Here is a 56,941-nt window from a genome sequence, read left to right as displayed (position 1 = left end):
CGACTGCTCTCGGCCGGGGCCACGGTGGCCCTGGCGGCGGACTGCAACCCCGGGTCGAGCTACACGACGAGCCTGCCGTTCTGCATCGCGGTCGCCGTGCGCGACATGCGGATGACCCCGGCCGAGGCGCTCTGGTCGGCGACCGCCGGGGGAGCGGCCGCCCTGCGCCGCACCGACGTCGGACGCCTCGCGGTGGGTGCGGCGGCAGACCTGATCGTGCTCGACGCGCCGTCGTACGTGCACCTGGCGTACCGGCCGGGGGTGCCGCTGGTCGAGGCGGTCTGGCGCGGCGGGGAGCGCGTGTCGGGGCGGGCGTTCTGATGGGGAGCGAGGGGGCTGCCGGCGAGCCGTCTGTGCTGCGGGCGTCGGCCCGGGACGTCGTACCGTGGCGGAACGGGGCCGGGACGACGACCGTCGTAGCCGAGGGCCCGCCCGCAGAGGGCGGACCTGCGACCGAGCCGGCCTGGCGGATCAGCATCGCGACGATCGACCGTTCGGCCCCGTTCTCGGAGTTCGCCGGAGTCGATCGCCTGCTGATGCCCCTGTCACCCGCCGGTCTCGATCTCGTGATCGACGGGCGGCGGGTGCGCGGCGAGGCGTTCGACGTGCTCCCCTTCGCGGGCGAGTCGGCCGTCGAGGCCGTCGACGTGCGGGGGACGGGCCTCGACCTCAACCTGATGACGGGGCGAGGTTCGGCCGCCGGCACGCTCGTCGCGCGGCACCTCGACGGCGAGCTGACGCTCCGCTCGCCCGGCTCGCCCGGCTCGCCCGCCTCGCCTTCGTCCTGGACGGTGGCGGTGGTCGTCGAGGGAGACGTCTCGTCGCCGGCTCACGGCGCGCTGGCCTTGCACGACGCGGTCGTCATCCCCTCAGGAGGTGCGGTGCAGCTCACCGGCCGGGCCGCGGTGATCGCGCTGGCCGTGATCGAGCCGACCCGCGCCTCCTAGGTGGTGTGCGTGCTCTCGGGCTATTACGCGTGAGTGCGTAATAGCCGCGCGCGGATCTGCCTGCCCCTTCGAGCCCCGGGCCCCTAGCCCGAGGTCGAGTGGTCAGAAGATGTCGTTCGCCCTCGAACGAAGAGCGTCTTCTGACCACTCGGGGTTGTCGCCCGGGTCAGCTCCGACTGCTGAGGCGCTTCCAGACCGAGACGAGGTCGGGTCGGGCGCCCGGCGTCGCGCCGAGGCCGATCGACAGGTATCCGGTCCCGTCGGCGAGCACCACGATCGACTCGGCACCCCACTCCTCGAGCGACGATCCGACGACCGAATCGTCGGCGCTCGGAGACAGCGGCAGGTCGACGACCGCCTCGAGGGGCATCGAGCCGTCGGGCACCGAGACCACCGCCTGCAGGTAGTCGATCCCCTTGAACGAGCTCGGAACCGCACTCGACGACACGACCATCGAACCCGCCGGGAAGTCGACGCCGCTCGCGTCGGCGATGGTCTCGAGGGGCACGTCGTGGCACGTCGGGGCCAGGCCGTTGCAGATGCCGTATTCGCCGGGCTCGTCGATCTCCGCCTGCACGACCAAGATCGGGACGACGACGAACGCGGCGATGATCGAGGCGGAGACGAACACGAGCGCTCCGAACCGGAGGAGCTGACTGCGGAGGGTCGGATCGACGGTGCTCATCGATCAAGACTCGCTCCCGGCAGGCGGAGGCGGATCCCTCGCGAGTCGTCTCCGGCGCGACTGCAGAGTGACTCGGCAGCGGGGCTTGGCCGGGCCGGAGGCGCGAATCGCTTCGCGCGGACCGGCCCGGAGACCCCGCCGAACCCGAATCGACGTGGCGTGCCCGTTGCATTGCTTACCCGTCATGCATTCGCCACCGCCGGGGGTGCGGTTTGTGCCCACTTCGGGGCGGCCGCGCGCACCGCCCGCTCGACGCCAGGAGATGGACACGACGCCAGCCTTATACGTGGCGTCGTGTCGATCTCCTGGCGTCATGGCTCAGCGGCCGGCGATAGCATCGCCGGGGCCCCCGCGGGCTCGCCCCGCCCGCCCGCACAGCCCGCCCCGCCCAGCCCGCCCAGCCCGCCCCGCGACCAGGAGGAACCATGGCCCCGCACACCGTCCACGTCGTCGGCAGCATCAACGACGACCTGCGGCTCACCGTGGTCGAGCACGCCGCGCCGGGCCAGACCATCACCGCCACCGGCGCTCGCCGCGAGCCCGGCGGCAAGGGCGCCAATCAGGCCGTCGCCGCCCGCCGCGCCGGTGCCGCCGTGCGCTTCGTCGGAGCGGTCGGCACGGACCCCGCCGGCGACGAGCTCGTCGCCGCTCTGGAGGCCGAGGGCATCGACACCTCGGGTGTCGCCCGCATCGAGCACGAGCTGACCGGCCGGGCCATCGTCTCGGTCGACTCGTCGGGCGAGAACCTGATCACCGTCGTCCCCGGCGCGAACGGTGCGATCGACGCCGACGCCGTGCGCGCCTCCTTCGAGGAGGTGCGCGAGGGGGACATCGTCGTCCTGCAGCTCGAGGTGCCCTTCGAGATCACCGCGGCCGCCGCCCGTGCAGGTCAGGAACGCGGCGCTCTCGTGGTGCTCAACTCGGCGCCGTCCGACCCTCGCGTGCTGACGATCGTCGACGACCTCGACCTGCTCGTCGTCAACGGCAGCGAGCTCGCCGACCTCCTCGAGGCCGAGGCGCAGGGCGCCGCGGGGCACGACGCCGACCCGCAGGCCGACGCCGCCGCGCACGGCGCCGCCGCGCACGGCGCCGCCGCGCACGGCGCCGCCGAGCACGGCGCCGCCGCGCAGGCCGACACCGCCGTGCCCGACGACCCCCGCGCCGCCGCCGCCGACCTCGCCGACCGGCTCGGCGTCCGTCTGCTCTGCACGTTCGGCGGCGACGGGTCGATGCTCGTCGGCGAGGGGCACCCCGTCGAGCAGCCGGCCCACCGCGTCGAGGTCGTCGACACGACCGCGGCCGGCGACACGTTCATCGGCTACATCGTCGCGTCGCTCGCCGACGACGACCTCTGGAGCGACGCGCTCGAGACGGCGTCCCGGGCGGCGGCCGTCGCCGTCGGGCGCGAGGGGGCCGCACGCTCGGTGCCGACCCGGGCCGAGGTCGACGCGCTCGACTGACCGGGGCGACCCGCGCCTCCTCGGCTCCCCGCGCCTCCTCGGCCGAGCCGCCTGAGCACCAGGCCGGGCTGCGGCGGGTCCCTTTCATCCGTGGCGGGTCAGCGCTGACCCGCCGTCGAGGACACCGACCCGCCGCACTCGACCCCCTCCCGTACGCTCACTCGAACCCCGCACCACACGACCACCACCACCACCCACACGACCACCACACACCCCACCCCACCCAGGAGGCGCACCATGGCACGCACCGTCGATCTCGTCGTCGTCGGAGGAGGCGCGATGGGCCTCGCCACCGCCTGGCAGGCGGCCGTCCGCGGGCACGACGTCGTGCTGCTCGAGCGCTTCGAGCGCGGCCACCACCACGGCGCCTCGCACGGCACGACCCGCAACCTCAACATCGCCTACGACGACGGCGAGTACGTCGACCTCGTCGCCCGCGCCCGCACTCTGTGGGACGAGCTCGCGGTCGTCACCGACACCCCGCTGCTCGACCTCGTCGGCGTCGTCAACCACGGTCGCCCCGACATGCTGCGCCGCATGCGCGAGCTGCACGCCGAACGGGGCGTCGACAGCGAGTTCGTCGCGCCCGGCGACGCGGGTCGCCGCTGGACGGGCCTCCGCTTCGAGACCGACGTGCTCTGGGTGCCCGACAGCGGTCGTATCCGCGCCGCCGACGCGCTGGCCGCCTTCGAGCGCGTCGCGACCGAGCTGGGCGCCGAGGTCCGCTGGTCGACACCCGTCACCGGCATCGAGATCGAGGGCGACGACCGGGCCCGCGTCGTCACCGCCGACGAGGAGTACCTCGCGCCCCGGGTCGTCGTGACCGCCGGTGCGTGGACGGAGGGGCTCGTCGGCGGTCTCGCGCGCCTCCCTCGCCTCGTCGTGACGCAGGAGCAGCCGGCGCACTTCCGGGTCACCGACGACGACGCCGTCTGGCCCGGCTTCAACCACCGCCCCGACCCCGACGGCGGCGACGACGCGTGGTGGTACGGGCCGGTCTACGGCATGCTCACGCCGGGCGAGGGGGTCAAAGCCGGCTGGCACAGGACGGGCCCGGTGACCGACCCCGATGCGCGCAGCTACCGGCCCGAGCCCGTGCAATTCGAGGCGCTGCGGCGCTACGCCCGCGAGTGGCTGCCCGGGGTCGACGCCGAGACGGCCGACCCGATCAGCTGCACGTACACGTCGACCGACACCGAGGACTTCGTGCTCGACCGCGTCGGCCCGCTCGTGGTCGGGGCCGGGTTCTCGGGGCACGGCTTCAAGTTCACGCCGCTGGTCGGCGAGCTGTTGGTCGACCTGGTCGAGGACGGCGAGGTGCCCGCGCGATTCCGCCAGCTCGGATCGGCCTGAGCCGCAGAGCACGCAGCCGAGGAGGCACGGTGCCGGGAACGCTCGCAGCCTCCGCCGCGTTGACTGTCACCATGAGCCCCGCCACGCCCGAGTCGAAGACCTGCCGCTCGTGCGGCCGACGCATCGAGTGGCGTAAGAAGTGGGCGTCGAATTGGGACGACGTGGCCTACTGCAGCGACGCGTGCCGCAAGCACAAGGTGACCGCCCACGATCGCGAGCTCGAGCAGCGGATCCGCGACCTGCTGGCGCAGCGCGCCGCGACGTCGAGCATCTGCCCGTCGGACGTCGCGCGCTCGCTGCACCCCGATGACGAAGACGCCTGGCGCGGCCTCATGGAGCCGGTGCGCCGCGCCGCCCGGCGGCTCGTCGCGGCCGGCGAGGTCGACATCACGCAGGGCGGCTCGGTCGTCGACCCGTCGACCGCCAAGGGCCCGATCCGCATCCGCCGCCACCGCCCCTGAGCCGCGCAGCGCGCCGCGCCGCCGCGCCGCGCGCCGCGCCGCGCCGCCTGCGCCGTCGAGGTGACCCGAAACGCGCACTCCGAGCCGCCCAAGCCCCCGTTCGCGTCACTTCGATCAGGGCCGCCCGCGCCCCGCGCCCCGCGCCCCGCGCCCCGCGCCGCGCACCGCCCCCGCACCGTCGAGGTGACCCGAAACGCGCACTCCGAGCCACCCAAGCCACCGTTCGCGTCACTTCGATCAGGTCCGCCCGCGCCTCCGCCCGCACCGTCGAGGTGACCCGAAACGCGCAGTCCGAGCCACCCAAGCCCCCGGTCGCGTCACTTCGATCAGGTCCGCCCGCGCCCGCGCCGCGCCTGCGCCGTCGAGGTGACCCGAAACGCGCAGTCCGAGCCGCCCAAGCCCCCGTTCGCGTCACTTCGATGCGGTTCGCCCGAGCCACACCCCCGTTCGCGTCACCTCGATGCAGCCCCCGATCGGCGCACATCGTGCAGGTGGTGCACCGGGTCGTGCACGAAGTACCGGGCGAGCGTGTCGACGGTGAACGCCGAGCCGTCGCTGCGCAGACCCGTACGGTCGAGCTGGTCGTCGCGCACCCCGGCGAACGCGGCCGCGACGGTCTCGGCCGAGGCGACGAGCTCCGCCGCGACCTCGTCGGGCCGCTGCGCGGCGTAGTCGTCGTCGACGGCGGTCGCATCCTGGTCCCAGTTCGCGAACGCCGGAGCCTCCTCGGCGAGCATCAGCGCCAGGCGCTCCTCGAACACCCGGAACACGTCGCGCACATGCGCCCCGTACTCGAGGGTCGACCACGTCGTCGCATCGGGGCGATCGCGAGCGTCGGGGCGGGCCAGCTCGGCGGGCCAGGCGGCGGCGTTGTCGCGAACGAGCCCGGGAACATCGCGGAAATCGATCCGTCGCGAGTCGTAGCCGCACTCGTCGCAAGGGCGTTCGAGCACCCAGGTCCAGTTCTTCGTGTCGGGTGAGATGGCCATGGCTCGACATTAGGCGAGGCCGTCGCCCCGCCACCATCGCCATCCAGCCGTCGTCGCGCCAATCGCCGTCATCGAAGTGACCCGAAAGGAGTCGTAAGACGCGCGCGGGGCACCGTTCGCGTCACCTCGATGCGGCACGCGGGGAGTCGACGTCGTGACCGCTCCAGAGGTCGCGGCAGTCCACCTCGAGAGCGCCGTGCTCGCGCAGGTACGCGCCGGCCCCCCGATCGCCCGAGATCGACCGGGCGAGGTCCGACCAGTGGGCCCGCCCGACGACCACCGGATGCCCCGGCCGTCCGCCGAACACGGCACGCCTGAGAGTGCTCGCCCCGAGCGGCGACCCGGCCCCGAGCGGCACCCCGGCGGCCGCCGGCGACCCGGCACCGGCGGGCGTCCCGGTGACAGACAGGAGGCGCGCCACGGCGGACGCGGGCAGCCCCGGGTAGTCGACCAGCGTGATGAGGGCGACCCGCGCCTCCTGCAGGTCCGGGTCGGCGCCGAGCGCACGGAGCCCCGCCCGCAGCGACGCCGCGAGCCCGTCGGCCCAGTCGTCGGCGACGACGGTCGAGACCGGCGAGCCGAGGAGGCGCGGGTCGCCCGCCAGAAGATCCTCCGCCTCGGTCGCGCCCGCGCCGAGTACGACGACGACGCGGTCGCACCCGCCGGCGAGCAGGGTCGCCACGCCCCGAGTCAGCCAGGGTCCGCGTGCGTCGGCGACGAGCGCCTTCGGGCCACCCATGCGGGACCCCGCGCCCGCCGCGAGCAGGAGCCCCACGATCGGGCCGGGTCGTGCGCGAGCCATGTCCACAGGCTAGCCGCCGGGTGTCGCGCGGGGGCTGCCGGCCGCTCTACGATTGACGCCACCCGGGCGGGCGCTGCCCCCACCACGCTCACCCCGCACCCCGCACCGCACCCGCCCCACCCCGAGGAGCCCCGTGTTCGAGATAGCCGACCGCCTGCTGGCCCGGCTCGACGCGGGCGAACGGCTCGCGGTCGCGACGGCCGTCTCGATCGACGGCAGCGCGCCGCGCACCGTCGGCACGTCGATGGCCGTGACGGACGACGGCACCGTCATCGGCAGCATCTCGGGCGGCTGCGTCGAGGGAGCCGTCTACGAGAGCTGCCGGCAGGTGCTCGACGACGGGGCCGCGCAGCTCGACACCTTCGGCTTCAGCGACGAGACCGCGTTCGAGGTCGGGCTGAGCTGCGGTGGGCGCATCGAGGTGCTCGCCCGACTCGTCACCGCCGACGACGTCGTGACGGTCGCCGCCCTGCGCGAGGCGGCGGCGGGCCGCGAGGCCGTGGCGCACGTCGTGGTCGGACCGGTGCGGACCGGCGACGTCGTGGCGAGCCCCGACGACTGCGAGGGTCTGCGGGTGTTCAGCGAGCGGTCCGTCCCACCGCCGCGCCTCCTCGTCTTCGGGGCCGTCGAGTTCGCCGTCGCCCTCTGCAACGCGGGGGCCGTGCTGGGTTACCGCGTGACGGTGTGCGACCCGCGGCCGGTGTTCCTGACCCGCGAGCGGTTCCCGGCGGCCGAGCAGGTCGTCGTCGAGTGGCCGCCGAACTACCTCGCCCGCACCGAGATCGACGAGCGGACCGTCGTCGCGGTGCTCTCGCACGACGAGCGGTTCGACGCCGATCTCGTCGCCGCGGCGCTGGCGTCGCCGGCCGTCTACGTCGGCGCGATGGGTTCGCGGACGACGCATGACCGGCGGGTCGCGTCGTTGCGCGAGCGGGGCGTGGACGAGGAGGCGCTGGCCCGGTTGCATTCGCCGATCGGACTCGATCTCGGGGCCAGCACTCCGGAGGAGACCGCGGTGTCGATCCTGGCCGAGGTGCTGGCGGTGCGGTCGGGGGCGTCGCGCTCGCCGCTGCGGGAGCGCTCGGGCAGCATCCACGCGCCGATGCGGTAGCCGCCGCGGAGCCCGCCCCGCCCCGCGCTGCTCGTGCTCTACGCATCGATGCGGCGGGTTCCCGTCCTCGGCGGCGGGTCAGCGCTGACCCGCCGCGAGTGACACGAACCCGCCCGAACCCCCGCCCCCGCGCGTCACGAACCGGTCACGAGTGCACCGCGGCTCTTGCCGTCGGCATCGAGCGCTTGGTTCCCTGAGCGGAGAGGGGGAGTCATGCCAGTCGAACCAGCCCGCAGATCCGCCACGCGGCTCGTCGCGCTCGGGATCGCACTCGCGCTCCTCACCGCGGGCTGCGCCTCGAGCGTCGGTCCGATGCCTCCGCCCGACGACCCGATCACCGCCGCGCGGCAGCTCCCGAACGCCGGGGGCATGGTGAAGTCCGGCGATGCGACGCCGACCTGCGGCGAGTTCGCCCTCCCGCAGGGCGTCCAGCTCGATCCGGAGGCGCTCGACTGCCTCGCCGACGCGTCCGTCGCCGGGGCGTCGGCCGAGCTCGCCTGGTCGACCCCGACGACGGAGGGTGACCCGATCGTGTCGTTCGCCTTCGTCGGGCCGGGAATCGACGGGGTCGAGACGTACACGACCACCGCGTTCGACTCGTACGGCGGGGGAGTCGACGGCTCGTGGTCGGGAACCCTCTGCCCCGACCCGCGCGACGTCCGCGGCGAGGGCGACTGCCGCCTCCTGCTCGAGGGCTGAGCGCGGGACGGGCTGCGGGTGCGGCGGGTTCCCGTCCTCGGCGGCGGGTCAGCGCTGACCCGCCACGAGTGACACGAACCCGCCGAACCCCAGAGCGAGCACCGAGGAGGCGCGGCTCACGATCCCGAGGAGGCGCGCTGACCCTCGAGGGCTGAGCGCGGCCCGTGCTGCGGGTGCGGCGGGTGCGGCGGGTTCCCGTCATCGGCGGCGGGTCAGCGCTGACCCGCCACGAGTGACACGGACCCGCCGAACCCCGGAGCGACCACCGAGCAGGCCCGCCTCACCCCGCCGAAGACCCCCCGCGCGCCGTGCTCTCGCGCACCACGAGCTCCGGTTCGAACACGATCTGGCGGGGCGCCCGCGCGGGGTCGTCGGCCTCGTCGCGGAGGATCTCGACGGCCGTCTGCCCGATCAGCGCGCTCGGCTGCCGCACCGAGCTGAGCGGCACGACGGCGGCGCGGGCGAAGTCGATGTCGTCGTAGCCGATCAGGGCGACGTCGTCGGGTACGCGCAGGTCGCCCTGCATGACGAGGGCCTGCAGCACGCCCATGGCGGCGAGGTCGTTGGCGGCGAAGATCGCGTCGGGGCGGTCGGCGGCGGGGCGTCGCACGATGGCTGCGGCGGCCTCGCGTCCGTTCTGCACGGTCAGCGCGGGGATGTCGACGACCTCGAGCGTGGCGCCGGGGGCGTCGGCGACCGCGGCCCGGGCGCCGGCCAGGCGGTCGGCCACCTGCTGCAGGTCGGCCGGTCCGCCGACGAACGCGATGCGTCGACGCCCGAGACCGAGGAGGTGCTCCGTCGCCAGGTACCCGCCCCGCACGTCGTCGACGGAGACCGACGAGAACTCGGTCAGGTCGGCTCGCCGGTCGACGAGCACCGCGGGCATGCCGCGCAGGCGCAGTCGGCGGAGCCGGTCGGAGACGTCTCCGACGGGCGAGATCAGGATGCCCATCACGCGCCGCTCGTCGAAGAGGTCGAGGTAGTGCGCCTCGCGTTCGACCAGCTGGTCGCTGTTGCCGAGCAGGATGACGCGGCCCGACTCCTCGGCGGCGGCCTCGGCACCGCGGGCGACGTCGGTGAAGAACGGGTTGCCCCCGTCGAGGATGATCAGGCCGATCACCCGGCTGTCGCCGCCGCGCAGCTGCCGGGCGGCGTCGTTGCGGACGAAGCCGAGGCTCGCGATGGCGTCGCTGACCCGGGCGATGGTCGACTCGCTGACCTTGGCGGGGTTGTTGAGCACGTTCGAGACGGTGCCGACCGAGACGCCGGCGGTCTCGGCGACGTCGCGGATGCTCGCCTGCCTCATCGCGCCTCCTGGTCCGTCCCGTGGTCTCCGACGAGTGTGCCACGCCCGTGATCGAGCTGTGATCCACAGCCGCGGGGCGCCCCTTGACGTCGAACCGAGTCTGCCCCTACAGTCGGCACGAACAGAAGTTGAAACGATTCACTTCTCTCGACGACGAGAGCGATTAGGAGAACGATCGATGACGATCGACCCCACATCCGACGGGCCGTCTCCGACGGCGACCGTGCTCGAGCTGCGCGGCGCACGCAAGACCTTCGGCGCCGTCGTGGCCCTCTCGAGCGGCAGCGTGCGGCTGCGTGCCGGCGAGATCAACGCGCTCGTGGGCGAGAACGGCGCCGGCAAGTCGACCATGGTGAAGATCCTCGCGGGGGTGCACCAGCCCGACAGCGGCGACTTCCTGTTCGACGGCCACCCGATCGTGTTCCGCAGCCCGGCCGAGAGCAAGGCGGCGGGTGTCAGCGTCATCTATCAAGAGCCGACTCTCTTCCCCGATCTGACCGTCGCCGAGAACATCTTCGTCGGGCGTCAGCCCACCACCCGTCTCGGGTTCATCGACCGGGCCGCGATGCGCGCCGACGCCCGGGCGCTCTTCGACCGGCTCGGTGTGCCGATCGACCCCGACCGCGTCGCCGAGGGCCTGTCGATCGCCGATCAGCAGATCATCGAGATCGCCAAGGCCATCTCGCTCGACGCCAAGGTGCTCATCATGGACGAGCCGACGGCGGCTTTGAGCGGCGTCGAGGTCGAGCGCCTCTTCGGGGTCGCCCGGGCGCTGCGCGACCGCGGCAGCGCGATCATGTTCATCTCGCACCGGTTCGACGAGGTCTTCGGGCTCAGCGACCGCATCACCGTCATGCGCGACGGCGCCTTCATCTCCGAGCACACGACCAGCGAGGTCAGCACGCCCGAGATCGTGCGGGCGATGGTCGGTCGCGACGTCGACCAGCTGTTCCCCAAGCAGGAGGCGCGGGTCGGCGACACCGTCGTCCGCGTCGACGGGCTGACCCGGGCGGGCGTCTTCCACGACGTGTCGTTCGAGGTGAGCGCCGGCGAGATCGTCGGGCTCGCCGGTCTCGTCGGGGCGGGTCGCACCGAGGTGGCGCGGGCGCTGTTCGGCATCGACCGCTACGACGCCGGCTCCGTGACGATCGGCGGCCGCAGGCTCGCGCCGCGCGATCCGATGGCGTCGATCAGGGCGGGCATCGGCTTCGTCCCCGAAGACCGCCGCAAGCAGGGTCTCGTGATGGACATGTCGGTCAGCCGCAACACGACGCTCACCCTCCGGACGACGCTCAGTCGTCTCGGGCTGGTCAGCGCGCGGCGCGAGCGCGAGGCGGCGGCCGACTGGTCGCGGCGACTGCAGGTCAAGACCGGCAGCCAGGAGCTCCCCGTGTCGACCCTCTCGGGCGGCAACCAGCAGAAGGTGGTGCTGGCCAAGTGGCTGGCGACCGACCCGACGTTCCTCATCGTCGACGAGCCGACGCGCGGCATCGACGTCGGCACGAAGAGCGAGGTGCACCGGCTGATCAGCGATCTCGCCGGTCGCGGCATCGCGGTGCTGATGATCTCGTCCGAGCTGCCGGAGGTGCTGGGCATGGCCGACCGCGTGCTCGTCATGCGCGAGGGGCGGCTCACGGCCACCTTCGACCGCGACGACGCCACTCCCGAGACGGTCATCAACGCCGCCACCGGCGCCGAGCCCGCGCACACCACCACGACGACGGAGACCCGCCGATGACGACCTCGCACGCCCTCGCCCCCGCGCTCGGCACCGGGCGCAGCCCCTTCGCCTCGCTCGTCCGTCAACGCGAGGTGCCGGTCGCCTCGGCGCTCGTGGTGCTCGTGATCGTGACGACGATCGCCAATCCGCTCTTCGTCTCGGCGCAGGGTGTCAAAGACCTGATGCTGAACGCCACGATCACGGTGATCATGGCCGTCGGGCTCGGTGCCGTCATCATCACGAACAACATCGACCTCTCGGTGGGGTCGATCCTCGGGCTCGTCGCGTTCGGCACGGGCTCGGTGTTCGCCGCAGCGCCCGACATCCCCATCGTCTTCGTCTTCGCGATCGGTCTGGCGCTGGGCGCCCTCCTCGGTGCGATCAACGGGTTCCTGGTGACGGTCGCGCGGGTGCCGTCGCTCGTGATCACCCTCGGCATGCTCTACATCTACCGGGGCGTGAACAACGCCTGGGCCGGCGGTCAGCAGTACTTCGCCGGCGACCGCCCGGCCGCCTTCGGCCGGCTGTCGGTCGACACGGTGCTGGGGGTCCCGATCATCACGGTGATCGCGATCGTCGTCGTGGTGCTCGTCGCGGTGTTCCTGGCCCGCACCCGGCCCGGTCGCGATCTGTACGCCATCGGCTCCGACGACGAGGCGGCCCGCCTGTTCGGCATCCCGGTCAGCAAGCGCGTGCTCACGGCGTTCGTGCTGAACGGCACGCTCACCGGTCTCGCCGGCGTCCTCTACGCGTCGCGCTTCAACTCGGTCGGCGCGACGACGGGCACCGGTCTCGAGCTCGACATCGTGGCCGCTGCCGTCGTCGGCGGCATCGCGATCTTCGGCGGCTCGGGCAGCGTCGTCGGCGCCGCGATCGGCGCAGTGCTGCTGACCACCATCACGAGCAGCCTCACGGCGCTCAACGTCGACAAGTTCTGGCAGCAGGCCATCGTCGGCGTCCTCATCCTGACCGCCATCCTCGTCGAACGGATCGCCTCGATCCGCAAGGCGCGGAGACTCCGCACGAGCGAGGCCACCAATGCCTGAGCAGACGACCACCCCCTCGGCCGCGGGCTCCGCGATCGACCCGCGCCGCGCCTCCTCGGCGTCCCGCGACACCGCCGGCGCCTCCGGCGACCGCGACGCTCGCGACGCCGCCCGCCGCGACCCCGAGTCCGCCGCCGAGAGGACGCTGCGCCGCCGTCGCCTCCTGACCGGCCGCGGCGCGATCATGATCTACGCGCTGCTCGGCACGCTGCTCGTCTGCGCGCTGACCGTGCCGCGGTTCGCGAGCGTGCAGACGACCGGGTTCCTGCTGCTCGACGCGATCCCGATCCTGATGATCGCGATGCCGATGGCCCTCGTGATCATCACCGGCGAGATCGACCTCTCGGTCGCCAGCACGGCGGGTCTCACCAGCGCCGCGATGGGCGTGCTGTGGGCGGCGGGCTGGGGCATCCCCGAGATCTTCGTGGTCTGCGTGCTGATCGGCATCGGCTGCGGGGCGCTGAACGGGCTGCTGGTCACCGCGATCGGACTCCCGTCGTTGGCCGTGACGATCGGCACGCTCGCCCTGTACCGCGGGCTCGCCCTCGTGGTGATCGGCGACAACGCCGTCGCCGACTTCCCGCCCGCGCTGACCTCGTTCTTCACGTCGAAGATCGGGGCGACCGGCATCCCCACCGCGATGATCGGCGTCGCCGTCATCATCGCCTTCTTCGGGGTGCTGCTGCACTTCAGCTCGTTCGGCCGCACGCTGCCGGCCATCGGCTTCAGCAAGGAGGCCGCGAGCTTCGTCGGCGTGCACGTCGGCCGCGCCAAGTTCTGGATGTTCGTCGCCACCGGCGTCGTCTCGGCCCTGGTCGGCATCTACTGGACGCTCCGCTACTCGAGCGCTCGCAGCGACAACGCGACCGGCATCGAGCTCGCGGTCATCGCGGCCGTCCTGCTCGGCGGCGTCTCGATCTTCGGTGGCCGCGGCAGCATCCCCGGTGTCGTGGCCGGCGTGCTGATCATCTCGAGCGTCAGCTACGCCCTGCGCCTCGGCGGCATCAGCGACGTCGTCCTCAACGTCGTCACCGGCCTGCTGCTCGTCGGCAGCGTCGTCACGCCGAGTCTGATCGCGGTCGTCCGCGAGAAGCGCCGAACGAGGCGGGCCGCGCGCGACGTGCTCGCCGCCTCTGCGGCCGACGCGGCCTGACCACCCCGACGCGGCCTCACCACCCCGACGCGGCCTGACCACCCCGACCACCCCGACCACCCAGACCACCCCGACCACCCCACGCACCATCCCCCACAGCAAAGGACGGAACGATGATGTTCACCACCTCCACCAGGCGCAGCGTGCGCCGGGCCGTGTCGACCGCGGCGGCCCTCGCCGGCGTCGCGCTCGTCGCCTCCGGCTGCGCCCTCACGGCCGGGTCGAGCGACGGCGACGCGACCACGGGCTCCGGCTCCGACGGCGAGCAGTCGATCGCGTTCGTGCCGAAGCAGCTCAACAACCCGTACACCGACGTCGTGCTCGGCGGCGGCGAAGAGGCGTCGAAGTCGATCGGCTACGACTACAGCGTCGTCGGTCCGCTCGAGGCGAGCGCCTCGTCGCAGGTCACCTTCATCAACACGCTCACGCAGCAGGGCGCGAACGTCATCGTCATCGCGGCGAACGACCCCGACGCGGTCGGGCCGGCCCTGCAGGAGGCGCGCGACGGCGGCGCGAAGATCGTCGCGTTCGACTCCGACACGAACCCCGACTACCGCGACGTGTTCATCAGCCAGGTCGAGGCGAAGGACGTCGCGCTGATCCAGATCCGCCAGATGAGCGAGCAGATCGGCGGCGAGGGCGACATCGCGATCCTCTCGGCCACCGCGAACGCCACGAACCAGAACGAGTGGATCCAGTACATCGAAGAGGAGGTCGACACGAACCCCGACTACGCGGGGATCAACATCGTCTCGAAGGTCTACGGCGATGACGACGACGCGAAGTCGTTCCAGGAGGCCCAGGGCCTGCTGCAGGCGAACCCCGACCTGAAGGGCATCATCTCGCCCACCACGGTCGGCATCGCCGCGACGGCCCGCTACCTCTCGACCTCCGAGTACAAGGGCGAGGTCGCGCTGACCGGGCTCGGTCTGCCGAACGAGATGCGCGAGTTCGTGAAAGACGGAACCGTCACCGCGTTCGCCCTCTGGGATCCTGCGCAGCTCGGCTACGTCGCGGCCTACGCCGGTCAGGCGCTCGTCGACGGCACCATCACGGGCGCCGAGGGCGACACCTTCGAGGCCGGCGACCTCGGTGAGCGCACCGTCGGCGCCGACGGCATCGTGATCGTCGGCCCGCCGACCGAGTTCGACGCCGACAACATCGACGACTACGACTTCTAGTCGTCGCCGCGGGGCCGTCGAGGTGACCACCTCGGCGGTCCCGCGCACCCCGAGACCCTCTTGTCCGCGCCATCGGCGCTTGCTACGCTCGTGCTGTTGAAACGATTCAATGACGAACCGGAGAACATCCTGATGACCGCCGACGAGCACGAGCGCTACGCGTTCCGCCTCCAGGTAGCCCCCGAGCGGCTGGCCGACTACACCCGGCGCCACGCCGAGGTCTGGCCCGAGATGCTGCAGGCCCTCCACGACAGCGGCTGGCACGGCTACTCGCTCTTCGCCGCACCCGACGGGCTGCTGATCGGCTACGTCGAGGCCGCGTCGCTCGAGGCCGCGCAGGCCGCGATGGCGCGCACCGACGTCAACACCCGCTGGCAGGCCTCGATGGCCGAGTTCTTCACCTCGCTCGACGGCACCCCGCCCGACGAGGGCTTCGAGCTGCTCACCCAGGTCTTCAACCTCGAGGCGCAGCTCGGCCTGCCGGGCGCCGGCCGCCGCACCACCACCGACACGATCACGGAAGAAGCATCATGACCACCTTCGAGTCCATCGCCCCCACGCTCGAGCGTCAGGCGATCGAGCTGCCCAGCTGGGCCTTCGGCAACTCGGGCACCCGGTTCAAGGTGTTCGGCACCCCGGGCACCCCGCGAAGCGCCGAGGAGAAGATCGCCGACGCGGCGACCGTGCACGAGTACACCGGGCTCGCCCCGAGCGTCGCCCTGCACATCCCCTGGGACGAGGTGAGCGACTTCACCGCCCTGCGGTCGTTCGCCGCCGACCACGGCGTCGCGCTCGGCACGGTCAACTCGAACACCTTCCAAGACGAGGCGTACAAGTTCGGCAGCCTGGCGCACAGCGACGCCGCCGTGCGACGCAAGGCGATCGACCACCACCTGCGCTGCCTCGAGATCATGCGCGAGACCGGCTCGCGCGACCTCAAGATCTGGCTCGCCGACGGCACCAACTACCCCGGTCAAGACAGTCTGCGTCAGCGTCAGGACCACCTCGCCGAGTCGCTGGCCGAGATCTACGCCGGGCTCGACCCCGAGCAGCGGCTCGTGCTCGAGTACAAGTTCTTCGAGCCGGCTTTCTATCACACCGACGTGCCCGACTGGGGCACCAGCTACGCCCAGGTGAGCGCCCTCGGCGACCAGGCTCTGACCTGCCTCGACACCGGGCACCACGCCCCGGGCACCAACATCGAGTTCATCGTCATGCAGCTGCTGCGCCTCGGCAAGCTCGGCTCGTTCGACTTCAACTCGCGCTTCTACGCCGACGACGACCTGATCGTCGGCGCGGCCGATCCGTTCCAGCTGTTCCGCATCCTGTTCGAGGTCGTCGACGGCGGCGGGCTCGAGGTCGGCTCGCCGGTGCAGTTCATGCTCGACCAGTGCCACAACGTCGAGGACAAGATCCCCGGCCAGATCCGCAGCGTGCTCAACGTGCAAGAGATGACGGCGCGGGCGCTGCTCGTCGACCGGCCCGCGCTCGACTCCGCCCGCGCCGCCCACGACGTGCTCGGCGCCAACGCCGTGCTGATGGACGCCTTCTACACCGACGTCCGCCCCGCCCTCGCCGACTGGCGCGAGGGCCGGGGTCTGCCCCGCGACCCGATGGCGGCGTACCTGGCGAGCGGCACTCAAGAGCGCCTCGCCGACGAGCGCGCCGGCGGCACCCAGCTCAGCTGGACCTGAGCCGCGATCGTCCCCGCCCCTCCTCTGCGAACCGAGAACGGACCCATGAACCAGACCCGCACCTCCTCGTCCACCAGCACGACCCCCGCCGCCGCGGCCGACCTGATCGCGCGCAGCAACCGGCTCGGCGCCGACCCGCGCGTGACGAACTACGCCGGCGGCAACACCTCGGCCAAGGGCACCGCGACCGACCCGGCCACGGGCGAGCCCGTCGAGCTCCTCTGGGTGAAGGGCAGCGGCGGCGACCTGGGCACGCTCACCGAGCAGGGCCTCGCGGTGCTGCGGCTCGACCGGCTGCGCGGTCTCGCGAACGTCTACCGGGGCCCCGAGCACGAAGACGAGATGGTCGCCGCGTTCGACTACGCCTTGCACGGCAAAGGGGGAGCGGCACCCTCGATCGACACGGCCATGCACGGTCTCGTCGACGCCGCGCACGTCGATCACCTGCATCCTGACAGCGGCATCGCCATCGCGACCGCCGCCGACGGCGAGCGCCTCACCGCCGAGATCTTCGGCGGGCGCGTCGTCTGGGTGCCGTGGCGCCGACCGGGCTGGCAGCTCGGGCTCGACATCGCCGCGATCAAGGCCGACAACCCCGACGCGATCGGCACGATCCTCGGCGGTCACGGCATCACCGCCTGGGGCGACACGAGCGACGAGGCCGAGGCCAACTCGCGCTGGATCATCGAGACGGCCGAGGCGCACATCGCCGAGCACTCGCGGGCCGACCCGTTCGGCCCCGCTCTCGACGGCTACGCGGCCCTGCCCGAGGCCGAACGTCGCGCCCGTGCTGCCGCGCTCGCCCCGACGATCCGCGGGCTGGCCTCGCACGACGCCCCGCAGGTCGGGCACTTCAGCGACGACCCCGCCGTGCTCGAGTTCCTGTCGAGCGCCGAGCATCCGCGGCTGGCCGCCCTCGGCACCAGCTGCCCCGACCACTTCCTCCGCACGAAGGTCACGCCGCTGCTGCTCGACCTGCCCGCCACCGCCTCCGTCGAGCAGTCCATCGCGCGCCTCCGCGAGCTGCACGAGCAGTACCGCCTCGACTACCAGGCCTACTACGACCGGCACGCGACCCCCGACAGCCCGGCGATCCGCGGGGCCGACCCGCTCATCGTGCTCGTGCCCGGCGTCGGCATGCTCTCGTTCGGCAAAGACGCGCAGACCGCCCGGGTCGCCGGCGAGTTCTACATCAACGCGATCAACGTCATGCGCGGCGCCGAGGGGCTCTCGACCTACGCTCCGATCGACGAGGCCGAGAAGTTCCGCATCGAGTACTGGGCGCTCGAAGAGGCCAAGCTGCGTCGCCTCCCGGCCCCGAAGCGCCTCGCGACCCGCATCGCGCTCGTCACCGGCGCCGCCTCGGGCATCGGCAAGGCCATCGCCACGCGCCTCGCCGCCGAGGGGGCCTGCGTCGTCATCGCCGACCTCGATCTCGAGAAGGCGCAGGCCGCGGCGGCCGAGATCGGCGGGCCCGACGTGGCACGTGGCGTCGCGGCCGACGTGAGCGACGAGGCGGCCGTCAAGGCCTCGATCGACGAGGTGCTGCTGGCCTTCGGCGGTCTCGACCTCGTCGTCAACAACGCCGGGCTCAGCCTGTCGAAGTCGCTCTTCGACACGACCGAGGCCGACTGGGATCTCCAGCACGACGTCATGGCCAAGGGGTCGTTCCTCGTGGCGAAGAACGCCGCGCGCGTGCTCGTCGACCAGGGGCTCGGCGGCGACATCGTCTACATCTCGTCGAAGAACTCCGTCTTCGCCGGCCCGAACAACATCGCCTACAGCGCCACGAAAGCCGACCAGGCCCACCAGGTGCGGCTGCTCGCGGCCGAGCTGGGCGAGCACGGCATCCGGGTCAACGGCATCAACCCCGACGGCGTCGTTCGCGGGTCGGGCATCTTCGCCAGCGGCTGGGGCGCCAACCGGGCCGCGACCTACGGCATCGACGAGCAGGATCTCGGGGCCTTCTACGCCCAGCGCACGATCCTCAAGCGCGAGGTCGTGCCCGAGAACGTCGCCGCCGCCGTCTTCGCCATCTGCACGAGCGACTTCTCGCACACGACCGGGCTGCACGTGCCGGTCGACGCGGGCGTCGCCGCGGCCTTCCTCCGCTGAGCCGACGATGACGACCAGATCCCCGATGGGCGGCGGCACGGTCGCCGCGGTCGACCTCGGCGCCACGAGCGGTCGGGTCATGCTCGGCCGGGTCGACCGCGACGGGGTCCGGCTGCGTCCGGTGGCCCGATTCGCGAACGACCCCGTGACCGTCCCCGAAGGAGGCGCGGGTCGTCTCGGTCTGCACGGTGTCGGTCTGCACTGGGACGTCCTCGGGCTCTGGCGGTCCGTCACCGCGGGGCTGGCCGCCGCCGTGCGCGACGAGCCGGGGCTGCGGTCGATCGGGGTCGACTCGTGGGCGGTCGACTACGCGCTGCTCCGCGACGGCCGGCTGCTCGGTGCGCCGTACCACTACCGCGACGGGCGCACCGCGGCGGGGGTCGAGGCGGTGCACGCCGCGGTGTCGCCCCGTGAGCTGTTCACGCGGGCGGGGCTGCAGCATCTGCCGTTCAACACGGTGTTCCAGCTGGCGGCCGATCGCGCCTCCGGAACCCTGGCCCTCGCCGACCGCGCCCTGCTCGTGCCCGACCTCTTCTCGTGGTGGCTGACCGGGGTGGCGGCGACCGAGTCGACCAACGCGTCGACCACCGGGCTGCTGTCGCCCGTCGAGCGGGCCTTCGACGTCGATCTGATGAACCGCGTCGGCGTCCCCCTCGATCTCTTCGCCCCGCTCGTCGAACCCGGTGCCGCCCTCGGCCCGCTGCTGCCGTCGGTCGCCTCGGCGATCGGGGCGCCGACGTCGCTCGGGGTCACGGCCGTCGGGTCGCACGACACCGCCTCGGCCGTGGTCGGCGTGCCGCTCGCCGGCGACGACGCGGCCTACGTCTCGAGCGGCACCTGGTCGCTCGTCGGGCTCGAGCTCCCCGCACCCCTCGTCACCGACGAGGCGCGCCTCGCGGGGTTCACCAACGAGGGCGGGGTCGACGGCCGCACCCGGTTCCTGAAGAACGTGTCGGGGCTGTGGCTGCTGAGCGAGTCGATGCGCACCTGGGACGGCGCGGGGGCCACGGCCGCCGAGCGCAGCAGCGACCTCGCCGCCCTGCTCGCCGAGGCGGCCGACGTCACCCGCGCGGTCCCGGTCTTCGACGCCACCGACCAGCGCTTCGCGCCGCCCGGCGACATGCCCGCGCGCATCGGGGCCTGGTGCGTCGAGCACGACGTCGAGCCGCCGCGGGGGAGGGCCGAGGTGGTGCGCAGCATCCTCGAGTCGCTGGCCGCCGCCTACGCCGAGACCCTGCGCGACGCCGAACGCCTCTCGGGCCGCCGCATCCGGACCGTGCACGTCGTCGGCGGCGGGTCGCAGAACGCGCTGCTCTGCCAGCTCACGGCCGACCGGACGGGCTGCACCGTGCTCGCCGGGCCGGTCGAGGCCACCGCGCTCGGGAACATCCTCGTGCAGGCCCGCGCGGTCGGCATCGTCGACCCGTCGTCGTCGCTCGAGGCGCTGCGGGCCCTGGTCTCGGCGTCGTCCGCTCCCGTCAGATACCTGCCCCGGGTGCCGTCGCGCGCCTCCTGAACTCCCTCACGCTCCTCTCGAAAGGACCACCATGGTCGACCGCAGAATCCCGAACCTCCACGACCTCGCGCCGCTGATGCAGTTCAAGAGGCCGACGTTCGACCTCAAGGCCAAGCGGCTGCGCGAGGCGCTCACGATCGAAGATCTGCGGCGGATCGCGAAGCGCCGCACGCCGACGGCCGCGTTCGACTACACCGACGGCTCCGCCGAGGCCGAGATCTCGCTGCGGCGGGCGAGGCAGGCGTTCCGCGACGTGCAGTTCAACCCGGCGATCCTGCACGACGTCGCCACGGTCGACACCGGCTGGGACGTGCTGGGTAAACGGGTCGAGCAGCCGTTCGGCATCGCGCCGACAGGGTTCACCCGCATGATGCAGACCGAGGGCGAGAAGGCCGGGGCGGCGGCGGCCGCGGCGGCCGGCATCCCGTTCAGCCTCTCGACGATGGGCACCGCGTCGGTGGAGGACGTCGCCGAGGCGGCCCCGGACGGCCGCAACTGGTTCCAGCTCTACATGTGGAAGGACCGCGACCGCTCGATGGCCCTCGTCGACCGGGCCGCCGCGGCCGGGTTCGACACTCTGCTGGTGACCGTCGACGTGCCGGTGGCGGGTGCGCGGCTCCGCGACTCGCGCAACGGCATGACGATCCCGCCGTCGCTGACGCCCAAGACGATCATCGACGCGCTGCCGCGCCCGTGGTGGTGGGTCGACTTCCTCACCACCGAGCCGCTCGCGTTCGCCTCGCTCGACCGCTGGTCGGGCACCGTCGCCGAGCTGCTCAACACGATGTTCGACCCGACCGTGACCTACGACGACCTCGCGTGGATCAAGTCGCAGTGGCCCGGCAAGCTCGTCGTCAAGGGCGTGCAGACCGTCGACGACGCCCGGCGGGTGACCGACCTCGGGGTGGACGCGCTCATCCTGTCGAACCACGGCGGGCGTCAGCTCGACCGGGCGCCGATCCCGTTCCACCTGCTGCCCGACGTCGTCCGCGAGGTCGGCGGCGACACCGAGGTGCACCTCGACACGGGCATCATGTCGGGCGCCGACATCGTGGCCGCGGTCGCCCTCGGCGCGCGCTTCACGCTGATCGGGCGGGCGTACCTGTACGGGCTCATGGCCGGCGGACGCGAGGGGGTGGACCGGGCCATCGAGATCCTGTCGGTCGAGATCGCCCGCACGATGCGCCTCCTCGGGGTGAACTCGCTCGACGAGCTCGAGCCGAAGCACGTCACGCAGCTCGAGCGGCTCGTGCCCCGCGTCCGCGGCTGAGCGTGAGCGTGAGCGTGCCCGTGCCCGTGCCCGTGCCCGCGCCCGTGCTCGTGCCCGTGCCCGTGCTCGTGCCTGCGCTCGTGCCCGTGCCTCGGCCTTCGGCGGGTTCCCGTCATCCGCGGCGGGTCAGCGCTGACCCGCCACGGATGACACGGACCCGCCGCACGCCGCGACGCCGAGCGAACCCGAGACGAGCCGAGGAGGCGCGGTGTGCGTCACACGCCCCCGCATCGTCCACAATGGGGCCGTGACCGACATCGAGACATCGAGACGTGCCGACGGCAGCAGCCGTGACGACATCCGCGGGGCCGTCGACGGCGACCTGCGCGGCGACGTGAGCTTCCTCGGCAGCCTGCTCGGCAGGGTGCTGCGCGAGTCCGGCTCCGACGACCTCTTCCGCGACGTGGAGGCGGTGCGCGCCGCCGTCATCGCCGCGTACGAGGGGGCGGGCGGGGCCTCGCTCGACGACGCGCAGACCATCGTCGACGGTCTCGACCAGGAGCGCGCCGAGCAGGTCGCCCGGGCGTTCACCTGCTACTTCCACCTCAGCAACCTCGCAGAAGAGCACCACCGCGTGCGCGTGCTGCGTCGCCGTGGCAGCGCCCAGCGCACCGCCTCCGACTCGGTCGCCGACACGCTGCAGCAGCTCGTCGCCGAGGTCGGCGCCGACGAGGCCTCGAAGCGCCTCAGCGATCTGCGGTTCCACCCCGTGCTGACGGCGCACCCCACCGAGGCTCGGCGCCGCGCCGTCGCGTCGACCATCCGTCGCATCAGCGACCTGATGGACGAGCGCGACCGGCTGCAGAACGACATCGCCGTCGCCGAGGCCGAGCGCCGCCTGCTCGAAGAGGTCGACACGCTCTGGCGCACATCGCCGCTCCGCACCACGCGCCCCACCCCGCTCGACGAGGTGCGCACGGCGATGAGCGTCTTCGACCAGACCCTGTTCGAGATCGTGCCGCAGGTGTACCGCCTGCTCGACGACCGCCTCCTCGGCGACCGGGCCGGCCGCGAACCCGCCGTCGCCCCCGCGTTCCTCCGACTCGGCAGCTGGATCGGCGGAGACCGCGACGGCAACCCGCACGTCACCGCCGAGGTCACCCGCCAGGCCGCCGACATCGCGGCCGAGCACGTGCTGCTCGGGCTGCACCGGGCCGCATCCCGCGTGGGCGCCACCCTCACCCTCGACGAGGCCGACACGCCCGCCGATGCGACGCTGATCGCCCTCGCCGACGCGCAGCGGGCCCTCGACCCCGAGCTCGCGTCGAGCATCGGTGTCCGCTCGCCGAACGAGACCCACCGCCGCGTGCTGCTCTTCGTCGCGGCGCGCATCGAGGCCACGCGTCGCGACGGCGACCCGCTCGGCTACGACGCGCCCGAGCAGCTGCTCGCCGACCTCCGTGTGGTGCAGCACTCGCTGCGTGCGGCCGGTGCGCACCGTGCCGCGAACGGCGAGCTGCAGGGCCTCGTCTGGCAGGTCGAGACCTTCGGGTTCCACCTCGCCGAGCTCGAGGTCCGTCAGCACTCGCAGGTGCACCGCACGGCGCTCGCCGAGCTGCGCGCCGGGGGCGAGACGAGCCCGATGACCGACGAGGTCCTCGCCGTCTTCCGCACCATCAAAGATCTGCAGGTGCGCTACGGGGTCCGCGCCGCCTCCCGCTACATCGTGTCGTTCACGCAGTCGTCCGCCGATCTCGCGAACGTGCACGAGCTCGCCGCGTACGCCCTCGGGTCGGCACAGGCCGCGCCCGTGCTCGACGTGGTGCCGCTGTTCGAGACGTTCGCCGACCTCGAGGCGAGCACGCGCATCCTCGAGGAGGCGCTGGGCACCGAGGTCGTGCAGCGTCGCCTCTCCGAGACGGGGCGCCGCCTCGAGGTGATGCTCGGCTACTCCGACTCGTCGAAGGACGTCGGGCCGGTGTCGGCCACCTTCGCCCTGTACGACGCGCAGGCGCGCATCGCCGACTGGGCGGCCGCGAACGACATCACGCTGACGCTCTTCCACGGTCGGGGCGGGGCCCTCGGTCGCGGCGGCGGGCCGGCGAACGAGGCCGTGCTGGCCCAGCCGCCGCACTCGGTCGACGGGCGCTTCAAGATCACCGAGCAGGGCGAGGTCATCGTCGCCCAGTACGGCAATCAGGCGATCGGCGCCCGGCACCTCGAGCAGATGGCCGCCGCGACGCTGCTGGCGTCGAGCCCGTCGAACGAGGCCGAGAACGCCGAGGCCGCCACCCGCTTCGCCGACGTGGTCGCCACGATGGACGAGGCGTCGCGGGCGACCTTCTTCAGACTGGTCAAGGCCGAGGGCTTCGCGTCTTGGTTCGCCGCCGTCACCCCGATGGAGGAGGTCGGCCTGCTCGCACTCGGCTCACGCCCGGCCCGCCGTGGGCTGTCGGTCGAGTCGCTCGAGGATCTGCGGGCGATTCCGTGGGTGTTCGCCTGGACCCAGGCCCGCATCAACCTGGCCGGCTGGTACGGACTCGGCTCGGCCCTCGCGGCCGTCGGCGACGTCGACCTGCTGCGCGATGCGTACAAGACGTGGCCGCTGTTCCGCACGATGGTGAAGAACGTCGAGCTGTCGCTCGCGAAGACCGACGGCCACATCGCCCGCGAGTACCTCGGGCTGGCCGAGCGCGACGACCTCGCCGGAGCCGTGCTCGACGAGATGGCGCTCACCCGCGAGTGGGTGCTGAAGGTCAGCAAGCACGCCGAGGTGCTCGACGGGCGCCCGGTGCTGAGCCGCTCGGTGCGTCTGCGCAGCCCGTACGTCGACGCGCTGTCGCTGCTGCAGCTGCGGGCGCTCCGGTCGATTCGCGTGAACGGCGGCGGCGACCCGGCCGACGCCGACCACCGCCTCCTGCTGCTCACCGTGAACGGGATCGCCGCCGGCCTGCAGAACACCGGCTGATCCGACGAGCGGGCTCGCGAGCGCCGAGCGCCCGCGGCTCGATCGAGTGGTCAGAAGATGCTCTTCGTGGTCGCGGGGAGAGCATCTTCTGACCACTCGAGGCACGGGGGTGGGGTCGGGTGAGCGACGCGACGCGGGCGGGCGCGGGCGTCAGCCCGCGCGCGTGTACGTCGTCTCGGCGTCGTACGACTTGGCGGGGCCGCGCACCGTCCAGCGCTCGACGAACGACGTGGGCGTCAGAACGCGCGTCTCGACGAGGTAGTCGTCGGGGGCGCACGGGTGCCGCGCCTCCCAGGCTCCGGTCCGCAGGTCGAGGTCGACGAAGTGCCGACCGTCGGCGAACCGGACGTCGAGCGACCCGTCCGCCAGCGGGTGATACGTGAGCCGACGAGCCGCGGAGGCGCGGTGCGAGCCCCGCACGACCTCCCCCTCCTCGACGTACGAGGCGGGTCGATCGGGTGCCGCGCCCGCCGGCTCGACGGTCGCGGTGCCGGTGAAGACGGTCTCGTCGCCCACGAGCCGGTCGACGATGCGGCGTTCGACGCGCCAGCGACCGAGCAGCAGCGCGAGCGTGTCCATCCGTCCAGTGTCGCGCACGGCCCGTCGCGCACGGCCCGTCGTCCGGTCGGACGCCGCGAAACGGCCGTCGCCCCGCCGGATCCCGCGCACGCGCGATCCCGTGGTTCCGCGGTCGGTCCGCGGTGCCACGCAGGGGCCGGTGCCGTCGAGCCGCCCGCGCGCGAACTCCGACCTTCGGTCGATCCGGCGGGCCGGGCGCCCTCCTTAGGCTCGGGGCATGACCTCCTCGGCATCGACCCCCCACGCGGCGCCGGTCGCGCCGTCGCTCCCGGCGGCGCCGCCGGCCCCGGCGCCCGTCTCGCCGGCCCCGCCGCGGCGTCCCGCGACCGGTGCGGGGCCCGGCCGCGCGCACCTGTCCCGGGCACGGCGCGTCTGGGCCGAGACCTGGAGACTCGGCCTCGCGACGCTGGTGGGCCTCCTGGCCTTCGCGCTCGTCTGGCCCGAGACGGCCACCGCCGACTGGAGCGACGCCCGGCTCGGGCTCGGCATGATGGGCGATCTCGCCGTCGGTGTCGCCACCCTGGTGCTCGTCGCGTTCCGGCATCGCGCACCTTTCGTCATCGCGCTGATCCTGGCGCTCTGCGGGGGCGTCTCGACCCTCGCGACCGGTGCCGCCGTCCTCGGCCTCGTCTCGCTCGCGACTCGTCGCCGCGCTCGCGAGCTGGCGACCGTCGGGCTCGTGTACCTCGCTGCGGGCTGGTTCTCGGAGTCGGTGATGTTCCCCGCGATGGGCGACTCCCTGCCCGCCTGGCAGCTGCTGCTCAGCGGCGTCGTCCTCTACGCCCTCGTCGTGGCCGTCGGCGTCGCCATCGGAAGCCGTCGCGACCTGATCGCCTCGCTGCGCGACCGGGCGGTGCTCGCCGAGCACGAGCAGGCCCTCAGGGAGGAGCGCATCCGCGACCACGAACGCGCCCGGATCGCCCGTGAGATGCACGATGTCCTCGGCCACCGTCTCTCGCTCGTGGCCCTCCACGCCGGTGCCCTCGAGTACCGGGGTCGCGATCTGAGCCCCGACGAGGTCGTCGAGACGGCGGGCGTCGTCCGCGACAACGCGCAGTCAGCCCTCAGCGAGCTGCGCGACGTGCTCGGGGTGCTGCGCGACCCGTCGGCCACGGGGGAGTCCGAGGTCACGCAGGTCGCGCCTCCTCAACCGACCCTCGCCGATCTGCCGGGTCTGCTCGACGAGGCCCGGGCGGCGGGCGCCGTCGTCGCCTGCACCATCGACGACCGGACGACGAGCGCCCTGGTCGATCTGCCGACCTCGCTGAGTCGGCACGCGTACCGCATCGTGCAGGAGTCGTTGACGAACGCGAGGAGGCACGCCCCGGCTCAACCGGTCGACATCGCCTTCACGGGCGGGGCCGGCGGAACACTCCGCATCGTCGTCGGCAACCCGTCGATCGAGCACCGCGCATCGGCGCCGGGGCACGGTCTCACCGGTCTGGCGGAGCGCGTGCGACTTGTCGGCGGCACGTTCCAGGCGGGGCCCGACGGGCACGGGCGGCACGTCGTCGAGGCGGTGCTCCCGTGGAGCTGACCGCCGCCGCCTCCACCGCCACCGCACCGGTCCGCGTCGTGATCGTCGACGACGAGACCCTCGTCCGCACCGGTCTGCGCCTCCTGCTCGGAGGCGACCAGGGCATCGAGGTGGTCGGCGAGGCCTCCGACGGTCTCGAGGCCGAAGCGGTGATCGATCGGACCGAGCCCGACGTCGTGCTGATGGACATCCGGATGCCGCGCTGCGACGGTCTCGTCGCCACCGAGCGAGAGCTCGCGAGGCGACCCGACCTCGCCGTCCTCGTGCTCACCACCTTCGACGCCGACGAGCTCGTGCTCTCGGCTCTGCGGCTCGGCGCCCGGGGGTTCCTGGTGAAGGACACACCGCCGCACGAGCTCGTGCAGGCCGTGCGGACCGTCGCGTCGGGGCGCTCGATCCTGTCGCCGTCGGTGCTCGACCGCGTGATCGGGGTCGCCGCCGGCCGGATCGGCGCCGAGGCGCCGGCGCCGACGGTCGGCCGGGTCGAGCGCGAGCGCTTCGACCGGCTGACCGATCGCGAGGCCGAGGTCGCCCTCGCGGTGGCCCGCGGTGCGACGAACGCGCAGATCGCTGCCGACCTGTTCGTCAGCATCGCCACGATCAAGACGCACGTCGGGCACGTCTACGAGAAGCTCGAGGTCGACAACCGGGTGCAGGTGGCGCTGCTCGTGCACGCCGCCGGGCGGGGCTCGGCGACGATCTCGTAACAGCGTCGCCGGGAGGTCGACCCCGGCGAGGGCTGCTGCCATGATCATCGGAGGGCCGCTCGCCGATCGGGTGCCTCGTCTCGAGAGCTCCTCTCGCCCGACCAGGAGGTCACCGCCGTGTCTGCCCGCACGAAACGTCCGTCGTCCCGTCTCCGCCACCCGCGCCTCCTCGGCTCCGCGGCTCTGTCGGCCGTCGCCCTGCTGGCGCTCGCCGCATGCGCCTCGGCCCCCGAGCCCTCCGTCGACCCGGCCTCGACCGATTCGACGCACTGCTCGCGCATGGTCACGAACTCGGGCGGCCTCGACGACCGCTCGTTCAACCAGTCGAGCTGGGCGGGCTTGCAGAAGGCCGAGAAGGAGGACGGCATCGCGGCCGAGGTGCTCGTCTCGACCAACGAGACCGACCTCGCGCCGAACGTCGCGCAGGCCGTCGCCTCGGGGTGCGGCTTCGTGCTGACCGTGGGTTACGAGCTCGCTCCGGCGACGGAGGAGCAGGCGGCGGCGAACCCCGACATCGACTTCGCGATCGTCGACGAGACCGTCGAGGGCGAGAACGTCAAGCCGATCGTGTTCGACACGGCGCAGGCGTCGTACCTCGCGGGCTATCTCGCCGCGGGCGTCTCGAAGACCGGCACCGTGGCGACGTTCGGCGGCGGCAACCAGCCCCCGGTCACGCTGTTCATGGACGGCTTCTCCGACGGCGTCGACGCCTACAACGAGGCTCACGGCACGACGGTGAAGCTGCTCGGCTGGGACAAGGCCGCGCAGGACGGCTCGTTCACGGGCGACTTCGAAGACGTCAACAAGGGCAAGCAGCTGGCGCAGGCGCTGATCGACCAGGGCGCCGACGTCATCATGCCGGTGGCCGGTCAGGTAGGCGAGGGGGCCGCGTCGGCCGCGCTCGACGCCGGCGACGTGTCGGTGGTCTGGGTCGACAACGACGGGTACGACACGCTGCCCGCCGAGTACCGGCCCATCCTGCTGACCTCGGTCATCAAGGACACCGAGCAGGCCGTCCAGGACATCGCGATCTCGTCGGCGGACGGGTCGTTCACGAACGAGCCTTACGTCGGCACGCTCGAAAACGACGGCGTCGGGCTGGCGTCGTTCCACGACCTGGAATCGTCGGTGCCGGCGGAGCTGAGCGGCGAGCTCGACGCGCTCCGCGCCGACATCGTCAGCGGGGCCGTGACGGTGGAGTCGCCCAGCGCGCCCTAGCCCGCCGCGTCGATGAGTCACGACACGCCGTGCCCTTCAGGAGGAGCGCGGCATGTCGTGACTAATCGAGCGACGCCGTCTCAACCCTCAGGAGGAGCGGGTCGGCCAGGTCTTGACCTCAAGGCATAACAGTCGGTAGCATTTCGTACGTCGCACCCACCGTGCGGCCTCGGAAGCCGACTGACGAACCGCAGCGGCTCTCGCTGCGCTCGCGGTTCATTCGAGGTGTTATTCATGATCCTGCCACGCCAAACGCTGTCGACCCTGCTCGTGACCGCGAGTCTCGTTCTGGGCTCCGTCGCCGTGATGACCCCCGCGCCCGCATCGGCCGCCCCGGCTGGATGCCCCGTCCGCGGACTGGGCTGCACCTACGAGAACAATAACTACGGTGGCGGCAACATCAACTTCTATGAATACGTCAGAAACTTCGAGAGTGTCGGTTACTGGGCGCGGACCTTCCATACGCGGACCAATGACGCGGGTTCGTCCGGATTCAACAACGGGCAGTCCGGGATGGCGGCTCGTTGGTACAAGCATGCGAATTACACGGGTCCGTACATCCATGCTGATAAAGGCAAGGGAGTCAATTTCAGTGCCAAGGGCCTGAATGATCAGATCTCTTCTGCGTGCTTCAGGGCTTACTGCTGATGGAGAGCCTCCGCGGAGGGCTCTCACGTGCACTCGGGGTCGGAATCATAGCCGTCTCAGTCGTCTTCGTGTCTTCTTGCTCGACTGCCTCGGTGAATGAGTCTCAACTGACGCTGCCCGAGAAGAACGAACAGAGGTGGGTCCTGCCTCTCGACCAGTACCAGTGGCCTCTTGTGGATCCTGTCTTCGATGCAGAGCAGGTCATCGTCGCATCATGCCTTGCGAAGGCCGGATACGAGTGGCGCGTCGTACTGAATGAGGATGGAGCGATTCCACAAGATTCCTGGAGCGACGCCGGCCGCAAACTCTTCTCCGTCGGGCTCGCCGAGAAATTCGGCTACGGAAACTCTCCAATGCTCGATCAGGCCCAGGCTCGAATGGACGCGGATCGCGCGAACCGCGCAGTCTCGCAACAGCACCCTGAGGCGGTCGACGCGTGCTTCGAAGAGACTGCTCCGATTCTCGGTGTCGCGGACGGTTCTGCGTACGACTTGGCTCAACAGATCGGCAACCTCGCTTACGCCGAAGCAGAGCAGGCGCTCGAGGTCCGCGAAGCCGCAGGGGACTGGCGGGCGTGCATGAGGGATGTCGGCCTGCCTGATCTGCCGGAGGTGCCCGAGGAGATGCCCCCGGCGTCGGTCGACATGGGTGACGGCGGAGATGCCATCGATGCTCCGTTCCGGAGTGGTGACGAACTCGATGTGCCCACCGAGGTGCGTCGCGTCGCTGTCGCCGATGCCAGCTGCCGAGACTCCACCGGCTACACGACGACCTTCTACGACGCCGAATGGGACGCCCAGGTAGAAGCCATGGACTCCCGAATCGACGATCTGGAGCGGTTCGGGCAGCAGGCTGAAGAGCAGCGCGCTCTCGCCGAGAGGTACCTCGCAGAGAACGCTGTCTCGCCGTGAGGGGACGTTCACGATTCGTTCTGATCGTCCCCGCGGCGGCAGTCGTGTCGGCGGCCCTCGCGGGGTGTGCGACCGATGCTGCCCAGCGCACGGACCTCGACCTGCCCGCAAAGAACCAGTCCCAGTGGCGACTCCCGCTCGACCAGTACATGCCACCGCTGTTAAACGTCGAGTATGACGCCCAGCAGGTGTTCGTCCACAAGTGCATGGCGGAGGCTGGGCACGAGTGGGTGGTCCGTCTCGACCCTCCGGGTACCACGACCGGCGAGTCCTGGAACGCTGCGGGCCGCAAGCTCTTCTCAGTCGAGCTCGGCGAAACGTTTGGTTACGGGAACTCTGGCGAGATCGCGAGATCGCCGGAAGCTGAACAGGCTTGGCTCGATGGCGAGAGATCCAGACGGGCTGTGGCTGACCAGGCGCCGGAAGCCGCCGAGAGTTGCTTCGATCAGAGCACGGCGGTCCTGGATGACGAACCGAGTTGGCAGGTCTACGACCTGGCGATGGAGATCGCGGGTGGCGCTGCTGGTGATGCGCAAGAGTCTCCGGAGGTCGGAGAGGCGGCCTCTCGATGGCGCGAATGCATGGCGGAGGTCGGGCTCCCCGACCTTCCGGCCGTGCCCGAGGAGATGCCACCCGCATCTGTCGATGACGGTGGTGGCCCGGCCATCGACGCGCCGTACTCGGTCGGCGACGAGTTCGACGTCTCCGCGGAGGAGCGCCGGGTGGCGGTCGCCGATGCGACGTGTCAGGACTCCTCTGGTTATGCCAGGGCGCTGTACGACGCGGAGTGGCATGCGCAGGCGGAAGCCATGAAGTCGCATGCGGACGACCTCGTGCGGTACGGCCATCAACTCGAAGAGCAACGAGCTCGCGCCGAGGCCTATCTCGCGGAGAACGCGCCCGAGGCCCGATGAGCTCCGCGCGCCCCCTCGTGATGAGAGGTGAAGGATGACCCTCATCCGTTCCCGCAAGGCCCTCGCCGTCGGCGGGAGCGTGGCGATCGTCGCGCTCCTCGCCGGCGGCTGGGGGCTGGCCCACGCGTTCGAGTCGCCCGCCCAGCGCGAGGCGGCCGCGACCGCCCCGTCACCGCTCCCGGTGACGAGCGAGGTCCGAGTCGGCGACCTAACACGCCGCATCACCTTCCAGGCGACGGTGGGTCGCACCGGCCTCATGTCCGTCGCGTTGCCCTCCCCAGCCGCCGAGCCGGCCTACGTGACCGGGAAGCCCACGTCGTCGGGCGCCCCCGTCACCGCGGGCCAGATCGTGACCGAGGTCAACGGTCGCCCGGTGTTCGCCGTCACCGGCGGCTTCCCCTTCTACCGCGAACTCCGTCGAGACCACACGGGCCCCGACGTGCGACAACTGCAGACGGCCCTGCGCGACGCCGGCATCCCCACGACCGTCGACGGTGTGTTCGGTGCCGGTACCGAACGATCGCTGACAGCGCTCTACTCGCGAACCGGACACGCGCCTCCTACCGTGGTCGACATCGAGGAGGCCCGGGGCGTCCCCGGCACGGACGCCGCCCCCGACACGGACGCGGCCGTCGACGCGACAGGCGCTCAGTCCGCACCGGCAGGCACCCCTGCGCCCGCACCCTCCCCGAGCGCCGCCCCCTCCGCCTCCTCCGCGGCTGACGCGAGCGACACCGACCCGACCTCCGACCGCCCCGTCACGCGACGAGTGGTCGCCTCGCCGGCCGAGTTCGTCGTCGTGCCGACCCTCCCGGCCGTCGCGGCCGAGACGCCCGCGGTCGGAACCGCCGCCGGGTCGGAGGTCGAGCTCCGCCTGGAGTCCGGCCGTCTGCGCATCGCCGCCGATGTTCCCGTGCTCATCGCCGAGACTCTGATCGAGGGCTCCACCGGCACCTTCACCGCTCCCGACGGCGCGACCACTCCGATCACGCTCGAGACCGTCGTGCCCGGGGGCGACGACGACGCCGAGTCCCGCGTGATCCTCGACGCGGCGAACGGCGAGCTCGTGCCCGACCTGCTCGGGGCCGAGGGCCTCGTCGCCCTCGACATCGAGACCGTGCAGACCGGGAGTCTCATCGTCCCCACGGTCGCGGTCGCCGGCGGCGGATCAGGTGAGGCGCACCTCCTCGTCGAACAGGACGACGGGACGTTCCGTCGCATCCCCGTCGTCGAGACCGGCCAGCTCGACGGTGAGAGCGCCGTCGAGCCGACGGACCCCGGCGACCTCGCCGAGGGCGACCGGGTGCGGGTCGACTGATGGCGCTGCTGCAGCTCCGCGGGGTCGGACGCACGTTCTCGGGAGCGGTCGAGGTCACGGCCCTCGACGGCGTCACCCTCGACATCGAGGCGGGGGAGTTCTTCGCCATCATGGGCCCCTCCGGCGGCGGCAAGTCCACACTGCTCAACACCATCGGACTGCTCGACCACCCCACCACGGGCACGTACACGATCGCCGGTGACGACATCGGCGGATCCACCTCGCGTCGGCTCGCCGAGACGCGGTCCGAGACCTTCGGATTCGTGTTCCAGGGCTTCCATCTGCTCGACCACCGCCCGGTCCGCGACAGCGTCGAACTGGGCCTCCTGTATCGCGCGGTGCCTGCCGACCGGCGCCGCATCCTCGCCGATCGAGCCCTCGAGCAGGTGGGCCTCGACGGGCTCGGCGACCAGCTCGCCGCCAAGCTCTCCGGCGGGCAGCGGCAGCGCGTGGCCATCGCTCGGGCCCTCGCCGCCGGCACACCCGTCGTCGTCGCCGACGAACCCACCGGCAACCTCGACTCCGAGAACGGCGCTTCGGTCGTCGAGACCCTTCTCGCCCTCCGCGACGAGGGCACCACGGTCGTGCTGGTCACGCACGACCCGACCGTCGCCCGCGCGGCCGACCGGGTGGCGCACCTCCGCGACGGGCGCATCGAGTCGGTCGCGACGAACGAGGTCGCCGTGGCCTCCGCGCTCGGGACGGGAGGCCCTGCCGACGCGACGGTCGTCACGGAGCCGACCCGCGCCTCCTCGGCTCCCCGATCCACAGGCGAAGGAGGCGCGGGTCACCGACCCGAGAGACCGGGTCGCCCGTCACGCCTGCGGTTCCGAGACCTCGCGGACGACGCCGTGCGCTCCGTCACGTCGCGGCTCGGCAAGACCGCGGGGCTCGTGGTCGCCGTCGCCGTGGCGGTGGCGCTCGCCGTCGCCAGCCTCGGGCTCTCGGTGTCGGCCGGCGCCCAGGTCGGCGACACCTTCGATCTGCACACCAACCGCGACGTCGGCGTCTCGTGGGACTCCCCGGTCGATCCGACGGCTGAGGGGGAGGCCCCGGGGGCGATCGGCGCGGGCGCGGTCGTCGCTCCGTTCGGGAGTCCCGAGGCCGCGGCCGATGTGGCCGGCAGGCTCGCCCGTGTGGCGGAGCTCAGCGGTGTGGAGTCGGTCGGGGCGCTGCACGAGCGCGGGTCGGCCGTCGTCCGGGCGACCGCCGTGCGCGACGCCCTGCAGGCGCCGGTCGTGAGCATCGAGGGGAGCCTCCTCGCGGCCGCCCGCGTCGACGTCGAGTGGCTCGCCCGCCACGGCCCGACGCTCGGCGACCGGGAGGTGCTGATCGGCCGCAGTCTCGCCGCCCAGCTGCCCCTCGGTCCGCTCGCCGCGGCGCCCGTCATCACCCTGGGCGACGCCGAGGTCGCCGTCGTCGGCATCGTCGACGAGTCGCCGCGCGTGCCGAGCCTCGTCGGAGCCGTGACGACCGGTGCGCACTCCCTGCCAGGAGTCGAGACCCCCTCTCAGACATCCGTGCTGATCCGGACCGGTGCGGGTGCGGCTCAGCAGGTCGCCCGACAGGCGCCGCTCGCCATCGACCCCGTCGCCGCCGAGACGTTCCGGGTCGACGCGCCGATCGACCCGACCACCCTCCGCGCCGAGATCGAATCGGACGTCGAGTCGACCCTGCTCGCCTTCACCGGGGTGGCTCTGCTCGCCGCCGTGGCGGGTCTCGGCAACTCGATGGTGCTCGCCGTGCTCGAGCGCCGCAAGGAGTTCGGTCTGCGCCGGGCGCTCGGCGCCCGCCCGAGTCACATCGCCGGGCTCGTGCTCGCCGAGTCGGTCGTGATCGGCGCCCTCGGCGGGCTGCTCGGTCTCGCCCTGGGGCTCGGAGCCGTGCTCGTCATGACCGTCGCGCGGCAGTGGATCCCCGTGTTCGACCTGAGACTCGCCCCCGCGGCGCTGATCGGCGGCGTCATCGTCGGGGCAGCGGGCGGGCTCGTCGCGGCCTGGCGGGCGAGCCGCATCGAGCCGCACGAGGCGCTCCGCCTCTGAGAGCCGAGGAGGCGCGGCGCCCCTCAGTCGCGCAACGCACCCACCGCGAACCGCTGATTCGCCAGCACCGGCAGCGACCCGCGCGCGGCATCGACGGACGCGAGGTCGACGTCGACGACGGCCAGCTCGGGCTCGGCCCCCAGCTCGTGCAGCACCACCCCGAACGGCGACACCACCATGCTGTGTCCGACGCCGGTCGGTGCGGCCCCCGCCGTCTCGACGCCCTGCGAGGCGGGGTCGCCCTGCCCCACGGCGACCACCACCGTCGTCGTGTCGACCGCCCGGGCGCGTGCGAGCAGCTCCCACTGCTCGACCTTGCCCGGCCCCGCACCCCACGACGCGCACACGACGCTCAGCTGCGCGCCCGCCGCCGCGTTCGCCACGAACAGCGACGGGAAGCGGATGTCGTAGCACGTCGCCAGGCCGACGAGGGTCTCGCCGACCGTGACGGTCACGGCGCGCTCGCCGCCCTCGACCGAGTCCGACTCGGCGTAGCCGAAGGCGTCGAACAGGTGCATCTTGTCGTACGAGTCGTCGGTGTCGGCGGTCGGTCCGGCGACGATCAGGGTGTTGCGCACCCGCCCGCCCGACCCCGGTGTGAAGGCACCCACCACGATCGTGGTGCCCAGGCGCCGGGCCAGCGCCCGCACCCCCGTGGCCCACGGCCCGTCGAGCGGCTCGGCGATCGCGCCGAGGTCGTTGCCGAAGGCGCACATGGCGGCCTCGGGGAACACGACCAGCTCGGCTCCCTGGGCGACCGCCGCCTCCGTCGTCCTCGTGATCTCGGCGAGGTTCGCCCGGGGGTCGGCCGAGCTGATGATCTGGGCGAGCGCGATGCGCATGTTTTCTCCGATCGGTGGTGTATACGTATGGTATGCAGATGAGCCCGGAATCGCCCGTCCCCGCGGCCTCGGGTCGCGACCGGGCCTACGAGTACCTCTACTCCCAGGTGCTCGTCGACCCCGCCATGCAGGGGGCGTTCCTCAGCGAGCAGGACATAGCCGAGCGCGTGGGCGTCTCGCGCACCCCGGTCCGCGAGGCGCTGCTGCTGCTCGCCTCCGACGGGCTGGTGCAGATGATCCCCAAGCGCGGCGTGCGGGTCCCTGTGATCAGCGGCCGCGAGATCGCCGAGCTGATGGAGCTGCGGGGCGTGCTCGAGCGACACGCCGCCACCACGACCCTCGCCGCCGGGCGTGTGCCCCTCGCGGCGATGCGCGCCGTCCTCGCGCAGCAGCACGAGCTGAAGGACGTCGACCCCCGCGAGAGCGGTCAGCGGTTCATCGAGCACGATCGCGAGTTCCATCAGCTGCTCGTCGACGCCGCCGGCAACGACCTCATGTCGCGCAGCTACGAGAAGCTCCGCGCCCGGCAGGTCATGGTCGGCGTCGAGGCCCTCTTCCGCCGGACCGACCGGCAGGAGCGGGTGTGCGCCGAGCACGACGAGATCGTGGCCGCTCTCGAGTCGGGCGACGCCGAGGCCGCGCGAGACGCGATCGACCGTCACCTCGGGGTGACGCTCGACCTGCTCCTCCGCAGCTGACGGCACGGCGTCACCCTGGTCGACGAGCGTCGGCCGCTCGATGAGCGTCAGTCGCTCGACGAGCGTCAGTCGCGCGACGACGACGTCCCCGAGGAGGCGCGGGTCGCGTCGACCCCGTCCGTCGCCGGGGCGTCGGCGAGGTAGTCGGCGTCCTCCTGCACGTTCGAGTCGCGACCGAGCGCCAGCCCCACGAGGGTGAGTGCGACGGCCACGGTGAGGTAGATCGCCACACCGAGCCCGCTGCCCGTCTCCTCGAAGATGATGGTGAACATCAGCGGAGCGATCGCGCCGCCGAAGACGCCGGCGATCGTGTACGCCAGCGAGCTGCCCGTCGAGCGCAGTCGCGGTGAGAACTGCTCGACGATGAAGGCCGCCTGCGGTCCGTACATGAACGAGTGGAAGACGAGGGCCAGCACGATGCCGATGGTCAGCACGACCGTCGACGACCCGTCGGTGATGGCGAAGAAGACGTAGGCCCAGATCGCCGCACCCACGGCGGCGACGGCGTAGAGCAGTCGACGGTTGATGCGATCGGAGAGCGCGCCGGCGAGGGGGATGCAGGCGAGCTGGAACGCCGAGCCGATCAGCACGGCGACGAGCACCTGGCTGCGCTCGAGACCGAGGGTGACCGTGCCGTAGGTCAAGGTGAAGACGGTGAAGAGGGCGTAGGTGACGTCGGGTCCGATGCGGCTGAGGATGGCGGCGACCAGGGGGCGCAGCTGCGTGGTGAACACCTCGCGGACGGGAGCGGCCGGGGCGTCGCCCCGCGCCTCCAGAGCCTGGAAGACCGGGGTGTCCTCCAGCTTGAGGCGGATCCAGAGGCCGAAGCCGACGAGCACCGCCGACGCCAGGAACGCGACGCGCCAGCCCCAGTCGAGGAACGCCTCCTCGGTGAGCACGGCCGTGAGCACCGCGAGCGCGCCGTTGGCGAGGAGGTTGCCGGCCGGGGGACCGACCTGGGCGGCGGACGACCAGAAGCCGCGCCTCCTCGGATCCCCGAACTCGCTCGAGAGCAGCACCGCGCCGCCCCACTCGCCGCCCACGCCGACGCCCTGGGCGAAGCGCAGCAGGACGAGCAGGATGGGCGCTGCGAGCCCGATCGTCGCGTAGCTCGGCAGCAGGCCGATCAGGAACGTCGCGATGCCGATGATCAGCAGGGTCGTGACGAGCACGGGCTTCCGGCCGATCTTGTCGCCGAGCCGACCGAACACGAACCCGCCGACCGGTCGTGAGACGTAGCCGACGGCGTAGGTCGAGAACGCGAGGATGGTCGCCGTGTAGGGGTCGCTCGCCGGGAAGAACACGACGGGGAAGACGACGGCCGACGCGGCGGAGTAGACGGCGAAGTCGTACCACTCGAGGGAGGTGCCGGTCAGCGAGGCGGTGAACGCCTTCGCGAGCGAGCGGCGGCTGACCGGCGCCGTGTCGACTGCGGCGTCGGCTGCGGTTCCGGGCGTGGATTCGGGCCCGGAGGTCGGACCGGGGGCCTGGGGATCGGTGGTCATGGGCTGTCCTGTCGAGTTCGGTGGGGATCGGTCGGAGGGGTGGTGCCACGGCGATACCGTGTGTATACAGTAGGTGTACGACGACCTCCGGCGACAGCGTCGCGGGCCGGAACGGCGCACTTTTTACCAGGCCGAAACACGCGACCACCCTCGAGGAGACCCCCATGAGCACGCTCCGCTTCACCCTGCCCGACGGCTCGGCCGAGACCGTCGAGGTCACGCGCCTCCTGAACGCCGGCTACGCCGGTCGTGAGCAAAGCGAGGTGCAGGCGCACATCGCCGAGCTGGCCGAGCTCGGCGTGCCCGGCCCGACGACCACCCCGGCGCTCTACCCCGTCTCGCCCTACCTGGCCTCGCAGGCGACCGAGGTCGACGTGCAGCACGGGCGCACCAGCGGCGAGGCCGAGTGGGCCCTGGTCATCACCGACTCGGGCGTGCTGCTCACCGTCGCCTGCGACCACACCGACCGTGCTCTCGAGGTGCACGGCGTCGCGTGGAGCAAGAACGCGAGCCCCGACGTGCTCGGCACCCGCGCCTGGCGGCTGGACGACGTGCGCGACCACCTGGACGAGATCACGCTCCGCGGCTACGTCGGATCGGGCGATTCCCGTCAGCTCATCCAGGACTCCACGCTCGGCGCCCTGCTGACCCCCGACTACTGGCTCGACGTGCTCGCCGAGCGCGACCTCGCGACCCCCGGCACCGTTCTCATCTCGGGCACCGTGGCGATGCTGCCGGGCGTCGACCAGTTCGCGGACTCGTGGTCGGTCGAGATGCACGACCCGACCACCGGCGACACCCTCGAGGCGGCGTACCGCGTCGTCCCGATGCCCGCGCCGATCGGCTGAGGCCGACCCGCGCCTCCTCGGCACCGGGCCCGGCCCGCCGGCCCTGCCCGTGCCGTCGACGCCGCCCGGTGCCCAGGCTCAGGCCCCGGACCCGTGCCGGCCGTCAGCGGGCGAGGCGCCAGAGGCGGTCGCGCGACATGGGCAGCTCGTGCGGCCGCACCCCGAGCGCGTCGCGGATCGCGTTCGCGAGGGCCGGGGCGACGGGGTTGTACGGCGCCTCGCTCATGCTCTTCGCGCCGAGCGGGCCGAGCTCGTCGTGGGTGGTCGCGAAGTGCACCTCGGTCTCGGGGACGTCCGAGAACTTCGGCAGCCGGTAGTTGCGCAGCGCCGTCGTCAGCACCCGCCCCTCGCCGTCGAGCATCATCTCCTCGTAGAGGGCCGTGCCGATCGCCTGGGCAGTGCCGCCCTCGATCTGCCCGCGCAGCTGCTCGGGGTTCAGCACGGTGCCGGCGTCGGCCGCCTGGATCGAGCGCAGCATCCGCACCTCGCCGGTCGACCGGTCGACGGCCACCTTGAACGCGTGCACGTTGAACGCCACCGATCGGGGCGTGCCGTCGTGACTGCCGTCGGCCACGAGCGGGCCGTAGGCCAGGAGCTCGTCGACCGTCACGAGACGGGTCGCCGCCGGCCCGGCCGCCGACCCAGCCGACCCCGCCGAGGAGGCGCGGGTCACCACGACCCCGCCGGGCACCACCTCGGGGGCGGTGCCGCCGTCGACCACGTCCGCCGCGCCTCCGGCGAGGGTCAGCGCACGGTCGATCATGGCGGCGCGCAGCTTGTGCGCCGCGGCCCAGAGGGCCTTGCCCGCCACGACGACGCCGGCCGACCCGAAGGCCCCCGAGTCGTACCGGGCGACGTCGGTGTCCGACTGGCGGACGGAGACCCGGTCGGGTGTCGTGCCAAGGGCCGTCGCGACCAGCTGGGTGTGCACCGTCGTCGTGCCGTTGCCGAACTCGGCCGTGCCGACTCCGATGTCGTAGCCGCCGTCGGGTCGCAGCTCGACGGTGGTGTCGGCGAAGTGCCCTCGGGGCGGCATGGTGGCGATCATGGCGAGGGCCATGCCGGTGCCGGTCGACCAGGTGGGGCCTTCGGGGGCGGGCTGCGCGTCGGGGCCGGCCAGCGCCTCCTCGACGAGATCGAGGCACTGGTCGAGGCCGTAGCTGCCCCAGATCAGATCGGTCTCCTCGTCGGGATCGGTGACGACCATTGCGTCGCCCGGCACGACGACGTTCTTCCGTCGCAGCTCGAACGGGTCGATGCCGAGCCTGATCGCGAGCTCGTCCATCGCGGACTCGATGGCGAAGATCACCTGCCCGAGGCCGTACCCGCGGAACGCGCCCGAGGGCAGGTTGTTCGTGTACACCGACTCGGCGTCGACCCGCTTCGAGGCGCAGCGGTAGACCGCGACCGACTCGTGCACCGAGTGGTACATGACGCCGACGCCGTGGTTGCCGTAGGCGCCGGTGTCCATCAGCTGGTCGACGTGCAGCGCGGTGAGCGTGCCGTCGGCTGTCGCGCCGAGTCGCACGCGCACCCGCATCGGGTGCCGCGTCGGCGCGATCGTGAACTCGTCGTCGCGGGTGAACTCGTACTGCACCGGGTGGCCGGTGGCCAGCACGGCGAGCGTGACGAGGTCTTCGGTCAGCAGCTCCTGCTTGCCGCCGAAGCCGCCGCCGACGCGCTTCGTGAAGACCCTGACCCGGTCTTCGGGCAGACCGAACACGTGGGCGATCTCGTCGCGGACCAGGAACGGCACCTGACTCGAGGTGCGGAGCACGAGGCGCCCGTCGTCGTCGAGCCAGCCGCGGGTGGCGTGCGTCTCGAGCGAGCCGTGGCTGACCCGCTGCGTCGTCCAGGTGCCCTCGACGGTCGCGTCGGCCGCGGCCAGCGCCGCCTCGACGTCGCCGGTCTCGCCGTGCATGGCCGCGACGGTGTTGCGCTCGGGGACCGCGATGCGCGAGACCTCGCTGGTCTTCTCGCCGTGCAGCAGCGGGGCCCCGGGGAGCCGCGCCTCCTCCGGGTCGAAGACCGCGGGCAGCTGCTCGTACTCGACGACGATCGCGTCGCGGGCGAGCTCGGCCTGCCGCCGCGACTCGGCGACGACCGCGGCGACCCGCTGGCCGCGGAACCTCAGCACGGGGTCGAGCACGAGGCCGTCGTCGGGGTCGTCTTCCCGGTCTTCGTGGCGACCGGTCGAGAACAGGGTGGCCGGCGAGTCGTGATGCGTCAGCACGGCGTGCACCCCCGGCAGTGCGAGCGCCGCCGCGGTGTCGATCGCGACGATGCGGGCGTGCGGGTGCGGGCTGCCGAGCACGGCGATGTGCAGCAGGGCCGTGGGGGCGGGGGAGTCGAGGGTGAACTCCTCGCGGCCCGTCACGACGCGCAGCCCGGCGGGCGCCTTGACCGAGCGGCCCGCCGCCTCGCCGACCGCCGGTGCGACCGTGTTGCCGACCCCGCAGATCGCGTCGCGGATCGACCGGTACCCCGTGCACCGGCAGATGTTGCCCTTCAGGAGGCGCGGGAGATCATCCCGATCGGCCTCCGTGAACGTCGAGGCCGTCACGACCATGCCCGCCGTGCAGAAGCCGCACTGGAACCCGGCCGCGTCGACGAACGCCTGCTGCATCGGGTGCGGGGCGTCGGGGGTGCCGAGCCCGGCCGCGGTCGTGACCGCCCGGCCGTCCAGCCGGTGGGCCGGATACACGCACGAGTGCACGGGGTCGCCGTCGACCAGCACCGAGCAGGCGCCGCAGTCGCCCGCGTCGCAGCCCTTCTTCACCGAATGGACGCCGGCGTCGCGCAGCACCGTCCGCAGCACCTGCCCGGGCGCCACGGGGGTGTCGAGCGTGTCGCCGTCGACCTCGAAGACGACCCGGCGGCCGTTGTTCGTGATGCCCTGCACCCCTGTCGAGCCGTGCCGGCCCCGGGTGCCCTCGTCGTCTCTGCTCACCAGGAGCCCCCCAGTTCTCGTCGGATCTCCTCGGCGAAGCCCGTGCTCGTGGCCCGCCGCCAGTCGGGTGCCCCGTGCGGGTCGTCGTACCACTCGTCGACCCCGTCGAGCGCGGCCGACAGAGCCCTCTCGCTCGGCACCTCGTCGAAACGGAGCTGCACGGGCCTGATCGTGCCGGCCGTCACGGTGACGACGAACTCGCCCGCCTCGGCCAGGCGCCCGGTGACCAGGGTGCCCGAGCGACCGAGCGGGCTCAGCGCGATGCGCCGGAAGGCCGTCTGCGATTCGAGCGACGCGGTCGGGATCTCGAGCGCCCGCAGCACCTCGCCCGGGGCCAGCGCCGACTCGCGCACGCCGGTGACGAACTCGGCCACCGGGGTGCGGCGCTCGCCGCCGTCGGTCGTCCAGACGACGGCGGTCGCATCGAGGGTCGACATCAGCGACGTCATGGCGCCGGCCGGGAGGCCGAGCGCGACGTTGCCGCCCACGGTCGCGACGTTCCAGATCTTGAACGAGGCGAGCAGGCTCTCGGCGCACTGACGGATCAGCGGCGCCGCGGCCCACTCGGGCCGGGCCCGCAGCCGGGTCAGCTCGGCGATGGTGCAGGTGGCGCCCACGGTCACCCCGTCGGGCGTCTCGTCGAGAGGCGACCATCCGAGCGAGGTGAGGTCGACGAGACCGGTGAGCCCCGGCTGCGCCTCGGAGTAGAGCCAGGTGCCGCCGCCCATCGGCCGCTCGCCCGGGGCGAAGGACAGCTCCGCACGGGAGGAGGGCGTGCGGACGTCCGTCACCGTCACGAGGTCCATGCGATGCTCCCGCCTGTGGTCGTCGGCGTGCAGCCAGTCGTGGATACAGTGTCGTCCATGATCGACGTCTCCGAGAGCCAGCTGCGCGACCACCTCACGACCGCGCTGTCCGTGCAGCGCTGGGTCGACGAGGTGGCGTCCGGTGCCCCGTACTCCGACGTCTCCGAACTGGTGGCCGTCGCCGAGCGCGCCGGGGCCGAGCTGACGGGCGACGAGATCGACGAGGCCCTCGCCCACCACCCCCGCATCGGCGAGGCGCCGGTCGGAGAGGGCTCCTCACAGGAGTTCAGTCGCCGCGAGCAGCAGGCGTCGCAGCTGACCGACGACCCCGCCGAGGTGAAGGCGCTCGCCGAGGGCAACGCGACGTACGAGGCGCGCTTCGATCGCGTCTTCGTCATCAGGGCCGCGGGGCGCAGCAGGCAGGAGATCATCGACGAGCTCGAACGGCGGCTCAAGCTCGACGACGAGACCGAGAAGCGCGAGGCGGGCGCCCAGCTGGTCGAGATCGCGGTGCTGCGACTGCGGCAGACCTTCGGCGAGACCAGCGCCGAGTCGGGGCGCTCGGCGGAGACGGCGTCGCCGCGCGCGACCGACCCCGCGGCCGACGCCGGCACGCTCCGCGCATGAGCCACGTCACGACGCACGTTCTCGATGCGGCGCTGGGTCGCCCGGCGGCCGGGGTGCCCGTCGCGCTCGCCGACGAGACGGGCGCGGTGCTCGCCTCGGCCGTGACCGACGCCGACGGCCGGGTCGGCGACCTCGGGCCCGACGCCCTCGCGGCCGGCGCCTACCGGTTGACCTTCGACACGGCCGCCTACTTCGCGGCCTCCGAGCGTCAGTCGTTCTACCCGCGGGTGACCATCGACTTCGACCTCGCCGACGAGGCCGCGCACTACCACGTGCCCCTGCTGCTCAGCCCCTTCGCGTACTCGACGTACCGGGGCAGCTGACCCGCCCCTCCTGCGCTCCGCCACCGGCACCGGCCTAGTAGTCCGTCCGGTGGTCGTGGGCCAGCCAGGCGTCGAACGGCGCCGGGGCGTTCTCGGGTCGGACGGCGTCGACGGGGAGGTCCCACGTCTCGCGGTCGCGACCGAAGAGCTCGTAGAACTCGAGGTCGTCGAAGCCGCCGCGCGCCGCGTCGTGCCGGTCGGCGGCGTAGACGACGCGGTCGACGCGAGCCCAGAGCGCCGCCGAGAGGCAGAGCGGGCACGGCTCGCACGAGGTGTACAGCGTCGCCCCGGCGAGAGAGAAGTCGCCGATCGCCGAGCAGGCGGCTCGGATCGCGACGACCTCGGCATGCGCCGTCGGGTCCAGATCGCGGGTGACCCGGTTCTGCCCCTCGGCGAGCACCACGCCGTCGCGGATGATCAGCGCACCGAACGGGCCACCGCCGTCGGCGACGTTCGCGACCGCGAGGTCGATGGAGCGGGCGAGCCACTGGGCGTCGTCGGTGCCGGGCATGGCGCCTCCTGGGGTGTCGGGTTCGGGTGTCGGGGTGCGGGCGCGGGACCGGTGCGTCAGGCCAGACCGGCGGAGGCGCGCCAGGCCTCGCCGGCCGGGGGAGCGTCGTCGCGGATGAGGGTGGCTTCGATCAGACCGTAGGGCCGGTCGGCCGCCCAGAACACCTCGTTCTGATTCTCGAGACCGAACCGGTCGAGATCGTAGGCGAAGTGGTGCCTGTTGGGTGCGACGAGGCGCACCTCGGCGATCTCGGGCACGGCCTCGAGCACCGCGCGGCCCATGTGCCAGAGCGTCTGCTGCAGAGCGAGCGACTGGAGGGTCGCGAAGTGCGCGACGAGCAGTCTCTTCACCTCGGCGTAGACGGAGTCCCACTCGACCTCGGTCGACGTGAACCGCCACTTCGCGTCGAGCGCTGTCGCCATCACGCGATCGTGGGTCTCGGGCAGGGTGGTGAAGTCGTCGCTGAGGAACCCTGCGAACTCCGACCCGGTCGACTTCAGCAGCACGAGGTCTTTCAAGCCGCCGATCACGTGCTCGCCGGTGGCGTCGACGGTGACGGCGGCCGTGCGGACCTCCTGACCGGTGCGCAGCCAGGTGTGGTCGTGCTCGACGCCGTCGACGACGGCGCGCTGCCAGGCGAACTCCTCGATCTCGATGCGGGCGCCCTCGACGGGCCCGACGTCGCGGACGAAGTGCCGGGCGAGATCGAGCCCGAAGCCCTCGATCGACTGGACGCCGTGCGACTTGGCGAACGCGAACGCCGTGTTCTTCTGGGTGTCGGTGGGCAGCACGGCCGACTGGTCGCCCTCGAGGTAGGCGGCCTCGAACGGGCCGCGCAGCGCGGTGGTCACGTTGAGGTCGCGGATCTCGTGCCGAGGGGCGTCGCGCACGATGCGCACGAGCCGTGACTCCGCTTTGCCGTACTGGTTGTCGCCGAGGATGATCGCCATGCGGTGATCCTCACACGGTCGTGTGAACGGCGTGTTTCACGATCGGCCGTTTGTGAACTGCTTGTTTCAGGGTCGTCCTCGGGAGGGGAGGTCGGGTCACTAGGGTCGGGAGGGCCCCGGTGAAGACCGTCCCGGGCGCGCGAGATCGAGAGGCCCCGCATGACCGACCCCCACGCCGCCGCATCCGCCGCAGCCGCCGCCCCCGTCGTCCCCGTCCTGCAGCCGGGCGAGGGCGACCTGCCCGGCGACGCCTACCTGCCGGCCACCCCCGAGACGACGCTCTGGGGTCGACTGCCCTGCGCCTCCGACGCTCCGGTGCTCTCGATCGAGTCGGGCTCGACGGTCACGATCGACACCGTCAGCCACGAGGGCGTGCTCGACGACCAGGGCCGCGACCCGCTCGCCTTCTTCGCGTCGCACGGGGTGCCCGCCGACGCGGTGCTGCGTGACGCGGTCGAGATCGCGGCCTCCGACGTCTCGGGTCGCGACGCCTCCGTCGACGGTCCGCACGTGGTCACCGGCCCCGTCGAGATCCGTGGCGCGCGACCGGGCGACCTCCTCAAGATGACCGTCGTGACGGCGACGCCGCGCGTGCCCTACGGCGTCGTGTCGAACCGGCACGGGCGGGGCGCCCTCGCCGGCGAGTACCCGCTCGGCGACGACTCGGTCAGCGTCTTCGCGGCCGTCGACGCGGGCCCCGACGGTCTGGTCGGCACGATGCCGGTCGTGCCCGGCGGCCCGCATGCGGTGCGGTTCCCGCTGCGGCCGTTCCTCGGAATCATGGGCGTCGCGGTCGCGGGCGGCGAGCGTCCGCACTCGGTGCCGCCCGGTCCGCACGGCGGCAACATCGACATCAACCTGCTCACCGAGGGCGCATCGCTCTACCTGCCCGTGCAGGTCGACGGGGCCCTCGCCTACGTCGGCGACCCGCACTTCGCGCAGGGCGACGGCGAGGTGGCGCTGACCGCGATGGAGGCGTCGCTGCGGGTCACCCTGCGCGTCGACGTCGTGCCGCACGACGTCGCCGTCTCGGAGTTCGGCGAACTGGTCGGCCCGCTCGCCGAGACGCACGAGCACCTCGTGCCCACCGGCATGGACCCCGACCTCGACGAGGCCGTCAGGGCCTGCGTCCGCGCCGCGATCGCCCTCCTCCGCGCCCGCTGGGGCATGGACGAGACCCTCGCCTACGCCTATCTCAGCGCCGCCACCGACTTCGACATCTCGCAGGTCGTCGATCTCGTCACCGGTGTGCACGCCCGCATCCGCGTCGCCGACTTCGACGGGGTCGACCGTGGCTGAGGGCGTCCCCGAGGAGGCGCGGGTCGGCTCGGTCACGGCCCTCGCCTCGGTCGAGGGGTCGCTGCCCGACGGGCTGCTCGCCGCCTTCGACGCGTACGAGCGTGCGCTCGCCGCCGACGACCAGGCGGCGCTCGCGGCCGCGTTCGAGCCGACCGCGACCGTGCTGCGCGCCGACGCCGGCGGGCTCCTCGTCGGGCACGAGGCGATCACGGCGTTCCGTGGTCGACGGGGCTCGGGGCCGGTGCGTCGGGTGGTCGAGGTGCACGCTCGGGTGCTCGACGACGACACCGCGCTGATCGTCTCGGTCAACGCGCCGGCGGGCGGCGGGCGCGGGGTCGTCACGCAGCTCTGGCGCCGCGGTGCCGGCGCCGGTGCCGACGCAGGGGCCTCAGCCGGCGGCACCTGGCGCATCGCGTCGGCACAGGTCCAGGCGCCGGCGCCCGCCGTGGACCGACGGGTGTGGCGCGTGGTGGGGGAGCCGCTCGTGCCGGGTCGGCGAGACGACGGGGCGACCAGCACCGCGCCTCCTGAAGGTCAGGGGGGCGGTGCGCCCGACCGGTCGCTCGTCGGCGAGACCGTCGCCGTGAAGGACCTCTTCGCCGTCGCCGGTCAGGCGATCGGCGCCGGCGTGCCCGCGTTCCTCGACGAGGCCGCCCCCGAGACGGAGCACGCGTCCGCGGTGCGGCTCCTGCTCGAGGCGGGGGCGTCGGTGACCGGCATCGCCCAGACCGACGAGTTCGCGTACAGCGTCGCCGGCCGCAACTCCGCATACGGCACCCCGCCCAACCCCGCGGTGCCCGGTGCGATCTCGGGCGGATCGACCAGCGGACCGGCCGCGGCCGTCGCCCTCGGCCAGGCGAGCATCGGTCTCGGCACCGACACGGGCGGTTCGTTGCGCGTGCCGGCCTCGTACCAGGGGCTCTGGGGTCTCCGCACGACGCACGGAGCCGTCGACCGCACGGGGCTGCTGCCGCTCGCCCCGACCTTCGACACCGTCGGCTGGTTGGCGCGCGACGCCGACACACTGCTGCGGGCGGCTGCGGTGACGCTGCCCGCCGTCGATCGTCCGGGTGTCGATCAGCGCGGCGTCGACCCGTCGTACGTCGTCGACCCCTCGCTGCTCGCGGCGGTCTCGCCCGAGGTGCGGTCGGCCTTCACCCGGGCGATCGACGAGGCCGTGTCGGCTGGGAGCATCGCCCGCCCCGAGTCCGTCGCGCTCGGTGACGTCGCCGAGCTGTTCGAGCTGTTCCGCGTGCTGCAGGCGTACGAGGCGTGGCAGTCGAACGGCGCGTGGATCACCGCTCACCCGGGGTGCCTGGCCCCCGACGTCGCGGCGCGCTTCGCGTTCGGCTCGACGGTGTCGCCGCAGCGTGCCGAGGAGGCGCGGGTCGCCCTGGCCGACGAGCGTCGCCGTCTCGAGTCCCTCCTCGCCGACCGGGTGCTGCTGCTGCCGAGCGCGTCGTCGGCGGCACCGTCGCTCAGTGCGTCGGCGGCCGAGGTCGACGCGGTGCGGTCGGCGACCCTCGGGCTGACCTGCGTGGCCGGGGTGCTCGGCGCGCCCGCGGTCTCGGCGCCGAGACTCGAGGTGCCCGTCGCCGGGCCCATCGAAGTGACGCAACGGGGGCAGTCGGGCCCGTCGAGGGCGCCGTTCGAGGCATCTCGACGCCTGGCGCCGGTCGGACTCTGCTTCGTGGGGCCGCGGGGGTCGGACCTCGCGCTGCTCGGGCTCGCGGCGGCGTGGCCGGGCTGAGCCGCGCCTCCTGCACAGCGCCTCCTGCACCGCGCGTCCCGAGCCGTGCCTCCTGAGTGCGCCGTGCTCCCGCGCAGCACGAGTTCATCCGCCTGAAACACGGGTTGCGTAAGATGGGCCGGGTGAAACGAGTCTTCCAGCAGATCGATCCCCCCGCTCGACTGTTGATGGGCCCCGGCCCGATCAACGCCGATCCGCGAGTGCTGCGCGCCATGTCGGCGCAGCTCGTCGGTCAGTATGACCCGGCGATGACCGCCTACATGGACGAGACGCAGGCCCTCTACCGCGAGGTGTTCCGCACCGCGAACGAGCAGACCGTGCTCGTCGACGGCACCTCGCGCGCCGGCATCGAGGCCGCCCTCGTGTCGCTGATCGAGCCGGGCGACCGCGTGCTGGTGCCGGTGTTCGGGCGCTTCGGGCACCTCCTCCGCGAGATCGCCGAGCGCTGCGGCGCCGAGGTGCACACCATCGAGGTGCCGTGGGGCGAGGTGTTCACGCTCGAGCGGATCACCGCCGCGATCGAGCGGGTGCGCCCGAAACTGCTCGCCGTCGTGCACGGCGACACGTCGACCACCGTCGCCCAGCCGCTCGAGGGCCTCGGCGAGGTCTGCGCGAAGCACGGCGTGCTGTTCTACACCGACGTCACGGCCTCGATCACGGGCAACGCCTTCGACACCGACGCGCTCGGCCTCGACGCCGTCACCGCGGGGCTGCAGAAGTGCCTGGGCGGTCCGTCGGGTTCGGCGCCCGCCACCTTCTCGCCGCGTGCCGTCGAGGCGATCCGGTCGCGGACGTCGATCGAGGCGGGCATCCGCGGCGACGGCGACGTCACGAGCAGTCGCCGCATCGCCTCGAACTACTTCGATCTCGCGATGATCTTCGACTACTGGGGCCCGCAGCGGCTGAACCACCACACCGAGGCGACGACCATGCTCTACGGCGCCCGCGAGTGCGCCCGGCTCGTGGTCGACGAGGGCCTCGAGCAGACCATCGCCCGGCACGCGCTGCACGGCTCGGCCATGCTCGCCGGCGTGCAGGGCCTCGGTCTCGAGGTGTTCGGCGATCTCGCGCACAAGATGAACAACGTCGTCGCCGTGGTGATCCCCGACGGGGTCGACGGCGACGCGGTGCGCGGCGCGATGCTGACCGACTTCGGCATCGAGATCGGCACCTCGTTCGGTCCGCTGCACGGCAAGGTGTGGCGCATCGGCACTATGGGCTACAACGCCCGTCGCGACACCGTGCTGACCACTCTCTCCGCGCTCGAGGCCGTGCTGCGCCGGGCCGGAGCGCCGATCACGACCGGCGGCGGAGTGGGCGCGGCCTACGACGTCTACACCGACGCGGACCGCGCGGCGGCGACGGCAGCGGCAGCTACGGCGGCGGCGACCGAGGCGGCGACGACCGCAGCAGCGGCGACCGAGACGGACGGCGCAGGAGGCGCGGCGTGAGTCCCGAAGAGGCCTCCGCACCCCAGCCCCGCGCCTCCGGCATCGCCGCCGACGCGCGCACGGTGCTCGAGCGCTGCGACGTGCTCGCCGCCGTGTCGTCGAGCAGCACCGGTCTCACCCGCGTCTACCTCAGCCCCGAGCACGCGCGGGTCAACGAGCTCGCCGGTCGGTGGATGGAGCAGGCGGGCATGACGACCTGGCTCGACGCCGCCGGCAACCAGCGGGGCCGCTACGAGGGCCGGGAGCCCGGGGCGCCCGCCCTGCTGCTCGGCTCGCACCTCGACACGGTGCCCGACGCGGGGCGCTACGACGGCATGCTCGGCGTGCTGCTCGCGATCGCGGTCGTCGAGCGTCTCAGCGCCGCCGGCATCCGGCTGCCCTTCGCCGTCGAGGTGCTGGCGTTCGGCGACGAGGAGGGCACCCGCTTCGGCACGGCCCTGCTCGGATCGCGCGCCGTCGCCGGCACCTGGGACGACGCGTGGTGGCAGCTCGTCGACTCGGAGGGCGTGAGCCTGCGCGACGCGTTCGTCGCGTTCGGGCTCGACCCCGAGGCCGTGGGCGACGCCGCGCCTCCTCGGGGCTCCGTCGTCGGGTATCTCGAGACCCACATCGAACAGGGTCCGTACCTCGAAGAGGCCGACCGGGCGCTCGCCGTCGTGTCGTCGATCGCCGGTGCGCGCCGGTTCGAGCTGACCATGACGGGAGTCGCCGGGCACGCCGGCGGTGTGCCCTTCCACCGGCGGCACGACGCCCTGGCCGGGGCGAGCGAGGTCGTGCTCGCCGTCGAGCGCATCGCCCGCGACGCCGGCTGCATCGCCACCGTCGGGCGTCTCGAGGCGTTCCCCGGCGGGGTCAACGTGATCCCCGGGCTCGTCGAGTTCAGCCTCGATCTGAGGGCCGAGCACGACGACCGGCGCGACGAGGTCTGGGCCGCCATCGAGGCCGCCGCAGCCCGCACCTGCGCCGAACGCGGGCTCGTCTTCGCCGCCCACGAGACCCACTCGGCATCGGCCGTCGTCGCGTCGGCGGCGCTCGCCGACGCGGTGCGCACCGGCATCGTCGCGACCGGCGACGCCGATCCGATGACCCTGTTCTCGAAGGCCGGGCACGACGCCATGGCGATCGACGCCCTGACCGACTGGGCCATGCTCTTCGTCCGCTGCGGCAACGGCGGCATCAGCCACCACCCCGACGAGACCGTCAGCGCGGCCGACGTCGCCGTCGCGCTCGACGCGTTCGAGGCTGCCGTCCGCGAACTCGCCGCCCGGCACGTCTCCGCCGAGACGACCGCATGAGCGACGCCCCCGCAGGAGGCGCGGGTCGGGTCGACCCCGCCGCCACCGCCCCCGGGTCGCCGGCCCCCGACCCGGCCCCCGACCCGGCCCCCGGTTCGTCGCTCGACCCGGCCCCCGACCCGGCCCCCGAGGGCATCCGCGACCGCATCGACTCGGGCTACGGTGCGCTGAGCCCGAGCGAGCAGCGTGCGGCGGACTTCATCCTCGATCACCTCGACGACCTCGCCGTCTACACGGCGACCGAGATCGCCGAGCAGAGCGGGGTGTCGAAGGCGACGGTGTCGCGGCTGTTCCGGCGCCTCGGGTTCACCGACGCGCAGGAGGTCCGCGATCAGGCGAGGGCCGCACGGAGCCGAGGGGTCCCGGTCGGGTCGGCCAGCGCCTCCTCGGATCTCGTGCGTCACGCGGCGGCGGAGCACCGCAACCTCCAGCGCATGCTCGACGGTCTCGCCGACGGGCGGCTCGAGCGGGCGGCGACGCTGATCGCCGGGGCCCGCCGGGTGGTCGTCGCGGGGTTCCGCAACAGCTACCCGGTCGCCTCGCACCTGCGGCAGCAGCTCGTGCAGGCGCGCGACGACGTGCGTCTCGCGCCGCAGCCCGGGCAGTCGGTCGGCGAAGAGCTCGCCGGGCTGGGCGAGCGCGACGTCGTGGTGCTCGTCGGGTTCCGTCGGCGACCGGCCGGTTTCGCGGGGCTCGTCAGCGCCCTCGGGCGGCAGGGCGTGCCCGTGGTGCTGATCGGCGACGTGACGGCCCGCGCCCCCGGTGCGCTGCGGCTCGAGTGCCCGGTCGACAGCGAGTCGCCGTTCGACAGCTACGCCGCGGCGATGAGTCTCGCGGCGCTGCTCGCCTCCGCTGTGCTCGCCGAGCATCCGCGGGCGGGGCGGACGCGGGTCGGTCAGATCACGTCGCTCTACAGCGACCTCGCCGAACTCGAGTAGCGGATGACGGCCAGCGTCGCAGCGGCGGCGACGGAGAGTCCCCTAGGGTCGAAGTCATGGTGAGCACCGCCGACGCCCCCGGTTCTCGGCCCCGCAAGGCGGAGGTGCGAGAACGGCTGCTGGTGGCCGCGGCCCGGCTGTTCTCGACCGGCGGGGTCCACACGACCACGCTCGACGAGGTGGCCCGCGAGGCCGGCTTCAGCAAGGGCGCCGTCTACTCGAACTTCGCGTCGAAGGCCGATCTCGTGGTCGAGCTGCTGCGCCGCGAGACCGACGGGGCGCTGAAGGCCCTCGACGACATGATGCTGCCCGGCACCGAGCTGACCTCGCTGCCCGACGCGGTGCGCCGGGCGTTCGAGCCGTACGGCCCCGGCACGGCCGAGGACTTCGCGCTCATGTCCGAGTTCCGTTCGCAGGCGCTCGCCGACGAGCAGGTCATGGCGGTCTTCGTCGAGCAGCGTCGGGCCGTGCTCGAGAAGCTGCGCGGGCTGATCGATCAGGTCTTCGCCGGAGGCACGGTGCAGGTCACGGGACTGACCTCCGACACCCTCGCGCGCCTCCTGATCGACATCGCCCTCGGGTCGGCCTTCGACTCGCCCGCCACCGGCGAGGTGTCGCCGGGTCAGGTGATGGGCGAGGTGGTCGAGGCGCTGACGAGATCGCGGCGGATCGCCACCACGGTCACGTCGTCGGGGTAGTCGCCCTCGGCGGCCAGACGGGTGATGCTCGTCACCGCGCCCGACGCGGTGGGTTCGGCGGCGGTCGCGACGTCGGCGGCCCTGCTGAGCGCCGAGACGTCGTCGTCGAAGAGGTCGAGGACCCCGTCGCTGCAGATCAGCAGCAGATCGCCGGGATCGAGACGCGCCGTGGTCGTCACCCAGGTCTGCGTGCCGAAGACCCCCATCGGGAGGTTCTCGGAGGCGATCACCTCGCGGGTGCCGTCGGCTCGGCAGATGACGCCCAGACCGTGACCCGCGTCGACCGCCGTCACCACGCCGCTCTCGGCGTCGAGCTGCAGGTGCAGCAGCGTGACGAAGGCGTCGACGGCCTCGAGATCCGTCTCGACCGCGCGATCGACGATGGACACCGTCTGACCGGGCTCGTGAGACGGGGTCGCGGCGCGGAGCGACGCCCGGACGGTCGCCGCGATCATCGCCGCGCCGACCCCCTTGCCCATGACGTCGGCGAGGGTGACCACGAGGCCGTCCGGTGTCCGCTGCCAGTCGAAGAAGTCACCGCTGACCGCACCGCTCGGGATGCAGGTGCCGGCGACGTCGTAGCCCGGCAGATCGGGGGTCGACTGCGGCAGCAGCCGGCGCTGCACCCCGCCGCCGTCGAGCAGCTCCTGACGCGAGCGGGCCGCGCGGGCGGCGAGCACCTTGGTGGTCTGCTCGCCGCTGAGCGACGCCATGCTGAACGACACCACGACGAGGAGGACGAGGGTGATCAGCGTCGTCGAGGGGGTTCCGAAGAACGTGACGAAGAGGTCGCTGCGCGGGCCGACCGCCAGGAAGACCCCGAAGCGGACGAGGTAGTAGAGACCGAGGGCCCCCGAGGCCAGGATGAGCGGCCAGCGGGTTCGCGACAGGTGGGCGTCGAGCAGCACGATCTCGCGGGTGGAGAGACTGATGAGAGCGCCCATCAGGGCCAGATAGAAGGGTCCGCCCGACCAGTCGTTCGTCGCCGGCGAGTCGAAGGCCGACACGGACGTGACGAAGGCCGCCGGTGCGACGACGAGCCACCACGGCGTCGGTCGGCCCCGCAGGGATCTGCTGCCCATCCAGACCGATGCGGCACCGGCGACGACGACGCCGTTGCCGAGGGGGTTGCCCCACACCTGGTCGGCCGTGCCGTCTCGCAGATAGGCGAAGGACCCGGCCATGAAGAGGACGAGCGCCGCGCACCACCAGAAGCTGAAGGCGGATCGCGTGCTGCGGTAGGTGACGAACGCGAAGAGCAGGAACAGGGTGAGGGTGATGACGCCGAACGCGATCCGCAGAGTGATGGAGTCGAGCAAGGAGGATCTCTGTTCCTTCGTAGTCGGGCGACCGGAGAACTCGACCTCGGCGGGTCGTATCGGCGGCCTCGCACGCCTCGGACCCCCACGGTATTTTAAGCCGCCGGAGGGGGCGGCAGGGCACCCCCAGTTGGGGAACGACCCGTCCTGGTCACGGGGAGAAGATCAGCAGGGCGAACACGCCGAACAGGACGAGGTGGGCGACCCCGTGCAGCGCGTTGGTGCGCTTCGACGTGAAGGTGACGATGCTCAACGCGAGCGTCGCGGCGATGAGCACCGTGTTCGCGGCCGACTCGCCGAGGACGACCGTCTCGCCGGTGATCAGGCCGATGACGAGCACCGCGGGGAGGGTCAGGCCGACGGTGGAGACGAAGGCGCCGAGCCCCAGGTTGATGGTCCGCTGGGTCTCGTTCCCCAGGGAGGCGCGGATCGCCGTCACAGCCTCGGGAGTGAAGACGATGAGGGCGATCAGGACGCCGCTCAGGGTCGCGGGGGCGCCGAGGAGGGCGATCCCGACGTCGAGCAGAGTGGCCAGATCGTGCGAGAGCAGCACGATGGGGAGGACGGTGACGACGAGCAGAGCCGAGTGGGTGATGACGATGGATCTGCTCGGATGGGCCGCGGACTCGTTCCCCGTGCCGCCCGTCGTCGCCTCCGACATCGTCGCCGCTGTGGGGGAGGGCTGCGTGAACAGCTCGCGGTTCTTCGTGGTCTGCAGGCCGAGGAAGATCGCGTAGGCGGCGGCCGCCAGGACGGCGACGCCGACCGCCTGCACGTCCGAGAACGATCCGGCGGCGGCCGAGGTGGTCGCATTCGGCAGGACGAGCGCGAGCAGCGTGAAGACGACGATCATGCCGAGGTACTGCGACGTGCCCTCCCGGTTGTAGCGCTGGGGGCCGTGCCGCAGTCCGCCCACCAGGAGGGCGGCACCCAGCACGCCGTTGATGATGATCATCATCACGGCGAAGAGGGAGTCGCGGGCGATGGTCGTCGACTCACCCGGCCCGAGCATGACCGAGGCGATCAGGATGACCTCGATGATCACGATCGACAGGGTCAGGATCAGGGTGCCGAAGGGCTCTCCGAGGGCTCTCGCCAGGTGCTCGGCCTCGTGGACGACGCGGAACGCCGCGACCACGATCGCCGCGAGGATCACGACGAACGACACCGCGGCCACCGGGGGAGCGACGGGGTCGCGGAGCAGACCCGGTCCGACGATGACGGAGGCGGCGACGACGAGCCACACGGCGATCAGCGGTACGAGGGTCGAGGGGGCGAGGACGACGCCGAGGGCCGTCGTCGGTGCCTCTGTCGAGGGGTGTGGACGAGTCGTGTGGGGCATGGTCACCTCCGCGAGGTCGTCCCCGAGAGCTGCCGACCCGCGGAGGTCGTCCCCCGGGGTGCATCGATCAGCCGACGATACCAGCGCCGCCCGAGCATCCCCGGTGCAGAACGCACGATCAGTGGCTGGCGCCGAGTTCGATGAGGAGCACGCCGCCGACGATGATGACGATGCCGAGGCTCATCAGCCAGGTCAGCGGCTCCTCGAACAGGAACCTCGAGATGATCGCGGTGACGGCGACCCCTGCCGCGGCCCAGATGCCGTAGGCGACTCCGAGGGGGATGCCGCAAGCGAGGGCGAGGGCGAGCATGGAGAAGGCGACGACGTAGCCGGCGGCGACGCCGCCGTACCAGCGCCTGTCGTCGATGGCGAGGCGGAGGGACGTCGTCCCGGCGACCTCGAAGGCGATGGCGAGGAGGAGGAACAGGTAGGCCATCAGTCGGTCTCCGGCTTCTTCGCAGCCTGGGCGCCGAGCTCGACGCAGAGGACGCCGACGATGACGACGACGATGCCGATGCCCATCAGGAGGGTGATCGGCTCGCCGAAGAACAGACTCGATGCGACCGCCGTCAGGGCGACGCCGCTGGCACCCCAGATGCCGTAGGCGACCCCGAGGGCCATCCCGGTGCGGAGCACCAGGGCCAGGAGGATGAACGCGGCGAGGTAGCCCACGGCGACCACGGCGTAGAAGGCGGGCTGCTCGAGGGCGGCTTTGAGCGACAGCGACGCGGTCACCTCGGACAGGATCGCCGCTGCGAGGAGCAGCCAGCCCTTCGTGGTCTCGTTCATGAGTCGGTCCCTTCGTCGATCGAGCTTAGAGACCACCGTGCACTACCGTGGGCGTGCGGCAGTCGCTGCACTCAACGAAGGAATCGCCGTCACTAACGCATCCGGCAGCTCTCCCCGACGAGCGCTCCCCGCTCTGGTCTCCGGGCCCCACACCAGACGACTCGGCACCGTCGCGGTCATCGCGACGTTCGGCGGGCTGCTCTTCGGTTACGACACCGGTGTCATCAACGGCGCCCTCGACTCGATGGAGGAGAGCCTCGGGCTCACGCCCACCACCGAGGGCGTCATGGTGTCGGCGATCCTGATCGGAGCCGCCCTCGGGGCGTTCTTCATCGGGCGGATCTCGGACGCCTTCGGCCGCAAGCCCACCATCAACACGTTGGCGATCCTGTTCTTCTTCGCCGCCCTCGCGTGCGTCCTCGCCCCCACCTGGGAGTTCCTCACCGGGGCGAGGTTCTTCCTCGGGATCGCCGTCGGCGGCGCCTCCGTCACGGTCCCCGTCTTCCTCGCCGAGCTGGCCCCGACCGAGCAGCGCGGCGGACTCGTCAGTCGCAACGAGCTCATGATCGTCTCGGGCCAGCTCGCCGCGTTCACGATCAACGCCGTCATCGGCAGCATCTGGGGCGAGCACGACGACGTCTGGCGCTACATGCTCTCGGTCGCCGTGCTGCCCGCCATCGCGCTCTTCATCGGCATGTTCCGTGTGCCCGAGAGCCCCCGCTGGCTCATCGCGAAGGGCCGAGACGACGACGCCCTCGCAGTCCTCAAGCAGATCCGCGCCGAGGACCGCGCCGTGGCCGAGATGGCCGAGGTCCGGGAACTCGCCGAGGAGGAGAAGGAGGCCCGACGAGCCCGTCTCGCCGACCTCGTCGCCGAACCCTGGCTCCGGAAGATCCTGCTCGTCGGGATCGGCCTGGCCGTCGCCCAGCAGCTGACCGGCATCAACTCGATCATGTACTACGGCACCCAGGTGCTGCAGCAGTCGGGCTTCTCGCAGAACGGCGCCCTCATCGCCAACGTCGGCGCCGGTGTGATCGCGGTCGTCGCCATGCTCGTCGCCCTGCGCATCATCAACAGGGTCGGCCGACGCAACATGCTCATGTTCGGCTTCGCCGGCGTGACGGTCTTCCACCTGCTCATCGGCCTGTCGTCCCTGCTGATCCCGGAGGGCCTCGGCCGTGCGATCGTCGTGCTGATCTTCATCATCGGCTTCGTCGGCACCATGCAGGGCACCATCGGGCCGCTCGTGTGGCTCATGCTCAGCGAGATCTTCCCGCTCAAGCTCCGCGGGATCGGGATGGGCCTCACCGCGCTCGTGCTCTGGCTCACGAACTTCGCCGTCAGCCTGCTCTTCCCGATCCTGGTCGCGGGCATCGGCATCTCGACGACGTTCTTCATCTTCGCCGTGCTGAACGCCGCCTCCTTCGTCTTCGCCGGGACCCGCGTCCCCGAGACCAACGGCCGTTCTCTCGAGCAGATCGAAGAGGACTTCAGCACAGGGTCCATCGACGTCGTGAGATGACCCCCGCGGGCGCATAGGAGAAGCCCCCTCCCGCACGAGGTGCGAGAGGGGGCCCACCGGGAACACCGGCCCCGCCCGGGTGGGCGAGGCCGGCTGTCGTCACGGATTCACCAGAGGGTGTTATTCCGTGGCGACGGTGATCTTCGCGACGCCGACGAGCATCTCGTCCTGGACGGCGTCGGTGCTGA

Annotated in this window: 51 protein-coding genes (1 of these 51 cut by a window edge); 36 read left to right on the top strand and 15 right to left on the bottom strand. The window is 72.3% G+C overall.

Annotated features, from left to right (window positions below):
* Positions 1-321, top strand: the 3' end of a protein-coding gene (gene hutI / locus IFT51_RS12870; RefSeq protein WP_192061484.1) for an imidazolonepropionase. The gene continues 879 nt to the left of window position 1, outside the view; the window shows 321 of its 1,200 coding nt (coding positions 880-1,200); its start codon lies off the left edge, out of view; the stop codon is at positions 319-321.
* Positions 321-947, top strand: a complete 627-nt coding sequence (locus IFT51_RS12865; RefSeq protein WP_192061483.1) for a HutD family protein — start codon at positions 321-323, stop codon at positions 945-947. The genes hutI and IFT51_RS12865 overlap by 1 nt, the downstream gene beginning before the upstream one ends.
* Positions 948-1,113: 166 nt before the next feature.
* Here IFT51_RS12865 and IFT51_RS12860 read toward each other — a convergent pair whose 3' ends face one another.
* Complete coding sequence (locus IFT51_RS12860; protein WP_192061482.1) at positions 1,114-1,632, bottom strand: hypothetical protein; 519 nt, start codon at positions 1,630-1,632, stop codon at positions 1,114-1,116.
* 425 nt (positions 1,633-2,057) lie between these two features.
* Here IFT51_RS12860 and IFT51_RS12855 point away from each other — a divergent pair, with 425 nt between their 5' ends.
* From IFT51_RS12855 to IFT51_RS12845, 3 genes are all read left to right on the top strand, one after another.
* Positions 2,058-3,092: a ribokinase gene (locus tag IFT51_RS12855; protein ID WP_192061481.1), complete on the top strand. Its 1,035-nt coding sequence runs from the start codon at positions 2,058-2,060 to the stop codon at positions 3,090-3,092.
* Between the two features lie 237 nt (positions 3,093-3,329).
* On the top strand, positions 3,330-4,445 hold the full coding sequence (locus IFT51_RS12850) for an FAD-dependent oxidoreductase (RefSeq protein WP_192061480.1): 1,116 nt from the start codon (positions 3,330-3,332) through the stop codon (positions 4,443-4,445).
* Positions 4,442-4,906: a DUF3253 domain-containing protein gene (locus tag IFT51_RS12845; RefSeq protein WP_371740804.1), complete on the top strand. Its 465-nt coding sequence runs from the start codon at positions 4,442-4,444 to the stop codon at positions 4,904-4,906. The genes IFT51_RS12850 and IFT51_RS12845 overlap by 4 nt, the downstream gene beginning before the upstream one ends.
* 452 nt (positions 4,907-5,358) lie before the next feature.
* Here IFT51_RS12845 and IFT51_RS12840 read toward each other — a convergent pair whose 3' ends face one another.
* Both IFT51_RS12840 and IFT51_RS12835 read right to left on the bottom strand, forming a co-directional pair.
* The gene (locus IFT51_RS12840; protein WP_192061478.1) at positions 5,359-5,895 is read right to left on the bottom strand and encodes a DinB family protein; all 537 of its coding nucleotides are present in this window, start codon (positions 5,893-5,895) and stop codon (positions 5,359-5,361) included.
* Between the two features lie 121 nt (positions 5,896-6,016).
* A complete protein-coding gene (locus IFT51_RS12835) occupies positions 6,017-6,697 on the bottom strand; it encodes an NTP transferase domain-containing protein (protein WP_192061477.1) in 681 nt (226 codons plus the stop codon).
* Between the two features lie 133 nt (positions 6,698-6,830).
* On the opposite strand from IFT51_RS12835, the gene IFT51_RS12830 reads away from it, so the two are divergent.
* Complete coding sequence (locus IFT51_RS12830; protein ID WP_192061476.1) at positions 6,831-7,808, top strand: XdhC family protein; 978 nt, start codon at positions 6,831-6,833, stop codon at positions 7,806-7,808.
* 213 nt (positions 7,809-8,021) lie between these two features.
* Entirely contained in the window at positions 8,022-8,507 is a 486-nt protein-coding gene (locus IFT51_RS12825) for a hypothetical protein (protein ID WP_192061475.1), read from the top strand.
* 280 nt (positions 8,508-8,787) lie between these two features.
* Here the strand turns inward: IFT51_RS12825 and IFT51_RS12820 are convergent, their stop codons facing one another.
* Positions 8,788-9,813 carry a LacI family DNA-binding transcriptional regulator gene (locus tag IFT51_RS12820; RefSeq protein WP_192061474.1) on the bottom strand — a complete coding sequence of 342 codons (1,026 nt, stop codon included), beginning with the start codon at positions 9,811-9,813 and terminating at the stop codon, positions 8,788-8,790.
* Between the two features lie 178 nt (positions 9,814-9,991).
* Between IFT51_RS12820 and IFT51_RS12815 the strand changes: the two genes are divergently transcribed.
* From IFT51_RS12815 to IFT51_RS12770, 10 genes are all read left to right on the top strand, one after another.
* Complete coding sequence (locus IFT51_RS12815; RefSeq protein WP_192061473.1) at positions 9,992-11,551, top strand: sugar ABC transporter ATP-binding protein; 1,560 nt, start codon at positions 9,992-9,994, stop codon at positions 11,549-11,551.
* Positions 11,548-12,579: an ABC transporter permease gene (locus tag IFT51_RS12810; protein ID WP_192061472.1), complete on the top strand. Its 1,032-nt coding sequence runs from the start codon at positions 11,548-11,550 to the stop codon at positions 12,577-12,579. The genes IFT51_RS12815 and IFT51_RS12810 overlap by 4 nt, the downstream gene beginning before the upstream one ends.
* Positions 12,572-13,732, top strand: a complete 1,161-nt coding sequence (locus IFT51_RS12805) for an ABC transporter permease (protein WP_197982044.1) — start codon at positions 12,572-12,574, stop codon at positions 13,730-13,732. Before IFT51_RS12810 ends, IFT51_RS12805 begins: the two co-directional genes overlap by 8 nt.
* A 113-nt stretch (positions 13,733-13,845) precedes the next feature.
* Positions 13,846-14,913 (top strand): rhamnose ABC transporter substrate-binding protein, encoded by a 1,068-nt coding sequence (rhaS, locus tag IFT51_RS12800; RefSeq protein ID WP_192061471.1) that lies wholly within the window; start codon positions 13,846-13,848, stop codon positions 14,911-14,913.
* A gap of 96 nt (positions 14,914-15,009) precedes the next feature.
* Complete coding sequence (locus IFT51_RS12795; RefSeq protein WP_371740798.1) at positions 15,010-15,447, top strand: L-rhamnose mutarotase; 438 nt, start codon at positions 15,010-15,012, stop codon at positions 15,445-15,447.
* Positions 15,444-16,607, top strand: a complete 1,164-nt coding sequence (gene rhaI / locus IFT51_RS12790; protein WP_192061470.1) for an L-rhamnose isomerase — start codon at positions 15,444-15,446, stop codon at positions 16,605-16,607. The genes IFT51_RS12795 and rhaI overlap by 4 nt, the downstream gene beginning before the upstream one ends.
* Before the next feature lie 45 nt (positions 16,608-16,652).
* Complete coding sequence (locus IFT51_RS12785) at positions 16,653-18,722, top strand: bifunctional aldolase/short-chain dehydrogenase (protein WP_192061469.1); 2,070 nt, start codon at positions 16,653-16,655, stop codon at positions 18,720-18,722.
* Between the two features lie 7 nt (positions 18,723-18,729).
* The gene (locus IFT51_RS12780) at positions 18,730-20,238 is read left to right on the top strand and encodes a rhamnulokinase family protein (RefSeq protein WP_244637284.1); all 1,509 of its coding nucleotides are present in this window, start codon (positions 18,730-18,732) and stop codon (positions 20,236-20,238) included.
* A 31-nt stretch (positions 20,239-20,269) separates the two neighbouring features.
* Positions 20,270-21,508, top strand: a complete 1,239-nt coding sequence (locus tag IFT51_RS12775; protein ID WP_192061468.1) for an alpha-hydroxy acid oxidase — start codon at positions 20,270-20,272, stop codon at positions 21,506-21,508.
* 247 nt (positions 21,509-21,755) lie between these two features.
* Entirely contained in the window at positions 21,756-24,416 is a 2,661-nt protein-coding gene (locus IFT51_RS12770; protein WP_192061467.1) for a phosphoenolpyruvate carboxylase, read from the top strand.
* A 150-nt stretch (positions 24,417-24,566) separates the two neighbouring features.
* Here IFT51_RS12770 and IFT51_RS12765 read toward each other — a convergent pair whose 3' ends face one another.
* Entirely contained in the window at positions 24,567-24,995 is a 429-nt protein-coding gene (locus IFT51_RS12765; RefSeq protein WP_192061466.1) for a DUF6314 family protein, read from the bottom strand.
* Between the two features lie 217 nt (positions 24,996-25,212).
* On the opposite strand from IFT51_RS12765, the gene IFT51_RS12760 reads away from it, so the two are divergent.
* The 8 genes from IFT51_RS12760 (at position 25,213) to IFT51_RS12725 (ending at position 34,290) form a co-directional block, all read left to right on the top strand.
* Positions 25,213-26,532: a sensor histidine kinase gene (locus IFT51_RS12760; RefSeq protein WP_192061465.1), complete on the top strand. Its 1,320-nt coding sequence runs from the start codon at positions 25,213-25,215 to the stop codon at positions 26,530-26,532.
* On the top strand, positions 26,523-27,239 hold the full coding sequence (locus IFT51_RS12755) for a response regulator (RefSeq protein ID WP_192061464.1): 717 nt from the start codon (positions 26,523-26,525) through the stop codon (positions 27,237-27,239). Before IFT51_RS12760 ends, IFT51_RS12755 begins: the two co-directional genes overlap by 10 nt.
* Before the next feature lie 117 nt (positions 27,240-27,356).
* A complete protein-coding gene (locus IFT51_RS12750) occupies positions 27,357-28,457 on the top strand; it encodes a BMP family ABC transporter substrate-binding protein (protein ID WP_192061463.1) in 1,101 nt (366 codons plus the stop codon).
* A gap of 234 nt (positions 28,458-28,691) precedes the next feature.
* On the top strand, positions 28,692-29,105 hold the full coding sequence (locus tag IFT51_RS12745) for a peptidase inhibitor family I36 protein (protein WP_192061462.1): 414 nt from the start codon (positions 28,692-28,694) through the stop codon (positions 29,103-29,105).
* A complete protein-coding gene (locus IFT51_RS12740) occupies positions 29,105-30,016 on the top strand; it encodes a hypothetical protein (RefSeq protein ID WP_192061461.1) in 912 nt (303 codons plus the stop codon). Before IFT51_RS12745 ends, IFT51_RS12740 begins: the two co-directional genes overlap by 1 nt.
* 44 nt (positions 30,017-30,060) lie before the next feature.
* Positions 30,061-30,930 carry a hypothetical protein gene (locus IFT51_RS12735; protein WP_192061460.1) on the top strand — a complete coding sequence of 290 codons (870 nt, stop codon included), beginning with the start codon at positions 30,061-30,063 and terminating at the stop codon, positions 30,928-30,930.
* A 34-nt stretch (positions 30,931-30,964) separates the two neighbouring features.
* Complete coding sequence (locus tag IFT51_RS12730) at positions 30,965-32,248, top strand: peptidoglycan-binding domain-containing protein (RefSeq protein WP_192061459.1); 1,284 nt, start codon at positions 30,965-30,967, stop codon at positions 32,246-32,248.
* The gene (locus IFT51_RS12725) at positions 32,248-34,290 is read left to right on the top strand and encodes an ATP-binding cassette domain-containing protein (protein ID WP_192061458.1); all 2,043 of its coding nucleotides are present in this window, start codon (positions 32,248-32,250) and stop codon (positions 34,288-34,290) included. The genes IFT51_RS12730 and IFT51_RS12725 overlap by 1 nt, the downstream gene beginning before the upstream one ends.
* 23 nt (positions 34,291-34,313) lie before the next feature.
* Here the strand turns inward: IFT51_RS12725 and IFT51_RS12720 are convergent, their stop codons facing one another.
* Positions 34,314-35,132, bottom strand: coding sequence for a carbon-nitrogen hydrolase family protein (locus IFT51_RS12720; protein ID WP_192061457.1), 819 nt, complete (start codon positions 35,130-35,132; stop codon positions 34,314-34,316).
* Positions 35,133-35,170: 38 nt separating this feature from the next.
* Here IFT51_RS12720 and IFT51_RS12715 point away from each other — a divergent pair, with 38 nt between their 5' ends.
* The gene (locus IFT51_RS12715) at positions 35,171-35,830 is read left to right on the top strand and encodes a GntR family transcriptional regulator (protein WP_192061456.1); all 660 of its coding nucleotides are present in this window, start codon (positions 35,171-35,173) and stop codon (positions 35,828-35,830) included.
* Positions 35,831-35,895: 65 nt separating this feature from the next.
* Here the strand turns inward: IFT51_RS12715 and IFT51_RS12710 are convergent, their stop codons facing one another.
* Positions 35,896-37,335 carry an MFS transporter gene (locus IFT51_RS12710; protein WP_192061455.1) on the bottom strand — a complete coding sequence of 480 codons (1,440 nt, stop codon included), beginning with the start codon at positions 37,333-37,335 and terminating at the stop codon, positions 35,896-35,898.
* 164 nt (positions 37,336-37,499) lie between these two features.
* On the opposite strand from IFT51_RS12710, the gene IFT51_RS12705 reads away from it, so the two are divergent.
* The gene (locus IFT51_RS12705; RefSeq protein WP_192061454.1) at positions 37,500-38,183 is read left to right on the top strand and encodes a DUF2848 domain-containing protein; all 684 of its coding nucleotides are present in this window, start codon (positions 37,500-37,502) and stop codon (positions 38,181-38,183) included.
* Positions 38,184-38,286: 103 nt separating this feature from the next.
* Here IFT51_RS12705 and IFT51_RS12700 read toward each other — a convergent pair whose 3' ends face one another.
* Complete coding sequence (locus IFT51_RS12700) at positions 38,287-41,085, bottom strand: molybdopterin-dependent oxidoreductase (RefSeq protein ID WP_371740803.1); 2,799 nt, start codon at positions 41,083-41,085, stop codon at positions 38,287-38,289.
* Between the two features lie 44 nt (positions 41,086-41,129).
* Positions 41,130-41,939, bottom strand: coding sequence for a xanthine dehydrogenase family protein subunit M (locus IFT51_RS12695; protein WP_192061453.1), 810 nt, complete (start codon positions 41,937-41,939; stop codon positions 41,130-41,132).
* A gap of 57 nt (positions 41,940-41,996) precedes the next feature.
* On the opposite strand from IFT51_RS12695, the gene IFT51_RS12690 reads away from it, so the two are divergent.
* The gene (locus tag IFT51_RS12690; protein WP_192061452.1) at positions 41,997-42,566 is read left to right on the top strand and encodes a 2-oxo-4-hydroxy-4-carboxy-5-ureidoimidazoline decarboxylase; all 570 of its coding nucleotides are present in this window, start codon (positions 41,997-41,999) and stop codon (positions 42,564-42,566) included.
* Positions 42,563-42,889, top strand: a complete 327-nt coding sequence (uraH, locus tag IFT51_RS12685; protein ID WP_192061451.1) for a hydroxyisourate hydrolase — start codon at positions 42,563-42,565, stop codon at positions 42,887-42,889. Before IFT51_RS12690 ends, uraH begins: the two co-directional genes overlap by 4 nt.
* Positions 42,890-42,923: 34 nt before the next feature.
* Here the strand turns inward: uraH and IFT51_RS12680 are convergent, their stop codons facing one another.
* Positions 42,924-43,400: a nucleoside deaminase gene (locus IFT51_RS12680; RefSeq protein WP_192061450.1), complete on the bottom strand. Its 477-nt coding sequence runs from the start codon at positions 43,398-43,400 to the stop codon at positions 42,924-42,926.
* Positions 43,401-43,456: 56 nt separating this feature from the next.
* Entirely contained in the window at positions 43,457-44,350 is an 894-nt protein-coding gene (pucL, locus tag IFT51_RS12675; protein ID WP_192061449.1) for a factor-independent urate hydroxylase, read from the bottom strand.
* Positions 44,351-44,509: 159 nt separating this feature from the next.
* On the opposite strand from pucL, the gene IFT51_RS12670 reads away from it, so the two are divergent.
* From IFT51_RS12670 to IFT51_RS12645, 6 genes are all read left to right on the top strand, one after another.
* On the top strand, positions 44,510-45,649 hold the full coding sequence (locus IFT51_RS12670) for an acetamidase/formamidase family protein (RefSeq protein WP_192061448.1): 1,140 nt from the start codon (positions 44,510-44,512) through the stop codon (positions 45,647-45,649).
* Positions 45,642-47,399, top strand: coding sequence for an AtzH-like domain-containing protein (locus IFT51_RS12665; RefSeq protein WP_371740797.1), 1,758 nt, complete (start codon positions 45,642-45,644; stop codon positions 47,397-47,399). The genes IFT51_RS12670 and IFT51_RS12665 overlap by 8 nt, the downstream gene beginning before the upstream one ends.
* A gap of 122 nt (positions 47,400-47,521) precedes the next feature.
* Positions 47,522-48,850, top strand: coding sequence for an alanine--glyoxylate aminotransferase family protein (locus IFT51_RS12660; protein WP_371740796.1), 1,329 nt, complete (start codon positions 47,522-47,524; stop codon positions 48,848-48,850).
* Positions 48,847-50,145 (top strand): allantoate amidohydrolase, encoded by a 1,299-nt coding sequence (locus IFT51_RS12655; RefSeq protein ID WP_371740795.1) that lies wholly within the window; start codon positions 48,847-48,849, stop codon positions 50,143-50,145. The genes IFT51_RS12660 and IFT51_RS12655 overlap by 4 nt, the downstream gene beginning before the upstream one ends.
* Positions 50,142-51,083: a MurR/RpiR family transcriptional regulator gene (locus tag IFT51_RS12650; RefSeq protein WP_197982042.1), complete on the top strand. Its 942-nt coding sequence runs from the start codon at positions 50,142-50,144 to the stop codon at positions 51,081-51,083. Before IFT51_RS12655 ends, IFT51_RS12650 begins: the two co-directional genes overlap by 4 nt.
* A gap of 56 nt (positions 51,084-51,139) precedes the next feature.
* Positions 51,140-51,781: a TetR/AcrR family transcriptional regulator gene (locus IFT51_RS12645; protein WP_192061447.1), complete on the top strand. Its 642-nt coding sequence runs from the start codon at positions 51,140-51,142 to the stop codon at positions 51,779-51,781.
* On the opposite strand, the gene IFT51_RS12640 is transcribed toward IFT51_RS12645, so the two are convergent.
* The 4 genes from IFT51_RS12640 to IFT51_RS12625 all read right to left on the bottom strand — a co-directional run bounded on the left by IFT51_RS12640 (position 51,706) and on the right by IFT51_RS12625 (position 55,231).
* A complete protein-coding gene (locus IFT51_RS12640; protein WP_192061446.1) occupies positions 51,706-53,100 on the bottom strand; it encodes a PP2C family protein-serine/threonine phosphatase in 1,395 nt (464 codons plus the stop codon). The genes IFT51_RS12645 and IFT51_RS12640 overlap by 76 nt on opposite strands.
* Positions 53,101-53,251: 151 nt before the next feature.
* Entirely contained in the window at positions 53,252-54,442 is a 1,191-nt protein-coding gene (locus IFT51_RS12635; protein WP_192061445.1) for a calcium:proton antiporter, read from the bottom strand.
* Between the two features lie 118 nt (positions 54,443-54,560).
* Positions 54,561-54,878, bottom strand: a complete 318-nt coding sequence (locus tag IFT51_RS12630; RefSeq protein WP_192061444.1) for a multidrug efflux SMR transporter — start codon at positions 54,876-54,878, stop codon at positions 54,561-54,563.
* Entirely contained in the window at positions 54,878-55,231 is a 354-nt protein-coding gene (locus IFT51_RS12625) for a multidrug efflux SMR transporter (RefSeq protein ID WP_192061443.1), read from the bottom strand. Before IFT51_RS12625 ends, IFT51_RS12630 begins: the two co-directional genes overlap by 1 nt.
* A gap of 37 nt (positions 55,232-55,268) precedes the next feature.
* Between IFT51_RS12625 and IFT51_RS12620 the strand changes: the two genes are divergently transcribed.
* Complete coding sequence (locus IFT51_RS12620) at positions 55,269-56,753, top strand: sugar porter family MFS transporter (RefSeq protein ID WP_371740794.1); 1,485 nt, start codon at positions 55,269-55,271, stop codon at positions 56,751-56,753.
* Positions 56,754-56,941: the final 188 nt, after the last annotated feature.

This window comes from Frigoribacterium sp. CFBP 13712 (assembly GCF_014842255.1).
Classification (GTDB): Bacteria; Actinomycetota; Actinomycetes; order Actinomycetales; family Microbacteriaceae; genus Frigoribacterium.
This window is presented reverse-complemented; position numbering and strand designations above follow the sequence as displayed.

Excerpts from the sequence above, each read along its gene's own strand:
- IFT51_RS12865 (WP_192061483.1), top strand. The coding sequence starts at position 321 with ATGGGGAGCGAGGGGGCTGCCGGCGAGCCGTCTGTGCTGCGGGCGTCG.
- IFT51_RS12860 (WP_192061482.1), bottom strand. The coding sequence starts at position 1,632 with ATGAGCACCGTCGATCCGACCCTCCGCAGTCAGCTCCTCCGGTTCGGA.
- IFT51_RS12855 (WP_192061481.1), top strand. The coding sequence starts at position 2,058 with ATGGCCCCGCACACCGTCCACGTCGTCGGCAGCATCAACGACGACCTG.
- IFT51_RS12850 (WP_192061480.1), top strand. The coding sequence starts at position 3,330 with ATGGCACGCACCGTCGATCTCGTCGTCGTCGGAGGAGGCGCGATGGGC.
- IFT51_RS12840 (WP_192061478.1), bottom strand. The coding sequence starts at position 5,895 with ATGGCCATCTCACCCGACACGAAGAACTGGACCTGGGTGCTCGAACGC.
- IFT51_RS12835 (WP_192061477.1), bottom strand. The coding sequence starts at position 6,697 with ATGGCTCGCGCACGACCCGGCCCGATCGTGGGGCTCCTGCTCGCGGCG.
- IFT51_RS12825 (WP_192061475.1), top strand. The coding sequence starts at position 8,022 with ATGCCAGTCGAACCAGCCCGCAGATCCGCCACGCGGCTCGTCGCGCTC.
- IFT51_RS12820 (WP_192061474.1), bottom strand. The coding sequence starts at position 9,813 with ATGAGGCAGGCGAGCATCCGCGACGTCGCCGAGACCGCCGGCGTCTCG.
- IFT51_RS12815 (WP_192061473.1), top strand. The coding sequence starts at position 9,992 with ATGACGATCGACCCCACATCCGACGGGCCGTCTCCGACGGCGACCGTG.
- IFT51_RS12810 (WP_192061472.1), top strand. The coding sequence starts at position 11,548 with ATGACGACCTCGCACGCCCTCGCCCCCGCGCTCGGCACCGGGCGCAGC.
- IFT51_RS12805 (WP_197982044.1), top strand. The coding sequence starts at position 12,572 with ATGCCTGAGCAGACGACCACCCCCTCGGCCGCGGGCTCCGCGATCGAC.
- rhaS (WP_192061471.1), top strand. The coding sequence starts at position 13,846 with ATGATGTTCACCACCTCCACCAGGCGCAGCGTGCGCCGGGCCGTGTCG.
- rhaI (WP_192061470.1), top strand. The coding sequence starts at position 15,444 with ATGACCACCTTCGAGTCCATCGCCCCCACGCTCGAGCGTCAGGCGATC.
- IFT51_RS12785 (WP_192061469.1), top strand. The coding sequence starts at position 16,653 with ATGAACCAGACCCGCACCTCCTCGTCCACCAGCACGACCCCCGCCGCC.
- IFT51_RS12780 (WP_244637284.1), top strand. The coding sequence starts at position 18,730 with ATGACGACCAGATCCCCGATGGGCGGCGGCACGGTCGCCGCGGTCGAC.
- IFT51_RS12775 (WP_192061468.1), top strand. The coding sequence starts at position 20,270 with ATGGTCGACCGCAGAATCCCGAACCTCCACGACCTCGCGCCGCTGATG.
- IFT51_RS12765 (WP_192061466.1), bottom strand. The coding sequence starts at position 24,995 with ATGGACACGCTCGCGCTGCTGCTCGGTCGCTGGCGCGTCGAACGCCGC.
- IFT51_RS12760 (WP_192061465.1), top strand. The coding sequence starts at position 25,213 with ATGACCTCCTCGGCATCGACCCCCCACGCGGCGCCGGTCGCGCCGTCG.
- IFT51_RS12745 (WP_192061462.1), top strand. The coding sequence starts at position 28,692 with ATGATCCTGCCACGCCAAACGCTGTCGACCCTGCTCGTGACCGCGAGT.
- IFT51_RS12740 (WP_192061461.1), top strand. The coding sequence starts at position 29,105 with ATGGAGAGCCTCCGCGGAGGGCTCTCACGTGCACTCGGGGTCGGAATC.
- IFT51_RS12730 (WP_192061459.1), top strand. The coding sequence starts at position 30,965 with ATGACCCTCATCCGTTCCCGCAAGGCCCTCGCCGTCGGCGGGAGCGTG.
- IFT51_RS12725 (WP_192061458.1), top strand. The coding sequence starts at position 32,248 with ATGGCGCTGCTGCAGCTCCGCGGGGTCGGACGCACGTTCTCGGGAGCG.
- IFT51_RS12720 (WP_192061457.1), bottom strand. The coding sequence starts at position 35,132 with ATGCGCATCGCGCTCGCCCAGATCATCAGCTCGGCCGACCCCCGGGCG.
- IFT51_RS12715 (WP_192061456.1), top strand. The coding sequence starts at position 35,171 with ATGAGCCCGGAATCGCCCGTCCCCGCGGCCTCGGGTCGCGACCGGGCC.
- IFT51_RS12710 (WP_192061455.1), bottom strand. The coding sequence starts at position 37,335 with ATGACCACCGATCCCCAGGCCCCCGGTCCGACCTCCGGGCCCGAATCC.
- IFT51_RS12705 (WP_192061454.1), top strand. The coding sequence starts at position 37,500 with ATGAGCACGCTCCGCTTCACCCTGCCCGACGGCTCGGCCGAGACCGTC.
- IFT51_RS12695 (WP_192061453.1), bottom strand. The coding sequence starts at position 41,939 with ATGGACCTCGTGACGGTGACGGACGTCCGCACGCCCTCCTCCCGTGCG.
- IFT51_RS12690 (WP_192061452.1), top strand. The coding sequence starts at position 41,997 with ATGATCGACGTCTCCGAGAGCCAGCTGCGCGACCACCTCACGACCGCG.
- uraH (WP_192061451.1), top strand. The coding sequence starts at position 42,563 with ATGAGCCACGTCACGACGCACGTTCTCGATGCGGCGCTGGGTCGCCCG.
- IFT51_RS12680 (WP_192061450.1), bottom strand. The coding sequence starts at position 43,400 with ATGCCCGGCACCGACGACGCCCAGTGGCTCGCCCGCTCCATCGACCTC.
- pucL (WP_192061449.1), bottom strand. The coding sequence starts at position 44,350 with ATGGCGATCATCCTCGGCGACAACCAGTACGGCAAAGCGGAGTCACGG.
- IFT51_RS12670 (WP_192061448.1), top strand. The coding sequence starts at position 44,510 with ATGACCGACCCCCACGCCGCCGCATCCGCCGCAGCCGCCGCCCCCGTC.
- IFT51_RS12650 (WP_197982042.1), top strand. The coding sequence starts at position 50,142 with ATGAGCGACGCCCCCGCAGGAGGCGCGGGTCGGGTCGACCCCGCCGCC.
- IFT51_RS12645 (WP_192061447.1), top strand. The coding sequence starts at position 51,140 with ATGGTGAGCACCGCCGACGCCCCCGGTTCTCGGCCCCGCAAGGCGGAG.
- IFT51_RS12635 (WP_192061445.1), bottom strand. The coding sequence starts at position 54,442 with ATGCCCCACACGACTCGTCCACACCCCTCGACAGAGGCACCGACGACG.
- IFT51_RS12630 (WP_192061444.1), bottom strand. The coding sequence starts at position 54,878 with ATGGCCTACCTGTTCCTCCTCCTCGCCATCGCCTTCGAGGTCGCCGGG.
- IFT51_RS12625 (WP_192061443.1), bottom strand. The coding sequence starts at position 55,231 with ATGAACGAGACCACGAAGGGCTGGCTGCTCCTCGCAGCGGCGATCCTG.